We start from the raw sequence: 57,319 nt of genomic DNA, 5'->3' as shown, positions 1-57,319 counted from the left end.
GAAGCGTCGAAGCGGTGAAAGCCATGATGTCCCCCTTGTGGTGAGCGCGCCGTTGCAGCGCGTCGTCGAGGTCATCATGAGGGAGGCTTGGTTTCGGCACTTCTTCGTGCGCATGGCAAAATGGTTTCGTCGCACGCCGGTTTGTTTCGTTAACCACACGCCGCCGGGTAACGTCAGCGCCTACGGTGTCGCCGCCGCCGGAGCCCCCTCGAGCGCGAGCACGGCCTCGCGCTGGGCTTCGGGCATGGCGCGGATGCGGCGCCTGGCGATGAGGCGGAGCGCGGCAAAGCCGCCGAGGAACACCACGATCTTGCTCACGATGCCGAAGATCGGCATCACGACAGCCCATGTTGTGATCTCGCAGGTCAGCGCGACGAAGGCGTTCACGGCGGCGGAGGTGAACATCAGGGCTGCCCAGGCGTAGCCGACCATCACGGCGACATCGGGCACGACGGTCTGCGCGATCTTGGGCAGATAGCGGTTGAGCCAGCCTCGCTTCAGCATCACGACGCCGACGATTGCGTAGATCACGCTCGGCTTGAACAGCACGAAGCGCGGGTCATTCGTGAGCAATGTCGCGGTGCCGGCGGTGACGACCAGGAACAGGCTCAGCCATTCCATGGTGTCGATCCGCCTCCGGCGCACCATCTGGATGCCGATCTGCGTGACGCCGAACGCGATGCCGATACCGACCGAGAGCGCGGTGTTGTGGGTCAGCAGGAACAGAACAAGAAAGACGAGGGTCGACGCCAGGTCGAGGGCCAGCAGCTTTGCCGCGGTAAAAAAGTGCTTCATCGGCCGTCGAACTCCGCTTGCCAGGTCACGTTGCCAGATTACGTTGTCATGTCACGCCTTGGCGCGATCCGCGCCTGTGTCGGCACAGCTAGGCAGATTGTCGGGCCGCAAGCCTATCGATTTCTGAAATCGAGGAGTGAATTCTCACTCCGACCGAGCGATTTCCGCAGCGTCCGTGGTTTGCGCGGCCGTCGCCCGGCGCCGAAACTCGGTCGGCGTCAGCCCGGTGTCCGCCTTGAAGGCGCGGTTGAACGGCGCCAGCGACTGGAACCCGGCATCGAGCGCAATCGTCAGCACCGGCACCTCAGCCTGGCCGGCATCGGCGAGCGCCGCCTTGGCTTCGTCGAGCCGGTAGCGGTTGAGGAAGGCGTTGAAGTTGCGGTGGCCGAGCCCGTCATTGATCAGCGTCCGCAGCCGGTATTCCGGCATGCCGAGCTTGACGGCCAAGACGCCGATGGTCAGCCCCTCCTGCCGGTAGGTCCGCTCGGTCGCCATCAGGTGCTTGAGGTGATTGAGCGCGGCCTGGCTGGAGGCAGGCGGCCCGCCTTTGGCGAGCGAACGCGCGACCGGTGCGGCCTGGCCAGTTCCGGCGCCGGCAACCGCCGGCTGGCTCTCGGGCGGATCGAACAGCATCATCCAGATCGCGATCAGCGCGAATGCGCCAAGCGCGAGCGCGGCGCTGAGGCTGATCGATCGGGTCGGAATCGCGGCGAGCCCGGCCGCCGCGGCGAACATCATCTGAAGGCCGATGCCGATCAGCAGCGCGATCAGGATCCGGCCGCGTGCCGTGGTCACGGCGGTGCGCCATCCCTTCGGAATTTGCGCGATCCCGAGTACGGCGAAGGCGATCGTCGCCAGCGCCAGGGCGCGGCCGCACGGCCCGGCGAGATCGGGCCAGATCGCCCAGCAATTGTGGCTCACAACACCAAGGCCGGCGAGCAGCGTCCACGCCGCCGCGTGCCAGGGCCGCAGGGCAAATCGCTCGTCGAACATCGCGCGCGCCCACAGCCAGAAAATCACCGGCGAGCCCATCGCGAAGGCGATGAACGGAGAGCTCCAGCCGAATGACGATGCGGGAAAGAACGGTGCGGTCGAAATCGCGTAGGCCGCGCCGGCCACGCCCATCGCGGCACCGAGATGCGCGGCGCGATGCACTGCCGCGTAGCGCAGCAGCAGCACCGCGCAAACCACCAGGAACAGCGCGACCACCGCGCCCCGGAGACCGAGTTCAAGAGCCGTCATCGCCATCGCAAGCCGCCCGCAGGTTCGATTCAACCTCGACACGGCGGCACTTATAGCGCGTCCGGCGATCGACATGAAGCGACCGCCGGACTGGCAGAAAACCTGATGTCCACTCGCCGTTTGCGCGGCAGCGGACATCAGAACGATCCGGAGATGTCAGGCCTTAGCTGACCCGCTTCCAGGTCTGGCCGCCGCAGAACATGCCGCCGAAGGCGCAGCCCTGCACGCGCATCGCATTCGGGCCCTTCATCGCGATCGTCGAGTCGTAGTTGCGGCCGGAGTCGGGATCGTGGATGCGGCCGCTCCACTTGCTGCCGTCGGGCTTCATGTTGATCAGGATGCGCTCGTTGCTCTTCATCGAATAGCCGCACAGATTGGTGCCGCAGGCTTCGACGCGGACGTTGCCCTTGTTTTCCTCGGTGGCCCAGACGCCGATCGGTCCGGTTGGCGCCGCCGTCGGTGCTGCGGCAATCGGAGCGGCTTGCGGTTGCGGCGCGGGCTGCGCGGCGACCGGGGCCGGTGCAGGCGCAGCGGGCGCGGCGTCAACCGGCGCGGGGGCCGTGGTCGCAACCGTTGCCGGTGGCGCAGGGGGCGGCGGAGGCGGCGGGAGCGCGGCAGCGGCCGGCGCGGCCGGCTGCGGCGCGGCGGCCTGAACTGGCCCAAGTGAAGGTGCAGGTGCGGGCGCGGCCGGCGGCGCGGGTGACGGCGAGCTCGTCGAGGCGACATCGTCATCGTCTTCGGACTTCGAGCCGAGGTTCTTGCTGATGCCGCCGATCGTGCCGTTGTAGCCCGGCGCCGAGATGCGGATGCAGGACAGCGCGCTGCAATTGCGCGGCGCCTCGACATGGATGCGCTGGCCGTCGATCTGGAAGGTGATGCCGGTGCCGCCGGCATGCGCCGATGTGGTGGCCATCAGCAGCGCGGCGATCGCAACGAGCTTCTTCATCTTAAGTCTCCGTGGCGTTGAGCGGGGGCAGCGATTGGTCCGGACGCTACGCGCCGCCGGCTCCCGTTTCCGTGATGTGCATCACGTTGCGGGCTGAGCCGAATGACGGTGACCGAGATCACTGCGCTGCGAGCACGGCGACCTTAAGCGTCATCGGATGTTTTGGAGGCTTCGATGAAGCGCTTCTGCCTGCTCGTCGCGCTGATGCTGTTCACGCCGTTCGCCCATGCCAGTGAGGGCATCTCGTTCTCGATTGGCGGCCACCGCGTCCATGTGGATTCGACGCGCTGCCGCTCGCTGTCCTGCGTCTCGGTCTCGGGCGGCTCCAGGCGCGATGACGGCGGTGACAATGGCCGCATGCTGAAGCCGGTGCCCGCGTCGGCAGCGACGGCAGCGATCCCTGCCACGCCGGCCGCGAGCGCGCTGCCCGCGCCCGTGCAGGCAGCATCTCCCGCGCCGCCACCGATCATCGTGTACAAGCCCGCCCCAGTCGCGCCTGCTGCCGCGCCGCCACCGTCGGCACCGTCGCCGCCCCGCGTGATGACGCCCCCGCCATCGCCGGTCGTCGCGGCTCCGCCTCCGCCGCCGGCCGCAGCGCCTGCGCGTCCGGCGCCGCCGGTGATACGTGTCTCGCGCGCGGCCGACGAACCTGACGACGGTCCGATCGGCGACTGGCAGACCGAAGCCAACAATCTGGTGCGCATCCGTCTCTGCGGCACGGCGTTGTGCGGCTATGCGCTCGACAGGACCACCCGCGATCTCGGTGAAGCGGTGTTGATCAACATGAAGCCGAAGAACGGCGCACGCTGGAATGGCGGCGTCTACAGTCAGGACAGCGGCAACATCCGTTACGGCACGATCGAATTGAAGGCCGCTGACAGGCTGCGGGTCTCGTCCTGCGCGCTCGGCCGCGTCTATTGCACCGGTGCCGACTGGGTCCGCGTCTCGCACGCACGGCAGCGCGTGATCACGCAGGGGCAGCCTAGGGGCGAGCCGCGCTCCTGAACGCGCAGGTGTCCAATTTGTAACCGGATGAGACGCGCGCGATGCGCGCTCCTCGGGGTGACGGAATAAGCTATCGCAAAAAGCAAAGCGCCCGGCGGGGGCGGCCGCCGGGCGCTGAACTCATGGCCTGGTCGAATGCTTTAGAACACGCCGAGAATGATGGCGCCGACGAAGGCGAACGCGATGTACGCGGCCACAATGCTCAGCTTGCTCAGCAGAGGACTCGCGAAATCCATTGGGAAGCTCCCTTGGCTCACAACGCTGCCCGCATTAACGCAAAAGCTAGCAAGAGGTTCCTGGCCGAAAAAGTCAGCCTTGCTGCCAAGCTCGGTGTTCCCCTGTGATGCCGCATTGCGATGCGTGGCTCAAACAGGCGGCGAATCAAGATGTTGAAGCGCACGCAAATAAATTCCGCGGCGTTGCGGGTTGCGGTCAGGCTGCCGGTCCCGGATACCGTCTGTCAGATCTCAGAAAGATTGTGATGTTGTGAAACACAATCAAAAGCCGCATGCCGATGCGGCAGGACGTCGAACCGCCATGCCTTCTCGATCACAACAATGCGGTGGCGTTGCTCTGCTCTGCTGCGACGTGATGCGGAGCATTCGCCACAGTTGATGACACAACGAGATCGATGCGGTCGCGCGAATTGCCCTGCCGGGTTCCGCCGCATGGTTAAAGACACCTGAAATCAAACAGTCGAAATGCGTTGAAGAGTCTTTAATCAAATTCGCAGAACCTCCGCGCCATGACGCGTGGAGTTCGTTTGTATCTCGTCGGCTCCCTTGTCCTTGTGTCGCTTGCTGGTTGCGGCCGCGGTCTGTTCCAGACTGCCGAGCGCGAACCGTGGCGGGCCGAGGCCGAGGCCGCTTGCCTGAAATCAGGCGCGGTCAAGGAAGGCCCGGACGTCGTCCGCATCGATCCGATTTCCGGCCCCGGCGTCTGCGGCGCCGAGTTTCCGCTCAAGGTCGCCGCGCTCGGCGAAGCCAGTTCGGCTTACGGATTTGCCGACGATAGTTTGCGTCCACCGGCGTCGGTCGGCAACCAGCCGCGTTGGCCGATCAATCGTCAGCCGGGCCCGCCGCCCGCGCAGACCCCGTACTCCGAACAGGCCGTCGGCCAGCCGAACTATGGCAGCCAACCGAACGGACCGGTGTCGCTGTCGGCACCCGGCGTCCCGCCGCAGCAGGGCGAGATCGACCTGCCGCCGGACGGCTCGCCCGATGCCAGCGGCGAGCGACCTTATTATCCTGGCCTGCGCAGTAATCCGCAGCGCGAGGGCGCGACCGCGCCTTATTCACCTGCACCTTATTCCCAGCAGCCACCCGGCGCGGCCCCGCCGCCGCGGCTCGGCCCGTCGAATGGCAATTCGGTGATGACGGTCGGCCCGGTCGCAGTGAAGCCTGCCGCAACGCTGGCGTGTCCGATCGTCTCGGTGCTGGAGCGCTGGCTCGCCGAGTCCGTGCAGCCGGCGGCGCAGCGCTGGTTCGGCGCGCGCGTCGTCGAGATCAAGCAGATCTCGGCCTATTCCTGCCGCGGCATGAACGGCAATTCGCACGCGCATATTTCCGAGCACGCCTTCGGCAATGCGCTCGATATCGCAGCCTTCACGCTCTCCGATGGCCGACGCATCTCGGTGAAGGATGGCTGGAAGGGCCTGCCGGAGGAGCAGGGCTTTCTGCGCGATGTCCAGGCCGCCGCCTGCCAGCAATTCACCACGGTGCTGGCGCCGGGTTCCAACGTCTATCACTACGACCACATCCACGTGGATCTGATGCGCCGGGCCAGCCGGCGCCTGATCTGCCAGCCCGCTGCCGTCTCCGGCGAAGAGGTCGCGGCGCGTGCCGGCGGCCGTAGCCCCTATGCAGCGCGCGAACCTTATGTCACAGGATCGCTTGGCGGCAGAAAGCCGGCCCCGCGGGGTAAGGCGGGGGTCAACGAAGAAGACGAATTCGCCGACGAATAGGACGCGTCTGATACCCGTATTTGTACTGGGGATGCCGTGCAAACGGTAGCCACTATTTGCTGCATATGCTCGCTGAGCCGGGCGCACCCGGCTGATTTCTGGGGGATAGCTTTGCAAGACGTGCCGATCATTCTCGTCATCGAAGACGATCGTGATCTTCAGATGATGGTAGAGGACGCCCTGAGGGACGGCGGCTATGAGCCGGCGATCGCAGGCTCGGGTGAGGAAGCCCTGACGCTGCTGAAGGCGTTCCGTACCAAATACAGTGCGCTGGTCACCGACATCCGCCTGCTCGGCCGGCTCGACGGCTGGCGGGTGGCGCGCGGCGCCCGCGAGATCGATCCGTCATTCCCGGTGCTCTACATCACCGGCGGCGGCGGCGACGAGTGGCCGACCCGGGGTGTGCCGGACAGCGTGCTTCTCAACAAGCCGTTCTCGCCCGATGAGCTGGTTGCGGCCGTGGCGAAGCTGCTCAAGAACGGCGCGCCGGCCTGACGGCGGTCTCGAGCGGCCTGCCGCGCGTGGTGGGCTGTTCGCGGCAGGCGCTTATTCCGCCTTTATAAGATCTCGTCGCGGCTCTTCTCGAATTCATACGTCCTCGCGCTCATCTTCGCCGCAACAGCCGGAGAACGAAGATGACGACCTATCGCGCCTATATCGTCGGACCGCACAGCCGATCCATCGGCGTGGTCAACATGGATTGTAGCGATGACGATCAGGCCGTCACATCGGCGAGCCGTCTTGTCGACCGCCATGATGTCGAACTGTGGCAGATGGATCGGCCGGTCGCCAGGTTCGACGCCTGTTCGAAGCAGGTGTTCCGCAAGTAGTGCGACGCCGCGCAGACTCATACGCGGGCGGCTAGTCTCGATGCGCCGAAGTAGTCATTCAACTGAACGTCTCAGCCGCGAGCACGCGAGCTGTTTCCGGAAGTGACGATCGCTCGCACAATTAGCGCGATGCGCTCGTTGCGCGCGCTGGGCCGAATTCTGCCTGAACGTTCGAGTGTGGCGACCCCATGAAGGGCTGCCCAAAAAGTCTCGGTCACATCAGCTACCTCGACGCAAAACGGCGCGACGACCGCCGCGAGTGCTTCGAAACCGGCCCGCAGTTCGGGTCTGGTGCCAGCCTCGGCGAACCGCAAATCCGTTGGCAGGACAAACATGGCGTCGTAAAGCGCGGGACGATCCAGCGCAAAGGCGAGATAGGCCAGGGCGACATTTTTGAGGGCGTTTCGTCCTGTCGATCCGCTCGCTGCTTCGCGAAGTGCGACCGTGAGTTCCTTGAAGCCCTCGACTGCAACTGCCGCAACAATCGTATCCCGGTTCTTGAAATGTGAGTAGAGGACGGGCTGGCTATATTCGATCTCGTCGGCGAGACGGCGGACCGTAACGGCATCCCATCCTTCGCGCTCTGCGATCGCCCGCGCTGCCGCGACAATGCGATGCTCGCGCGCAGCCCGGTCCCTGCCTTTCCGCTCAGCGGTTCCCAATCCTCGATCTCCCGCACCTGGAAGGCCCAAATATATCAATATCATACCGATGCTTGATATTCTAGCAATGCTATTTATCTAGCAGTGCTAGATATTCTTAAGCTAGATGAGGACGTGTGATGCAATGGCTTGCGCTCGGAACGGGATTGCTCCTGGCCCTGGGAATTATCGCGATCGGCACCCTCTATGTCGCGAGCCCGACAACCGCGACACGCAGTTTCGGCCTGCCGCTTCCTGAAAATGGCACCAACATCGCCTGGTGGCTTCGCCTCAAGGGGGTGCGCGACATTGTTGCGGGACTGGCCGTATTGGCGTTCATGGTGTTCGGCGCGCCGCGCGAGGTCGGCATCATCCTGCTGGTTGAAGCCATCATCCCCATCGGGGACATGCTGCTCATTCTCGCAGCGAAAGGCTCCACCAAAAGCGCCTTCGGCATTCACGGTCTCACGGCGGTGATCATGGTCCTTGCGGCGATGCCCCTGATCATTGGCGTGCCCTGAGATGATGCATGCTCTTTCAATCTGGCTGCTCGCTGCCGGCTTCTTTGGCGCAGGCCTCTTCAACGCGATCAGCACGTCAGCGACCCAAAGCGATTTCGCTCGGTGGGGCTACCCGCGCTGGTGGGGCATTTTGACCGGTGGACTGGAGATGATAAGCGCTGTTCTGATCGCGCTTCCAGTCAGTCGGGTTGCTGGCCTGGCGCTTGGGGCGGCCATCATTGCGGCCGCGGTTTCCACCGTTCTGCGCCACCGTGATTCTTCTCATCTTGTGCCACTTGGCGTCTTTGTCGTCTTGATCGCTCTTGCCGCGACCTCGTCCTGAGCGCCGCCCCGGGTGTCGCGCGGCGCGATCCCTGATGATAGACCTAGAGCATGATCCGGAAAAGTGCGAAGCGGTTTTCCGAAAAGATTATGCTCAAGCAATAGCGTCGGCTTCGTCATCAAATGGGATATCAGGTCATGGCTTCGGAAAAGGTCGCACTCGTCACCGCGGGCGGCAGCGGCATGGGAGCGGCGGCGGCGCGGCGGCTTGCCGCAGATGGATTTCGCGTTGCGATCCTGTCGTCGTCGGGCAAGGGCGAGGCGCTGGCCGGCGAGCTCGGCGGCATCGGCTTCACCGGCTCGAACCGTTCGAACGACGATCTGAGGCGCGCCGTCGACGGCGTAATGGCGCGCTGGGGCCGCATCGATGCGCTGGTCAACAGCGCCGGCCACGGCCCGCGTGCGGGCGTGCTGGAACTGACCGACGAGCAGTGGCACACCGGTCTCGACGTCTATCTGATGAACGTGATCCGTCCGACACGTCTCGTCGCACCTCACATGCAGGCGCAGAAGTCGGGCGCGATCGTCAACATCTCCACCGCCTGGGCATTCGAGCCGAGCGCGATGTTTCCGACCTCTGCGGTGTTCCGCGCCGGGCTCGCCGCGTTCACAAAACTGTTCACCGACAGCTACGCGGCTGACAACGTCCGCATGAACAATGTGCTGCCGGGCTGGATCGACAGCCTGCCGGCAACCGACGCGCGCCGCGACAGCGTGCCGATGAAGCGCTACGGCAAGGCGGAGGAGATCGCCGCGACGATCGCGTTCCTCGTCTCCGACGGCGCGGGCTACATCACCGGTCAGAACATCCGCGTCGATGGCGGTTTGATGCGGTCGGTTTGAGGCGACCAGTAAACCCGTCATCCTAAGGTGGGTTCATGACTCACTGGTGGCTCCGAACACTCGGAGTCGTCCCGGCGAAAGCCGGGACCCATAACCACTATGGCCATTGTTGCTCGTCGGTGGAACGACGAGTTCCGTTCACAACATCCGCTGCGGGGTATGGGTCCCGGCTTTCGCCGGGACGACAGTGGGTGTGTGGCGCCGTTCGTGCCGTCACAGGAAGACGGATCTGGCTTCGCGCACTCGCTTCCTTCGTCGTTGCCGTAGCGTCGCCGCAACTTGCGCCGCCAGTTGCGTCTACGCGCTGCGCGTCGCGCTCCAGGCCGCGCACGCCACAATTGCGGCGACCTCAGATTGCGTTTGTCGTGATGACAAACTGAAAGCGCAGGGCTAGCCTTCCGTCAAATCAAAACATACGGGAGGAATGGCATGCCAGACGCAGCAGTTGCAGCACGCGCTTCGGACTCCACGCACAGCGGAACCGCGCAGCAGGTCGACGTCGCAGTCGTCGGCGCCGGTTTCGCCGGTCTCTATCTGCTGCATCGGTTGCGCAAGGCGGGCTTCTCGGCGGTTGCGCTCGAAGAGGGCGCCGATGTCGGCGGCACCTGGTACTGGAACCGGTATCCCGGCGCGCGCTGCGACATCCAGACCATCGATTACAGCTACACGTTCGATCCCGAGCTCGATCAGGCGTGGACCTGGTCGGAGAAGTACGCGACCCAGCCGGAAATCCTGCGCTATCTCGGCTTCGTCGCCGACCGCTACGATCTGCGCCGCGATATCAGGTTCGGCACCAAGGTCACGCAGGCGACCTGGGACGACGCGACTTCGCGCTGGCAGATTGCGACCAACAACGGCGCCAACGTCTCGTGCCGCTACTACATCATGGCGACCGGCTGCCTGTCGTCGCCGAAGCCGCCGGAAATCGACGGCGTCAAGGACTTCAAGGGCGAGATCTATTTTACCGGCCGCTGGCCGCACCAGGGCGTCGACCTCAAGGGCAAGCGCGTCGCCGTGATCGGCACCGGATCGTCGGGCATTCAGTCGATCCCGCTGATCGCCGAACAGGCCGCGCAACTCACCGTATTCCAGCGCACGCCGAACTTCGCACTGCCGGCCGGCAACGGCCCGGCGCCGGAAGATCGCAAGAGCTTCTTCGAGACCGATCGTGCGGCCTATCGCGACCAGGCGCGCTGGTCGATGGCCGGCGTGCCGTATCCGCAGCAGACCGTGGTGAGCTGGCAATTGAGCGACGCCGAGCGTCGCGAGCGGTTCGAGAAGGCGTGGGCGGCGGGCGACCTCGTCCACATCCTGACCCAGCTCTGGGCCGACCAAGCGGTCGATGTCGACGGCAACCGGCTGGTCGGCGATCTGATCCGCGAGAAGATCGGTGCAGTGGTCAAGGATCCGGAGACAGCCGCGGCGCTCACCCCGCACGATCATCCGTTCGGAGCCAAGCGTCCCTGCCTCGATACCAATTACTACGCGACCTACAACCGTCCGAACGTGACGCTGGTCAACCTGCGGCAGGAGCCGATCAAGGCGATCACCGCCGGCGGCATCTCGACCGACAAGCGCAGCTTCGATGTCGACGTCATCGTGTTCGCCACCGGCTTCGACGCGATGACCGGCGCGATCATGGCGGTGCATCCGATCTCCGGCCGCGGCGGCAAGTCACTGTCGGATGTCTGGGCGCACGGACCGCAGACCTATCTCGGCGTCACCGTCGCAGGCTTCCCCAATCTGTTCATGATCACCGGTCCCGGCAGCCCGTCGGTGCTGTCGAACATGGCGGTGTCGATCGAGCAGCATGTCGACTGGGTGGTCGACCGCATCGCCGCGTTGCGCGACGCCGGCTTCACCACGATGGATGCAACCGAGACCGCGCAGGCCGGCTGGGAACGCCATATGGCCGATTGTGCGACCCTGACGCTGCACCGGCTTGCCAACACTTGGTACACGGGTGCCAACGTGCCCGGCAAGCCGCAGGGTGTGATGCCCTATACCGGCGGCGTCGGTCCGTATCGCAGCATCTGCAACGAGGTGGTCGGGCGCGGCATGCTCGGCTTCAAGCTCTCGGGTCCCGGCGTTGCCGAGCAGTGCAATGACGGCGAGGTGGTGCGTTTGCAGCCGGATGTGCGGCTGGTGCTCAACATGCTCGGCGAGATGAACCTGCCGCCGATCGAGACGATGGGCGCGCAGGGTGCGCGCGACTTTCTCAACGAGTTCAACAAGGGCCGTCCTGCCGGCCGTCCGGTCGGCGAGGTAGGCACCGGCGTGCTGCAGGGCGCCGATGGTCCGCTGCCGTACAAGCTGTATCGTCCGGCGACGCCGGGGCCGCACCCGATCGTGGTGTATTTCCACGGCGGCGGCTGGGTGCTCGGCGACGAGCTGTCGGATGATCCGTTCTGCCGCGATCTGTGCCGGCGCACCGGCATGATCATCGTCAGCGTCGGCTATCGCCACGCGCCCGAGCATCGCTTCCCGGCTGCGGCCGAGGACGGCTATGCGGCGACGCGCTGGATCGCAGCCCACACCGCCGAGCTCGGCGGCAGGGCAGGCCCGGTGCTGGTCGCAGGCTGGAGCGCCGGCGGCAACATTGCGGCCGTGACCTGCCAGCTCGCGCGCGATCGCGGCGGGCCCGAGATCGCAGGCCAGCTCTTGATTTGCCCGGTCACCGACTCGACCTTCGACCGGCAGTCCTATGTCGACAACGCAGCCGGCTACTTCCTGACCCGCGGCCTGATGTTCTGGTTCTGGGACCTGTACTGTTCGCCGGCCGACCGCACCGATCCGCGCGTCGCGCCGTTGCGCGGAAAGCTCGAAGGCCTGCCGCCGGCGTTCATCGCGACCAGCGAGTTCGATCCGCTGCGCGACGAGGGCAATGCCTATGGCGACGCGCTCGCGAAGGCCGGCGTCAAGGTCGAGCAGCTCAAGGCGCAGGGCCACTTCCACTCGTCGTTCGTGATGGTCGACGTCATCATCACCGGCGTCGCCGGCCGCGTGAAGATGGCGAAGGCGCTAAGGCGTTTCGCCGGACTGCCCGAAGAACTGGAGCAGGACCACGTCGCCGCGCCGCGGGTCAACGCGGCGGCGAACTAGAGCATGATCCGGAAAAGTGCGAAGCGGTTTTCCGAAGAGATCATGCTTAAACAAGGAGCTAAAGCGCGATGACGATTCAACCTGATCTCATCGCGCTTTAGGGGGCGCAAATCCCCGCGGCTTGCCCGCGGGGATTTCGCACGGCTCCGCAGCTCCAGTTCTGATTCAATCAGAACCGAAGGCTCTAGAGGAACGCGAGGTGCTCGACCTTGTTCACGACGTCGTCGAGCGTCTGCTTGGTGGCCGCGGTATCGCCGCCGGCCATGAACACCTGCCAGAACTGCCGATCGACATTGTGCAGATGCAGGATGGATACGCGGACGCCGTTCTTGTTGCCGGCAACCTCTGACTGGGTATTGACGACATCGGTGAAGCCGTTCTGCTTCAGCGTGTTGGCGACGACGCCCTTGAGCTCGCCGACATTGGCGAGTGCCTCGCTGAGGCCCATGCTGCGGAAATTGAAAAACAGGAACGCCATGCGACACCTCCTTCTGTTGCGGACGAGCGCAGCGCGCGCGGAAGTGCGCTGAACTGGCTCTCTCGCTCAACCAGAGGTGTATTTCCCTATTGAATAATCGCGTTATGAGCCGCTTCACAGGAACCGCGTCCGCGATCATGCGTCATTTGAACGCACGGGCTTTCCTAGCCGAGCTCGAACGTCGTGACGCCGAACACGCGGTCGATCCGCAATGGCGGGATCGCGCCGGTATACATCCGCGCGGTCTCGAACACCGGCGACAGCCCGAGGCCTTGCGCCAGCGCCACGGCGTCACGGTTGACCGCGGGAACATCGAGGAAGATGTCGCCGCCGCCTGCGCTCGCGAGCAATGCCGAGAGGATGGTCTCGGCGCCGGCGCGGTCGTCGGCAACCAGAGGACCGATCTTGCGGCCGGTGCGACACGGACGGATCACACCCCAGCCGGCCAGCCTGCCGTCGCGCATCAGCGCGCGCCCGACATGTCCTGATGTGTTGATCCAGGCGCGCAGGAAGGCCGGACGCGGTGCGGGAAATACCGTGGCGTCATCGGCCTCGACCAGCGCCATCGGCAAATCGGCCAGCGCGACGATGCCGGTGTTCGGCGCCGGAGGTGCGGCGACCGTGCCGCCGTAGCGCACATTGGCGTAAGCGAGCGCGAAGCCGGACTTTTGGTAGTTCGCCTGCTGCGCCACCACGCCATCGAGCCCGATCACGCGCGGCCCCGCGTGCGCGATGGCCGCATTCCAGATCTTCAGACCGTAGCCGCGGCCGCGCAGATCCGGGCGCACGATGTAAAAGCCGAGGAAAGCGAAACCCGCGCCGTAATTGACGCAGGAGATCACCGCGGCAGGCCGGCCGTCGAGCTCGCCGATGAAGAAGCCCTGCGGATCTTCGGCGCCAAAGCAGGGCGCATCGGCGAGACCGGGATTCCATCCCTCCGCCGCGGCCCAGTCGATCGCGAGCGCGATCTCGTCCGGCCGCATATGTCGGATGATGAGATCGCTCATCGACGATGATCCCGTGTGATTGTAGTCACGGACCGCGCCTCCTTGTCTGTGACGATCACACTACCCTCACATAATGTGACTGCCCACAGAACGTAACCTGACACGCACAAAATTTTCGACGAATTCATCTAACAATTTATGGTTTTGTCATAGTTAGAAACACGTTTGACTTGTAGTTGCCACAAGCCTAACAATCTCGCGCGCCGCCGCGGATTTCAGGTGCGGTGCTCGTGAATCCCGGATCCAGCGGCTTTTGCGTCGCAAATTTCGAAATCGGAATCACCCTCAGCAGAAAGGATTGCATCTCGCGTCAGCAAGACAACTGAACGGAATTGGGGACGTTTTTCATTTCACCCAAAACGGAGTTTTCCCATGACTCAAGTTGTTAATCTGTCCGGTAATCCAGATATCGATGGCATTCTCTGGGGATGGGAGTGGGGTTCGGGCGGCGCGCAGAATCTGACGTTTTCGTTTCCCACCGGCACCGCTGAATACGGCTATCAGGAGATCGACAATTTCAGCGCGTTCACCGCGGCACAGCAGACGGCGGTGCGTACGGCGCTCACCAACATCGCAAGCTTCACCAATCTCACCTTCACCGAGACGACGAGCGCCGGCGCGACGCTGCGCTACGCGAATGCCGACAAGATCGACTACACCGACGACAGCAGTGTCGCCTTGCACACTGGACTGCACGTCCCCGGCAACGCGCCCGGCACCGCGGAGGCCAATCCGCCCGAACTGGGCTACAACGGCAGCGCGCCGTTCTCCGCGATGGGCGCGCAAGGCGACGCATGGTTCGTCACCGGCGGCTACACCAATCCGGTGCTCGGCAGCTTCCAGGATGCGGCCGGCATCATGCACGAGACCGGCCATAATCTCGGCTTGAAGCACGGCCACGTCACGCAGGACGGGCACGGCGTGACGTTCCCCGCTCTGCCGGCCGATCACAATTCCTACGAATACTCGGTGATGACCTACAGCCAGTTTCCTGGCGACAATGCGACCAATGGTGACAACGCGCCCGATCATCCGACCACCTACATGCAGGATGACATCGCCGCGCTGCAGTACATGTACGGCGCGAACTATGGCGCCACGGCGCACAACGGCAACACCACCTATACCTGGAGCCTGACCACCGGCGAGGAGTTCATCGATGGCGTCGGGCAGGGCGCGCCGCAAAGCAACTTCGTGCTGATGACGCTGTGGGATGGCGGCGGCACCGACACCTACGACTTCTCCAATTACACGACCAACCTCTCCATCGATCTCAATCCCGGTGCCTGGACCATTCTGGACACCAGCGCGGCGCACGCGCAGCGCGCCGATCTCGGCAATAACGGGGCGGGCGGTGCTGAGTATTTCGCGCGCGGCAACATCGCCAATGCGCTGATCGATCCGAACAACCCGACCGAGACCGCATCGTTGATCGAGGACGCCAATGGCGGCTCGGGCAACGACGCGATCGTCGGCAACGCCGCCGACAACGTGCTTCGCGGCAATGGCGGCAACGACACGATCGACGGCGGGGGCGGCACCAACACGGTGGTCTACAGCGGCACCCGGCTGCAATACATCGCGACCCTGCTCGGCAGCGGCGCGATCCAGATCGCCGACCAGCGCGGCGGGTCGCCTGACGGCACCGACACCGTCACCAACATCCAGAAATTCGAGTTCGCCGACGGCACATTCAACGAGACCGAGGTGCTGAACCGTCCGCCGGTGCTGTCGCCCGATCTGGGATCCCCGCATCCGCTGACCGAATTGGCCAACACCACCAATTCCGCCTCGCTGCAGGAACTTCTCGGCACACTGACGTTCACCGATGCGAATGCCGGCGACACTCACACCGCGAGTGAGGCGTTTGATACCGCGACCTGGTCCGGCGGCGTCACGGTTCCGCTCGCGACGCAGGCGGCCCTCGCAACGGCGCTGACCGATTCGATCGGCGTCGACGGCACCAGCGGGACGCTCAACTGGCAGTTCGACCTGGCGGACAGGAATCTGGACTTCCTGGCGGCCGGCGAGACGCTGACCGTGGTCTACGACGTCACGGTGGCCGACCACCACACCGGCTCGAACGTCAGCGACACCTCGACCCAGCAGATCACGGTCGTCTTCACCGGCACCAATGATCCCGTGTCGGTGGTGCCGGCACTGTCCAACCTGACGGGGACGATCAGCGAATTGCCCGGCGTCACCGGAAGTTCGACGCCGGATGCGACCTCCGGCGCGATCGCCTTCACCGATCCCGATCTCAACGACCGGCCGACTGCGACGATCGATGCCGCCGGCGAGACGGTGACCTGGCAGGATGCGACGCACGACTACACGTCGGAACTCACGCCGGCACAAATCGCCTCGCTCGAGGCGGCGTTTACGATCGCGCCCGAGGCCGGCAACAGCAACGCAGGCAAGATCGACTGGAGCTACAGCATCGTCGACAAGGATCTCGATTTCCTGTCGGTCGGCGAGAGCCTCACCGTCACGGTGCCCGTCATCATCGACGATGCGCATGGCGGGGCCGTCACCCAGGATGTCGTCCTCACCATCAACGGCGCCAACGACGCGCCGATCGCGGTCGCGGACAGCAACGGCACGGCGAAGAAGTCGACGCTGTCGGTTGACGCGTCGCACGGTGTGCTGTCCAACGACACCGATCCTGACATCCACGATCAGGGTCACTCGGTGGTCAGCGCCGTCGACGGGGCGGCCGGCAATGTCGGGCACACCATAGCCGGCACCTACGGCTCGCTGACGCTGAATGCCGACGGCGGCTATGTCTATGTCGCCAACAAGGGGGGCTTGCCGTCGCAGATCGTCGCGCAGGACACCTTCGCCTACACGATTGCCGATCCTCATGGCGCAACGGCGTCGTCGACGCTGAGCATCGTCGTGTTCAATCCCGGCGTCGATTACCAGGCCGGAAGCCATACCACGCTGAATGGCGGCAACGGCCAGGACGTGCTCGACGGCTCGGCGGGGCACGACATCCTGATCGGCGGCAATGGCCCGGACGTCCTGATCGGCGGCGATGGTGACACGCTGACCGGCAACAACGGGCCGGACACGTTCCTGTTCCGCCCGCATTTTGGCACCAACGTGATCACGGATTTCGATTCGCACAATGACGCCGTGCAGCTCGACAAGTCGATCTTCGCCACCGTGAACGACATGCTGGCCAATCACACGGCCGATACCGCCGCCGGCGCTGTCATAACGGACGCGTTCGGCGATACGATCACCTTTGCCGGGATCAAGGCGGCGGAGCTGCAAGCGCACGCAGGCGATTTCCATCTGGTCTGAGCCGGAGGAGGTCGTCCTGCTGCTTGATTCATAAAACCACCCGCCGCAATCTGCTTGCGGCGGGTGGTTGATCGGGACATTCGAAATGACGTGGCGTTTGCCGGCATTTGCCATCTCCGCAATCACCCTTGGTGTGATCGACATGACCGCGACGACGCAGATGAACGCGACAAGTGCTCTTGCCGCTTCGCCGATCTCGGGCGCGGCGCCGCTCGAGGTGACCTTCACCGGCATGGGGCCGGGGATGCCGGAGGGGGTGGTCGTGCTCGATTTCGGCGATGGCCGGACCGATGACACGATCTCACCGATCCGCGGCTTTCAACGGACGCACGTCTATCGCGCGGCTGGGTCGTATACGGCCGTGCTCAAGAGCGGCGCGTACGGCGGTCAACGCCCGGCCGTGCTGGGCGAAATCGGGCGGGTGAGCATCATTGTGGATTGAGTCGAATCTCTCTCAGGCGATCCGAAGGACGAGGTTGACCAGTTCGGGCTGGCGGTGCGTGCCGGTTTTGGCGAAGGCCGACTTCAACTGGTTGCGTGCCGTGTCGCGAACGATCCCGAGCCGTTCGGCAGCGTCGGCGATCGAGAGGCCGCCCGCGAGCAGCGCCACCAGCCGCGCTTCTGCCGGCGTGAGGCCGAATGCCTGCGCGATCATGCCGGGCTCGGGCATCGCGCGTGGCGTCAAATTGACGAAGACCAGCATCGCCCGCGCGCCGAGGAAGACGTTGCGTGCCGCACCGTCGATCGGCAATACGCGCAACACAACAGGCCCTTTGTGCGTACGGCGGATCAGGATCGGCTCGATCGGCAGCGCCGCGCGCTCGGGTGCGGCGCGGATCAGATCGACGACTTGATCAAGCCGCGCCTGTGCCGCCCTGTCGCGCACGATCAGCCGGCGATCCCTGATCCTGATGTCCGCGTCGAAGCCGGCATCGGCAGCTTCGTTGCGATCGATCACGAGGCCTGTGCGATCGAGTGCGACGGCCGGCTGCCGCACCCGGTCGAGAATGCCGGTCATGGAGGCGAGCGCGATGCGGCCGACCGCAGTCGACAGCGTCGCTGTCTCCGTCAGGCGCGGCCCCAGCTGAGCCAGAAGCCGCGTCTCGCGTGTCTCGAAATGTCCTTCCTCCCCGGTGCGCTGCAACGTCAGCACCCACGGTGCGCTGTCGGCCCAGAAGCCGATGCCGGCGAACCACTTGAAGCCGAACGGATACAGCACCTCATTGTACATCGGATCCGACCGGATCTGCTCGGGCGTCAGCAAGTCCTGATCGGTGATCACTTCGCCGGCCATGGCTCGCGGAACGCCTGGAGCGCGCGAATCCTGCTCATGCCAGTTGTGCGCGAAGTAGAGCTGCACCATTTCTTCGGTCGACGCGGTGCGCGGCACGTCCGGGGTCCGCACGTCGCTTTGCAGCAGCACGGCGCCGGTTGCGCCCACCGCTTCGCAGATCGACGTCATGATGTCGGTCCACGCCGTCGGGTCGACCACTGCCTCCCCCAGCCGCGCCATCACGCTGGACATTTGATCTGGGTCGATATCCCCGTTCATGCAGGGAATTGTCGCGCGAGGTGGCGTCGCGCGACAAGCGCCAAGTTGCGGTCCTACCAAAAGAAATAGTCGGATTGGACCTTCACTCGCCTGTCTTGCGACGGCGGGGGATCAATTCGCCTGCTTCGGCCGGTATGCCGCGAAGAACACGCGCGTCGCGCTGTCGACGACGGTTGCGATCCGCTCCGGCGAGGGCGACGGATTGGCCTGGAAGATGAACGCCTGGAACAGCGTTGCCTGGCACATCTGCATGAACTGCCAGGCCGCGAGCTGATAGTCGTCGATCTCGAGCTCGCCGAGCGCGGCGCGCGCCTCGAGATAGGCGGCGAAGCGGTCGACGGTGTGGGCGATCACATGGGTGTAGAACCGGCTGCCGAGCTCGGGCATCCGCTCGGCGATCGCCATCACGGTGCGGATCGCGGAGCCGCCGCCGGGCCGGCACAGCACCGCGACATAGGCACGGCCGAATTCGGGGAGGGTGGTGTCGACGTCGCGTGCCGGATCGAAGTTGAAGGCGACCTTGCCCTGCTCGCGCTTTTCCTCCTCGACGATCGCCGCGAACAGCCCGGCCTTGTCGGGGAAATACACGTACAGGGTGCCCTTGGAGACGGCGGCGGCGCGGGCGATCTCGCCCATGCTGGCGCCGTCGAAGCCAAGCTCCAGGAATACCTTGCGGGCGCCGTCCAGGATCTGGCGGCGCTTCGAGGACTCCTCGTCGCCGATGACGAGGTGGAGGGGGTTTGGGGGCGCTGCAACCATTGATTTAGCTTCTCGCCAAAGAACTCAACCCAGAATCAGTCCGGGAAGAATCGAAGCCTTATAATCCGCTGGGCGGGAATGTAGATTGACCGAACCGTTCGGTCAATGGTATTGGTGGGAGTGACGATGCGCCGCACGGCCCTTCTTCCGCCATTGCGCGCGTCAAGATTTTTGGTGGGGAGCCTCGGTTATGGCCGCAGCACGGGATCAGGCTGCACGCATTGTTCGTTCCGGGCCTGAGATGGCCGCGGACGCGGTGGCGCGCGACGCGTCCGCCGATCTCGGCGACCAGGCCAGAACTGACGAAGCCAAAAGGGCCGACGAAGCCAAGAGTCCCGGCGACAAGAGTCCCGCCGAGGCGCCGCCCGCTTCTGCGCCCGAACAGCCGGCGGCGTCGCCCGCTGCCGCAGCGCCGAAATCCGGCAAGCGCCGATTCGTGATGATGGGCGTGCTCGGGCTGCTCGCGCTCGCCGGCGCGAGCTATGCCGCCTATTACCTGTTGATCGGGCGCTTCTACATCTCGACCGACGACGCCTATGTCCGCGCCAACAACACCATGCTCGGCGCGCGCGTCGCGGGCCATATCGCGGCGATCCTGCCCGGCGACAACGCGGTGGTGCGCGCCGGTGATGTGATCTTCCGGATCGATGACGGTGACTATCGCATCGCGGTCGACGCCGCGCGCACGCGGATCGCGACCCAGCAGGCGACCATCGAGCGCATCGGCCGCCAGGTCGCGGCGGCCGAAAGCTCGGTCGAGCAGGCGCAGGCGCAGCTCGTCTCCGCCGAAGCCGGCCTGAAGCGCGCCGATCTCGATTTCGATCGCCAGCAGGCGCTGAGCACCAAGGGCTTTGCCTCGCGCGCCACCTTCGAAGTCTCCGAAGCCGGCCGCGACCAGGGCGCGGCCGCCGTGCGGTCGGCGCAGGCTGCCTACAACGCCGCGAAGAGCAACGTCGATGTCACCAAGGCGCAGCAGGCCGAAGCCCGCGCCCAGCTCGCCGAATTGCAGACCCAGCTCGCCAAGGCCGAGCGCGATCTCGATTTCACCCAGGTGCGCGCGCCGGTCGACGGCACCTTCTCCAACCGTCTCGTCAACACCGGCGATTACATCAATGTCGGCCAGCGGCTCGGCAATGTGGTGCCGCTCGACGGCGTCTTCATCGACGCCAACTACAAAGAGACCCAGCTCAAGCGCATCCGCACCGGGCAGCGGGTGACGATCAAGGTCGACGCCTACGGCTTCCGCAAGTTCACCGGCATCGTCGACAGCATCTCGCCGGCCGCGGGCTCGGTGTTCACGCTGCTGCCGCCCGACAACGCCACCGGCAACTTCACCAAGATCGTGCAGCGTCTGCCGGTCCGCATCCGGGTGCCGAACAGCGTCGCCAAGCAGGGCATGCTGCGCGCCGGCATGTCGGTCTACACCACCGTCGACACGCGAGAGGGGGCGGCCGATGCCGACGCCGATACCGACCTCGACGCGCCGATGATGATCCATCCGCAGTGATGCCTTGAAGCTTCGGACCGCAAGTTCGAAGCGCGGAGCCTGATGAGCCCATGGCCGACGCGACCACTGCCTCTCCCTCGATGATGACCGGCGCTTCGGAGTCCGAGCGGCTCCAGCCCAAGCGGGTGGTTGCGTTCATCATCATGGTGTTCGGCATGTTCATGTCGATCCTGGACATCCAGATTGTCTCGGCCTCGCTCACCGAGATCCAGGCCGGCCTGTCGGCGTCGTCGACCGAAGTGTCGTGGGTGCAGACCGCCTATCTGATCGCCGAGGTGATCGCGATCCCGCTGTCCGGCTTCCTGTCGCGCGCGCTCGGCACCCGGCTGTTGTTTGCGATCTCGGCGTTCGGCTTCACGGTGTCGAGCCTCTTGTGCGGCTTCGCCTCCTCGATCGAGCAGATGATCCTGTGGCGCGCGCTGCAGGGCTTCCTCGGTGCCGGCATGATCCCGACGGTGTTCGCCTCGGCCTACACGATCTTCCCGCGCTCGAAGTTCTACATCGTGGCGCCGATCATCGGGCTGGTCGCGACGCTGGCGCCGACCGTTGGGCCGACCGTCGGCGGCTACATCACCGATCTGATGTCGTGGCACTGGCTGTTCTTCATCAACATCGTGCCCGGCGTCATCATCACCATCGGCGTGCTGGCGCTGGTCGATTTCGACCAGCCGAACTTCGCGCTGCTCGATCGCTTCGACTGGTGGGGTCTGATCTTCATGGGCGGCTTCCTCGGCTCGCTGGAATATGTGCTGGAGGAAGGCCCGCAATATGAGTGGCTGCAGGACACCTCGGTCGCGATCTGCGCCGCGATCTGCTTCCTCTCGGCAATCGCCTTCTTCTGGCGCGTGCTGACTGCGGAGGAGCCGATCGTCGATCTCTATGCCTTCAGCAACCGCAACTTCGCGGTCGGCTGCGTGCTGCAGTTCTGCATCGGCATCGGGCTCTACGGCCTGACCTACGTCTATCCGCGCTATCTTGCCGAGATCCGCGGCTACAGCGCGCTGATGATCGGCGAGACCATGTTCGTCTCCGGCGTCACCATGTTCTTCATGGCCCCGGTCGTCGGCCGGCTGATGCAGAAGGTCGATCTGCGCTACATCATCGCCTTCGGCCTCGTCACCTTCGCGCTCGGCTCCTGGCAGATGACCTGGATCACCCGCGAGTACGATTTCTACGAGCTCCTGGTGCCGCAGATCCTGCGCGGCATAGGCATGATGTGCGCGATGGTGCCGACCAACAACATTGCGCTCGCCACGCTGCCGCAGGACCGCGTCAAGAACGCCTCCGGCCTGTTCAACCTGATGCGCAATCTCGGCGGCGCGGTCGGGCTTGCCGTGATCAACGAGGCGCTCAACGACCGTACCGACCTGCACATCTCGCGGCTGCAGGACCGCGTGACCTGGGGCAACGCGACCGCGGTCGAGACCCTCAACAATTTCACCCAGCGCCTGCAGGGCATGGGCGATTCCGCCACCATGGCGATGAAGCAGCTCTCGCAGCTCGTGCATCGCCAGGCGCAGGTGATGAGCTATGGCGACGCCTTCTTCATGCTGTCGCTGTTCTATGTCGGCCTCAGCCTGCTGGTGCTGTTCGTCAACAAGCCGCCGTCGATGACCGCAGGCGGCGGCGACGCGCATTGATGCGGGTGCTGTTGTAGCCCGCATGAGCGAAGCGACATGCGGGGACGAACCTCGCCAGGCTCATCCAATCGCGCCGGGTGATCGCGAAGCAGCCCCGGATATCGCTTCGCTCATCCGGGCTACCGAACTTCGAGGCCCGGATGTCGACGTGTATTGACGAGTGCACCAGACAGTCTGCAATAATCTGACGTCGTAGCCCGCATGAGTGAAGCGATATGCGGGATGCTGCGGGGCACGGGATGGTCAGATACCGGCGCAACTTCATTCCTGGCGGTACGTTCTTCTTCACAGTCACGCTCGATGACCGGCGATCGAGATTGCTTGTGGATCACGCTGCTGCACTCCGAGATGCGTTCGGCACGGCTCGTCGGGAACGTCCATTCACAGTCGACGCGGTCGTCGTGCTCCCCGATCACCTCCGCGCGATCCTCACACTGCCGCAAGGCGATCCCGATTTTGCGGGCCGCTGGCGTCGCATCAAAGGACACTTCAGCAGCCAGTTGCTTGCTGCCTCGATAGAGTTGAAGCGTCGCCCGAACGGTGAATTGGCGCTTTGGCAGCGGCGGTTTTGGGAGCACACCATCCGGGATGAAAATGATTTCGCGCGGCACGTCGATTACATCCATTTCAACCCCGTCAAACATGCCTTGGTGCCGTGTGTAAGCAATTGGCCGTACTCATCGTTCCATCGCTACGTGAGGGCTGGGCTATTGCCGCGCGATTGGGGAGGCGATGCAGCCGACGTGGGAAATTTTGGAGAGCGCGACGTATGATTGAAGCAGCGTGCGCTGTTCGGGGAGTGATCCCGGATATCGCTTCGCTCATCCGAGCTACGAAAGTGTGCCGATGTCGCGCATTGAGCGCATCGGCTTTGCGCGCGGTGTGCGCCCGGTCGCGGGCAGAGCGTTGCATCGCCGACACATTGGCGCACTCACGCGCTTGTCATCTTGCCAATTGCGCGTGATGCATTTATAAGCAGCGCATTCCTTACTCGAACCCGGGAGATGCGCATGAAGTCGTTTATTTCGCAGATCGCGCGCCCGCGTTCGACGGTGCTTGACGCGCCTTCGCGTTAGCTCCCGGCGCTGATCGGGCCTGATCCCCGATCACCTAAACTTCCCAACACGTTATCTACAATTTCCAGCGACATAAGCGGCCGGATTCCGTCCGCCTGTCGCCTCAGATGGAGCCGGCTTGCGCTGCAGAAGCGTGGCCGGAATGTGCCATGACCTCTCTGACGAACAAGCGACCGGCCGCGATCCGGATCGTCCTGCCATTCGTATTCCGCCATTGGCTGGAGCAGCCGCTGCGCGCCTTCGCCGTGACGGCGGGCTTCCTCGGTGCGACCGCGGCCGACCTGTTCATGCCGGTGTTCTCCGGCCATCTGGTCGACGCGTTGACCGCGGGCGCCACCGATGCCGCCGCGCGCCATGCGGCGATGCTGGCGTTCGGCGCCATCGTCGGCCTCGGCGCGCTGTCGCTGCTGCTGCGGCTGGTCGGTATCCAGACTATCGTGCCGTTCACGCTGAAGACGATGTCCGATGTCGGGCAGCAGGCCTTCATGCGCGTGCAACGCTTCTCGACCGACTGGCACGCCAACTCGTTCGCGGGCTCCACCGTGCGCAAGATCACGCGCGGCATGTGGGCGCTCGACCTGTTGAACGACACCATCCTGATGGCGCTGTTGCCGTCGCTCGTCGTGCTGCTCGGCTCGATGATCCTGCTCGGGCTGCACTGGCCATCGCTCGGCGCGGTGATTGCCGTGGGCTCGGTGATCTATGTCGCGATGACCATGGTGTTCCAGGTGCGCTACGTCGCGCCTGCCGCGCGCGTCTCCAATGCGTGGGACACCAAGGTCGGCGGCACGCTGGCCGATGCCTTGACCTGCAACGCGGTGGTGAAATCGTTCGGCGCCGAGACGCGCGAGGATATGCGGCTGGACGGCGTCATCAGCCGCTGGCGCCGGCGGGTGCGGCGGACCTGGTTGCGCTACAACCACACCTCGACGGCGCAGCTCCTGGTGCTGCTGTGCTTCCGCGCCTCGGTGATCGGCGGCGCGATCCTGCTATGGGCGCAGGGTCACGCCACGCCGGGCGACGTCACCTATGTGCTGACCAGCTACTACATCATCCACGCGTATCTGCGGGATGTCGGCATGCACATCAACAACCTGCAGCGTTCGGTGAACGACATGGAGGAGCTGGTGCAGATCCATGGCGAGCCGCTCGGCATCGTCGATGCGGATGACGCGAAGACGATCGACATCCAGGGCGGCCGCATCGTGTTCGACGACGTCACGTTCCACTATGGCGGCCATCGCTTGCCGCTCTATGACGGGCTATCGGTCGACATCGATGCCGGCGAGCGCGTCGGCCTCGTCGGGCGCTCCGGCTCCGGCAAGACGACCTTCGTCAAGCTGGTGCAGCGGCTCTACGACGTCTCCGGCGGCAAAATCCTGATCGACGGTCAGGACATCGCCAGGGCGACGCAGCAATCGCTGCGCAGCCAGATCGCGATCGTGCAGCAGGAGCCGATCCTGTTTCACCGCACGCTGGCGGAGAACATCGCCTATGGCCGGCCGGGCGCCAGCATGGAGGCGATCGAGCAGGCGGCGCGGCTTGCCAATGCGCACGATTTCATCATGCGGCTGCCGAAGGACTACGGCACGCTGGTGGGCGAGCGTGGCGTCAAGCTGTCGGGCGGCGAGCGGCAGCGCGTGGCGCTGGCGCGCGCCTTCCTGGCGGATGCGCCCATTCTGATCCTGGACGAGGCGACCTCGAGCCTCGATTCGGAATCCGAGGCGCTGATCCAGCAGGCAATGGAGCGGCTGATGAAGGGCCGCACCTCGATCGTGATCGCGCACCGGCTGTCGACCGTGCGCAGCATGGATCGCATCCTGGTGTTTGATCGCGGTGAGATCGTCGAGCAGGGCACGCACGAGGTGCTTGCGGCACGGCAGGGCGGCATCTATCGCGGCCTGTTCGAGCGACAGGCAACCGAGTTCGGCCAGGCGGCGGCGGAGTAAGTGATGGCGCGTGGCTGATGGACCGATGTCCGTCAGCCGCGCGCTGTCGGCTATTTCGGCGCCAGCCCGTTCCACACCAGCGCCACGCCGGACAGGAACAGCAGCACCAGCACGACGTCGGAAAAATTGCGGTCGCTGAGCGCGTGGTAGAGGCGCGCGCCGAGCCAGGCGCCGAGCAGCGTTCCTGGAAACGCACAGGCCGTCAACCAGATCAGTTCGGGCTTCACCAGGCCGCTTGCGATCTGGACCAGAAGCGCGGCCGCCAGGATCGTGAAGTTGAAGATCTGAAACACGCCGCGGCGTTGCTGCTTGCCCCAGCCGCGCAGGCTCGCCCACAGGATCGGCAGTGGGCCGGACAGTCCGGCGAGGCCGCCGAGGATGCCGCCGGCAAATCCGATCGCGCCGTCGGCCCATTTGCCGCCAAAGGCGATCGACATCGGCTTGCGCTGCAGGAACAGCAGGGTCGGGAACACCAGCAGGAAGACGCCGATCGTCAGCTTGAAGACTTCGGGGTCGGCGCGGGCGATCAGCAAAATGCCGATCGGCACGCCGGCGAGGCCCGCGATGACGAACGGCCAGACCAGGCGGAAATCGATGGTCTTCCAGATCGACGGCAGCGTCGACACCTGCGCGATGACCGAGCAGACCAGCACCAGCGGCACCGCAAGCGTCGGCGGCAGCACATAGAGCCAGATGCCGAGCGCCATCAGCGCGGTGCCGAAGCCGGCAAGACCGGAAACGAAACCGCCGGCAAGCGCGCCGAAGAACAGGACCGCGTAGCTTGCCGGGTTCAGTTGCTTTCTCCTTCGTCGTCATTCCGGGGCGTTGCGAAGCATCGAACCCGGAATCTCGAGATTCCGGGTCTGGTCCTTCGGACCAGACCGGAATGACGATCATGTTTTGCCGCGACGTTTACACGACGCGGGCAGCGGGTACACTTCAAAATCGCGGCTCATCAACGATAATCGAAGTGGAAGCATCCCATGACTGCGAGCGTGTCGACTGGGCGTTCGTCCAAAACCTTTCTGGTCTGTCACGGCGCCTGGTCGGCCGGATGGGCGTGGAAGAAGATGCATCCCCTGATGCAGGCCGCCGGGCACCGGCTCGTGACGCCGAGCTACACCGGGCTCGGCGAGCGCGCGCACCTGGCGCATCAAGGGCTCGACCTGGAGGCGCATATCCAGGACGTGCTCGGCGTCATTTCGTACGAAGATCTGCGCGACATCGTGCTGGTCGGCCACTCCTATGGCGGCATGGTCGCGACCGGCGTCGCCGACCGGGTGCGTGAGCGCATCGCGCAGATCATCTATATCGACGCCTTCGTACCGCGCGACGGCCAGTCCCTTTTCGACCTCAACGAGTCGGCCATCGAGACCATGCGCGAACTCGCTAGCGACGGTGACGGCTGGCGCATCCCGCCGATGCCGACGCCGCCGGATACGTCTGCCGCAGATGTCGAATGGCTCACCGCGCGCCGCGTCGACATGCCGATCAAATGCTTCGAGCAGAAGCTGAAGCTGCAACACGGCGAAACGAATTTGCCGCGCAGCTACGTCTACGCCACCCGCACCACCCAGGCCGATACGTTCGGCCAGTTCGCCAGGCGCATCAAGAATGAACCCGGCTGGCGCTATTTCGAGATCGACGCCAGCCACTCGCCGAACGTCACCGCGCCCGAGGCGCTGATGGCGCTGCTGCAGGAGATCGTGGCCTAGTGTCCGAAGTCGACGGCTTCTACTTTTCTGAGTCGCTATCCTTGAGTTGAATGCCCTCGGTCCGCAGAGCCGCGAAGAGCGCTGCGATATCGTCGGGCTCCATGCTGTTCGGGCACAGGCCGTTGAGTTGTTCGGTCGTGATCGTGCCGGTGGTCCTGGCGATATCTCGCGCCTTCGCCATGATCTTCTGAAGGTCCATCTGCGATCCTCCGCGGGGGGCATTCTAGCAAATGGGATGCACGCGCGGCGGCCAAAATGGCGAAGGGCCCGGCGTGTTGCGCCGAGCCCTTCATACTCCAAAATATCAGCCGGCCTGTAAGCCGGGTTCTGTAGGGCACCATTCTTGCGAATGGTACGCGACGGCCATTCCTCTGGGACAAGGTTTGCACCTTGCCTCGAGCAACCTACCCGGACAGCGGGCCTGACATCGCCCTGCGGTGTTATCGCGCGTGCGCGAACTAACCGCGTTGCCGTCCCTATTCGGTTTTGCTCCCGGTGTGGTTTGCCATGCCGTCTCCGTTGCCGGAAACGCGGTGCGCTCTTACCGCACCTTTTCACCCTTGCTACCTCCGAGAAGGGAGCGGTTCGTTCTCTGTGGCACTTTCCCTGGGGTCGCCCCCGCCGGACGTTATCCGGCACCGCATGTCGATGGAGCCCGGACTTTCCTCCCCCGCGGCCTTTCGGCGCTTGCGGGAGCGGCCGTCCGGCCGACTGACCCGCACGGCATGGGCGTTTCCGCCCGATCCGTCAAGCGGATAACGGCGGCCAAGGCGGCCAAAATAATTTATCCTGAAGATGTCGTTTGACCTGCCGTCCGTTCGACTGGGTGTCGGCGATCCAGCCGATCAAGAGGAGAGATGAGATGCAATATTTGCTGCTGATCTACCGGAGCGACGCGGAATATGGCCGTATGAATGCCGACGACCGCAAGGCCGTGACGGCGGAGTACGGCGCCTACACCCAGTCCATCATCCAGAGCGGGCACTTCAAGGCGGGCGACGGGCTGCAGCCGGTGTCGACGGCCACCACCGTGCGGGTTCGTGACGGCAAGACGCTGACGACCGATGGGCCGTTCGCGGAAACCCGCGAACAGCTCGGCGGCTACTATCTGGTCGAGGCCAAGGATCTCGACACCGCGCTCGGCCTTGCGGCGCGGATTCCCGGCGCCAAGACCGGCTCGATCGAGGTCAGGCCGGTGATGATCTACGACAACCCGCGATGATGCCATTATCGCATCATGAATGCAGCGGCCGCGTAACCTGGCGCGGTCGCTGAACGACGATTGATGGCCATGACCCCCAGCCAGATCGAGAAAATCTTCCGTGACGAGGCGGGCCGGGCGCTCGCAACGCTGATCCGTCTCGTCGGCGATTTCGATCTGGCCGAGGATTCCCTGCAGGATGCCTTCGCGGTCGCGCTGCAGCGCTGGCCGATCGGCGAATTCCCCGCCAATCCGCGCGCCTGGCTGGTCAATGTCGGCCGCAACAAGGCGATCGACCGCGTCCGCCGCGCGGTTTCGTTCCGCGGCAAGCAGCAGCAATTGACGCATCACTTGTTGTTGGATGCGGAGGCGTCGCCCGAGCCGGCCGATGCGACGCTCGACGACGACATGCTGAGGCTGATCTTCACCTGCTGCCATCCGTCCTTTGCCGCCGAGGTCCAGGTTGCGCTGACCTTGCGCACGGTGTGCGGTCTGACCACCGCGCAGGTCGCGCGCGCCTTCCTGGTGAGCGAGGACGCGATGGCGCAGCGGCTGTTGCGCGCCAAGCAGAAGATCAAGCTCGCCGGCATTCCCTATGAGGTGCCGGAGCGCGAGGCGCTGGAGCCGCGCCTTGAGGGCGTGCTTGCCGTGATCTATCTCGTCTTCACCGAGGGCTATGCCGCGACCGCCGGCGAGGATCTGATGCGGCCCGATCTTGCGCGCGAGGCGATCCGGCTGGCGCGGCTGCTCGATCGGCTGATTCCGGCGCGCGGCGAGATCAAGGGCCTGCTGGCACTGATGCTGCTGCACGATGCGCGCCGCGCCGGCCGCCAGACCGCAGGCGGCGACATCGTGCTGCTCGAGGAGCAGGACCGTTCGTTGTGGGATTTTCAGCAGATCGCCGAAGGTGTGAGGCTGGTCGAGGAGGCGCTGCAGATGCCGGGCCGGCCGCAATCCTACGCGGTGCAGGCTGCGATCGCCGCGCTGCATGCGCGAGCGCCCAGCTACAAGGATACCGACTGGCCGCAGATCGCCGGTCTCTATGAGGTGCTACTCCGCATCAGCCCGTCACCGGTGATCGAACTCAATCATGCCGCTGCGGTGTCGATGGTCGACGGCCCGGCGCGAGCGCTCGATCTGATCGACGCGCTGGACGCGCGCGGCAGCCTGAGGGGATACGACCAGCTGCCGGCGGTGCGCGCCGATCTGCTGCGCCGCCTCGGCCGCAAGGACGAGGCGCGGCAGGCCTATCTTGCCGCGACCGCGGCGACGCAGCTCGAGCCGCTGCGACGGCTCTACGCACGCCGGATCGCCGAGATGGGCTGACATCGCCTCATCGCGTGCGTGGTCTGTGAGGGCGCGCCGTTCACGTCAACGATCGTCAGCGCGCCGCGCGGCGTTGAACGCTCAGTACCCTGTCTTGGCCTTGGCGCCGGTCGATTGCCCGGTCGTCGTTCCACTCGACATGCCGGTCGTGGTGCCGGGCGCCATCATCTTCTTTTGCGCATGATGGACCTTGTGGGTCTTGTGATGGGTCGACATGGACTTGTCCTGGGTCGACATCGCACCTGCGGCTACTGGAGCTGCGATGAGGCCGATGGCGACAGCTCCGCTGATGAGTGCTTTGAACATGGACGAATCTCCACTCAGACCGCCCCAAATAAGAAGACGGGACACGGAAAAAAGTTCCAGTTTGCGCGTGAGGATTTGGCCGGAAGCGTCATTGCGAGCGGAGCGAAGCAATCCATCGCGCCGCACGCCGAAACGTGGATTGCTTCGTCGCTTCGCGCCTCGCAATGACGATGGAAAGACCGAGCCTACCTCGCCGCATCCGGCGGCAGGCTCTCGAGCAGCGCGTGCAGCGTTGCCATGGTGGAGCGGTCGGCGATCCCGTCGACGCGCTCGGGGCGGAAGTGACGCTGGAAGGCGGTGACGACCTCCATGGTCGGGCCGTCGAACTTGCCGTTGGTCGGGATGTTGTAGCCGTAGCGCCGGAACGCGGCCTGCATGTTGGAGACGCTGTCGCTGATCGCACCGAGCTGCAGCGCGTCGCCGCGCACGATTGGCGCCGGCTGCACCCAATGCCCGACGCCGGAATTGGCCAGCGAGTGCCAGGGGAATTTCTCGCCGGGATCCTTCTTGCGCCCCGGCGCCACGTCGGAATGGCCGAGCACGCGATGCGAGACCACCTTGCGGCGAAGCATGATGCCGCGGCACAGCGCGATGACGGCCGCGATCTGGCGCAGCGGGAAGTCGGGATAGCCCCAATCGTGGCCGCGATTGACGATCTCGACGCCGATCGAGCAGGAATTGATGTCGTCCTCGCCGGCCCAGGCGGCGACGCCGGCGTGCCAGGCGCGCTTGCTCTCAGGCACGCATTGCACGATGCGGCCGTCCTCGAGCACGATGTAATGCGCCGAGACCTCGGTGCCGGCGGTGCAGAGCTGGGTGATCGCGCCCTCGACATCGGGCATGCCGGTGTAGTGCAGCACGATCATGTCGGGCTGCCGGTTGTTGGCGCGATCGCCGAAATTCACCGACGGGATCACGTCGGAGGCGATCGAGGAATCCGGCGTGAACGTCTCCGCGTCGGCCACGCCCTTCGGAACGGGAAGGACGCGCTGACGCTTCGAATCAGCGTTGCCGGACGAGGACGAGCCAGAAGCCATACGAATCACTCAAAACCCGAACCAGGAGAAAGCATTTTGACATATGGATAAACAAATAGGCGTTTACTATTCCTTTACCGTGAGGGCCGCGCAATCGGCCGTGCCGGTTCCAGGTCTCTCCATGAGCCGCGCAATGATGCCCGGAGCGAGGGCCAAGCGTATCACTCGAATGCGGGTCAAAGTCGCGCGATTCCGCTAACCGATCATCAACGTTTTCTTAACGTTAAGTGCCGTTACTGAGAGGTGAAGTGCCGAACCGGTTTCGGGGGGCGGCCAAAGGACGCCACGGCCGGCTGTTGCGCGAAATCCCATGGAAACCCTCCCAATTCCGGTCGGATATCAGGATTTGCGGCCGAGGACGGGAGTTGGCGCTGGTATTACGCAGCGGCCTTTTTGCCGGAACAACCAGCGCGAGGATTCGAGACGCAATGAGTCGGCGCGCAGCCAGCTTGCATGCCAGCAACGCGGCCCTGTCCGGGGGCGGCGCATGAGCGAGCGTGCTCCCCGTCACATTTCCGTGCTGGGCCGCGAGGCGGTCGCCTATCTCGAGCCGCGCGCCGGCGGCATCTATGTCGACGCGACCTTCGGCGCCGGCGGCTACAGCCGCATGATCCTCGATGTCGCCGATACCCGCGTCATCGGCATCGACCGCGACCGCAACGCGATAACAGGCGGCTTCGATCTGGTCGACGGCGCGGGGGGCCGGCTGACGCTGGTCGAGGACCGCTTCTCTGATCTCGCCGAGGTCTGCGCATCGCAGGGGGTGGATCAGGTCGACGGCGTCGTGATGGATGTCGGCGTCTCCTCGATGCAGCTCGACCAGGCCGAGCGTGGCTTCTCGTTCCGCTTGGGCGGTCCGCTCGACATGCGGATGGCACAAAGCGGCCCGACCGCGGCCGATGTGGTCGCAACCGCGTCCGAGAAGGAACTCGCCGACATCATCTATATCTTTGGCGAGGAGCGGCATTCGCGCGGCGTTGCCCGCGCCATCGTCGCCGCGCGCAAGGACGCGCCGATCACGACGACAGAGGCGCTCGCCGACATTGTCGGGAAAGTCGTGCGCGCCAAGCCGAACGAGATTCATCCGGCGACGCGGACCTTTCAGGCGCTGCGCATCTTCGTCAATGAAGAGCTCGATGAGCTCTACCTGGCGCTCGCTGCGGCCGAGCGGGTGCTGAAGCGGGGCGGGCGGCTTGCCGTGGTCTCGTTCCATTCGCTGGAAGACCGCATCGTCAAGAATTTCCTCACAGAACGCGGCAAGGTTTCCGGCGGCTCGCGGCATCGGCCCGAAGTGGCGCAATCCGCGCCGAGCTTTCAGATCCTGACCAAGCGCCCGGTGACACCCGGCGAGGCCGAGGTATCGGCCAATCCGCGTGCGCGATCGGCCAAGCTGCGCGCGGCCGAGCGCAGTGCGGCGCCGGCGCATGCGGACGACGACCTGCCGTCATGGCCGCGGCTGTCCGACCTGAAGCGGGGAGGCTGACGATGCGTCTCCTCCATCTCCTCGTCATCGGCATGCTGATCTTCGCGGCATCCTATGTCTACCGCATCAAGATGGAATCGACCGCGCGCGTCGAACGCGTGCTGCAGCTCAATGCCGAGATCCGCGAACAGCGCAACGCGATCGCCGCCTTGCGCGCGCAGTGGGCCAAGCTCGACGCGCCGCTGCGGCTGCAGGGGCTTGCCGAACGGCATCTGCCGCTGAAACCGGTCAACGCCAACCAGTACGATTCCCTGAAGAACCTGCCGGAGCGGCCGCCGAACTTCACGCGGCCCGGTTCGCGCGATCCGATCGGCGCGATGATCGACACCATCGAGGCCGCCGCCGCGCCCGACAGCACGACCGGATCGATTGACAAGCCGGCGACCGACCAGCCGGCCGCCAACCAGCCTGCGCCCGCAGAAGATTCCGAGCAGGGCGGGGGAGATCAGCAATGACGGGACCTGCCATGACCGATCCGGCACCCGCCAGCGAGCCGGCCGCAAAATCCGCTGAACCCTGGCGCACGCGGCTGATCCGCACGCTGCTGTACGGAAGCAATGTCGACCGCGCCGCGAAGGCGCGCGCGCGCGTCGGCCTTGCGATCCTCGCCTTTGCCGCGGTCTATTGCGTGCTGGCCGGACGGCTGGTGCTGTTCGCCGTCGGCGCCGACAGCCATGGCGCGCGGCGCACCGCCTCGCAGGACGCGATCGCAACCGCCCGGCCCGACATCACCGACCGCAACGGTGAAATTCTCGCCACCGATGTCAAGGCGCCGAGCCTGTTCGCCGAGCCGCGCCGCCTCATCGACAAGGACGAGGCGATCGAGCTCTTGACCGCGGCCTTGCCCGATCTCGACACCAGCGAAGTGCGCGACCGTCTGTCGTCGCGCAAGGGTTTTGTTTGGCTCAAGCGCGAGATCACGCCGAAGCAGCAGCTCGACATCCATCGCCTCGGCCTTCCCGGCGTCGGCTTCCTGCGCGAGAACAAGCGCGTCTATCCGACCGGCAACGAGGTCGCCCACCTGATCGGCCTCGTCAACATCGACAACCAGGGCATCGCCGGCATGGAGAAGTGGCTGGACAATAACGGTCTGGCCGATCTGCATCGCGCGGGCTTCGCCACCGACCGGCTGCAGAAGCCGGTCGAATTGTCGATCGACCTGCGCGTCGAGCATGCGCTGCGCGACGAACTGATCAAGGCGAAGGAGAAGTTCAAGGCCAAGGCCGCCTCCGGCCTCGTCTCCAACGTGCGCACCGGCGAGATCGTGGCGATGGTGTCGCTGCCGGATTTCGATCCGAACAATCCGAAGGAAGCGCACGATCCTGATCGCATCAACCGCCTGACCACCGGCGTCTACGAGATGGGCTCGACCTTCAAGGCGTTCACGCTGGCGATGGCGCTGGATAGCGGCAAGATCAATCTGAACTCGATGTGGGATGCGCGCGGGAACCTGCACTACGGCAAGTTCACGATCCATGACAGCCACACGCTCGGACGTTTCATCAACACCAAGGAAGTGTTCACCTACTCGTCCAATATCGGCGCCGCGCGGATCGCGCTCGGCCAGGGCGTCGAGGCGCACAAGGCCTTCCTGGCCAAGATGGGCCAGTTGACCCGGCTGCGCACCGAGTTGCCGGAGAGCGCGGCCCCGTTGGTGCCGCGCCGCTGGGGCGAACTGAACACGGTGACCATCGCGTTCGGCCAGGGCCTGTCGGTGGCGCCCCTGCAGGCGGTGATGGGCATCAACGCGCTGGTCAACGGCGGCTATTTGATTCCGCCGACCTTTATGAAGCGCACCGAGCAAGAAGCGATGGCGCTGGCGAAGCGGGTCATCAAGCCCGAGACCTCGGACAAGATGCGCTATCTGATGCGGCTCAACGCCGAGATCGGCACCGCCAAGACCGCCGACGTCAAGGGCTACTATGTCGGCGGCAAGACCGGCACGTCGGAGAAGGTGATCAACGGCCGCTATGCCAAGAAGCGGGTGCTCAACTCCTTCACCGCGATCATGCCGGCCGACGATCCGAAGTACCAGATTCTGATTATGCTGGACGAGCCGCAGACGACGCCGGAAACACACGGGTTCATCACCTCGGGCTGGAATGCGGTGCCGACCGGCGGCAACGTGATCGCCCGAATTGCGCCGCTTTTAGGCGTTGAACCGCGTTTCGACCTGCCGCCGTCCGACCGCCTTATTCTTGCGGCATCCAGAACAACCCAGTAAGGCGTATCATCACGCGGCGCCAGAACGGCGCCGGCCAGACTGGAAGATCATGAGACTTCGCGACCTCTTCAGCGCCGATGCCACGATCGATCCGAGTGCCGACGCGATCGTTGTCGGAGGGCTTGCGGTCGATAGCCGTGCGGTGAAGCCGGGCGACCTGTTCTTTGCGCTGGCCGGCAGCAGGACCGACGGCGCGCGCTTCGTCGATGCGGCAATTGCCGCGGGCGCGGTCGCGGTCGCCAGCGACCATCTGCCGCAAGGTCACGGACGCGTTCCGTTCGTCATCACGCCCAATCCGCGCCGCGCGCTGGCGCTCGCCGCCGCCACATTCTATCCGAGCCAGCCCGTGACGATCGCGGCGGTGACCGGCACCAGCGGCAAGACCTCGGTCGCGGCATTCACGCGCCAGATCTGGCAGCGGCTCGGTCACTCCTCCGCGAGCATCGGCACCATCGGTCTCGTCTCGGACAAGCGCACCGTCTACGGCTCGTTGACCACGCCCGATCCGATCGCGCTGCATCACCAGCTCGACGAGATCGCGCGCGACGGCGTCACCCATCTCGCCTTCGAGGCCTCCTCGCACGGCCTCGACCAGTATCGGCTCGACGGCGTACGTATTGCCGCCGGCGGCTTCACCAACCTGTCGCGCGACCACATGGATTATCATCCCGATGTCGCGCATTATCTGAACGCAAAGCTCCGCCTGTTCCGCGATCTCGTCGCGGCCGGCGGCGCTGCCGTGATCTCGGCCGATCACGACTGCTCGGCCGAGGTGATCGATGCAGCCCGGGCGCGCGGTTTGCGCATCATTGCGGTCGGCCGCAATGCCGACGCCACCGAGGGCATCAGGCTCACCGATGCGGCGATCGAAGGCTTTGCCCAGCAGCTCGTGATCGAGCACCGCGGCCGCAAGCACGCGATCCGGCTGCCGCTGGTCGGCGAATTCCAGATCGAGAATGCGCTGGTCGCGGCGGGCCTTGCGATCGGCACCGGCAGCGCCGCCGATGACGTGTTCGGCACGCTCGAACATCTCGAAGGCGCCAAGGGCCGGCTCGAATTCGTCGGCGAGCATAATGGCGCGCCGATCTTCGTCGACTATGCCCACAAGCCCGATGCGCTCGCCAAGGCGCTGCAGGCGCTGCGGCCCTATGCCAAGCGCAGGCTGGTCGTGATCTTCGGCGCCGGCGGCGACCGCGACGCCGGCAAGCGTCCGATCATGGGCGCGATCGCCGCCGAGAATGCCGATCAGATCATCGTCACCGACGACAATCCACGCAGCGAGAAGCCCGAGGCGATCCGCGCCGCGATCATGGCAACCGCGAAGGGCGCGCGCGAGATCGGCGACCGCGCCGCCGCGATCCGCGCCGGGATCGCCGGCCTCGAGCCCGGCGATGCGTTGGTCGTGGCCGGCAAGGGCCACGAGGTCGGGCAGATCGTCGGCAATACGACGCTGCCGTTCAGCGATCATGAAGCGGTCGCGAATGCTTTGGCCGAGGAGGGCGCATGAGCACGATGTTGTGGACCTCGGATGCGATGGCGCAAGCGATGCGCGCCGCCACGCAAGGCGCATTGCCAAACGGCATCACCGGTCTTTCGATCGACAGCCGCACCATCGCGCCGGGCGACGCGTATTTTGCGATCAAGGGCGACGTCCATGACGGCCATGCCTTCGTCGCGGCGGCGCTAAAGGCCGGCGCCGGGCTCGCCGTGGTCGAGACCGCGCAGCGCGACAAATTTCCCGCCGACGCGCCGCTGCTCGTGGTCGACGACGTGCTCGCCGGCCTCGTCGAGCTCGCCCACGCCTCGCGAGCGCGGCTTAACGCGCAGATCATCGCGGTGACAGGTTCGGTCGGCAAGACCTCGACCAAGGAGGCCCTGCGCCGCGTGCTGTCGGCGCAGGGCGAGACCCATGCCTCGGTCGCATCGTTCAACAATCACTGGGGCGTGCCGCTGTCGCTGGCGCGCTGCCCGGCGAGCGCGCGTTTTGCGGTGTTCGAGATCGGCATGAACCATGCCGGCGAAATCACGCCGCTGGTCAAGATGGTGCGGCCGCATGTCGCCGTCATCACCACGATCGAGCCGGTGCATCTGGAATTCTTCTCCGGCATCGAGGCGATCGCCGACGCCAAGGCGGAGATCTTCGCAGGGCTGGAGCCCAATGGCGCGGTCGTGCTCAACCGCGACAACGCCCAATTCGCGCGGCTGCAAAAGCAGGCGAAGAAGGCCGGCATCTCGCGCATCGTCTCGTTCGGCGCCGACAAGCGCGCCGAGGCGCGGCTGATCGACCTTTCGCTGCACGCGACCTGCTCGGCGGTGCACGCCGATATCCTGGACCATGACATCACCTACAAGATCGGCATGCCCGGCCGGCACATGGCGATGAACTCGCTCGCGGTGCTCGCGGGCGCCTCGCTGCTCGGCGCCGATATCGCGCGCGCGGCGCTGTCGCTGTCGCAGCTCGAGGCACCGACCGGCCGCGGTCTTCGCCGCACGCTAGAGGTCGGCCATGGCGAGGCGACGCTGATCGACGAGAGCTACAACGCCAACCCGGCCTCGATGGGCGCCGCGCTCAACGTGCTCGGCCAGGCCCCGACCGGACCGCATGGCCGCCGCATCGCCGTGCTCGGCGACATGCTCGAGCTCGGGCCGACCGGGCCCGAATTGCACCGCGGCCTCAACGAAGCCGTGACCGCCAACCGCATCGACCTCGTATATTGTTGTGGTCCGCTGATGCGGAATTTGTGGGATGCCCTTTCCACCGGCAAGCGGGGAGGCTATGCCGAGAGTTCGGCGGCGCTCGAAGCGCAGGCGGTCGCCGCGGTCCGTGCCGGTGACGTGATCATGGTGAAGGGCTCGCTGGGATCGAAGATGAAGCTCATTGTCAGCGCGCTGGAAAAACGCTTCCCCGACAAGGCCGCGCACGAAGAAGCGGTATAGGACTTTTTGAATGTTCTACTGGTTGATCGAACTGTCCAACACCGTTCCGGGGTTTGGGGCATTCCGCAGCGCTCTGAACGTGTTCCGCTACATCACCTTCCGCACCGGCGGCGCGATGGTGACCGGCGCGCTGTTCGTGTTCCTGTTCGGGCCCTGGATCATCGATCATCTGCGGCTGAGGCAGGGCAAGGGCCAGCCGATCCGGACCGATGGTCCGCAGTCACACCTGATCTCCAAGAAGGGCACGCCCACCATGGGCGGGCTGATGATCCTGTCCGGGCTCGTGGTCTCGACGCTGCTCTGGGCCAACCCGCTCAATCCCTATGTCTGGATCGTGCTGGCGGTGACGCTCGGCTTCGGCTTCGTCGGTTTCTATGACGATTATCTGAAGGTCACAAAGCAGTCGCACAGCGGCTTCGCCGGTAAGCTGCGGCTCCTGATCGAGGCGGCGATCGGGCTCGCGGCCACCTACGCGCTGGTCCGGCTCGGGCGCGACGTGTCGTCGACCTCGCTCGTGATTCCCTTCTTCAAGGACCTCGTGATCAATTTCGGCTGGTTCTTCGTGATCTTCGGCGCCTTCGTGATGGTCGGCGCCGGCAATGCGGTGAATCTCACCGACGGCCTCGACGGTCTTGCCATCGTGCCGGTCATGATCGCCGCTGCGAGCTTCGGCATGATCTCGTATCTGACCGGCAACGCGGTGTTCTCGGATTACCTGCAGATCAATTACGTCGCCGGCACCGGCGAACTGGCGGTGCTATGCGGCGCGGTGTTGGGCGCAGGCCTCGGCTTCCTCTGGTTCAACGCGCCGCCGGCCTCGATCTTCATGGGCGACACCGGCTCGCTCGCGCTCGGCGGCATGTTGGGGGCCACCGCGGTTGCGGTGAAACACGAGATCGTGCTCGCGGTGATCGGCGGCCTGTTCGTGCTGGAGGCGGTCTCGGTCATCGTGCAGGTCACCTCGTTCAAGCTCACGGGAAAACGCGTGTTCCGGATGGCGCCGCTGCACCATCATTTCGAGCAGAAGGGCTGGACCGAACCACAGATCGTGATCCGGTTCTGGATCATCTCGGTGATGCTGGCGCTCGCCGGCCTCTCCACCCTCAAGCTGCGCTGAGCGCCGCCATGATCCCGGTCACCTCCTTCTCGGGCAAGACGGTCGCGGTGTTCGGGCTCGGCGGCTCCGGGCTCGCGAGCTGCCAGGCGCTGAATGCCGGTGGCGCGGAGGTGATCGCGGCCGACGACAGTGCCGATAACGTCGCCAAGGCGGCGCAGGCCGGCTTCACCACCGCTGATCTGCGCACGGTGTCGTGGGCGAATTTCGCCGCGCTGATCCTGACCCCCGGCGCGCCGCTGACCCATCCGGCGCCGCACTGGAGCGTGCTGAAGGCGCGCGAGGCCGGTGTCGAGGTGATCGGCGACGTCGAATTGTTTTGCCGCGAGCGGCGCCGCCACGCGCCGAACGCGCCGTTCGTCGCCATCACCGGCACCAACGGCAAGTCGACCACGACCGCGCTGATCGCGCATCTGATGAAGGTCGCTGGCTACGACACCCAGATGGGTGGCAATATCGGCACCGCGATCCTGTCGCTCGAGCCGCCGCGGATGGGCCGCGTCCATGTCATCGAGATGTCGTCCTACCAGATCGATCTCGCGCCGTCGCTCGATCCCTCGGTCGGCATCCTGATCAATATCAGCGAGGACCACATCGATCGCCACGGCACGCTGGCGCATTACGCCGCGGTCAAGGAGCGGCTGGTTGCCGGCGTGCAGCAGGGCGGCACCGCGATCGTCGGCGTCGATGACGGCTGGTGCCGCGACATCGCCGACCGGCTCGATCGCGCCGGCAAGCGCGTGGTGCGCATCTCGGTGAAGAACCCGCTGCCGGACGGTCTTTATGTCGAACACGAGACCATCGTGCGCGCATCGGGCGCGGCGCGCAGCGAGGTGGCGCGGCTCGGCGGCATCGGTTCGCTGCGCGGCCTGCACAATGCGCAGAACGCCGCTTGCGCCTCGGCCTGTGCGCTGGCGATGGGGATCGCCACCGACGTGTTGCAGAACGCCCTGCGCAGCTTCCCAGGCCTCGCCCATCGCATGGAGCAGGTCGGCCGCCGCGGCAACGTGCTGTTCGTCAACGACTCCAAGGGCACCAACGCGGACGCGGCCGCACATGCGCTGTCGTCGTTCGCCGACATCTACTGGATCGCCGGCGGCAAGCCGAAGGCCGGCGGCATCACGGGCCTCACCGAATATTTCCCCCGCATCCGCAAGGCCTATCTGATCGGCGAGGCGGCGCAGGAGTTCTCCGGCACGCTCGGTGACCGCGTCCCGCACGAGATGTCCGGCACGCTCGACGTCGCGATCGCCAGCGCCGCGCGCGATGCCGAGGCGTCGGGGCTCGCGGAGGCCGTCGTGCTGCTGTCTCCGGCCTGTGCCTCGTTCGACCAGTACCGCAATTTCGAAATCCGCGGCACCGCCTTCCGCGACATCGTCCAAGCACTGCCGGGTGTGAAGCCGGTGGTGTGACGTTTCCGACGTCGTAGGATGGGTAGAGCGCAGCGAAACCCATCGCGGCCCGGCGCGATATCGATGGGTATCGCTTCGCTCCACTCATCCTACGCAGCAGCCTTGGCGGCTCCTGAATTGCCGTATGCCGCTTCGGGACGTAAGCTGCGGGTTATGAATGACATCCCGCAGCACCAGATTCGTGCCGTCTACGACGAGCACACAATCCGCATCTATCAGGCCTACAACAACGAGATCGCCGACGCTGCCTTGGCCGCCGGCACTTTCGTCTCTCCGCCTTTCAGCATGACGCGGATGACGTGGATCAAGCCGTCATTTCTGTGGATGATGTATCGTGCCGGATGGGGCTACAAGGACGCTGGGCAAAGCCGGATATTGGCAATTGATATCACGCGCGAGGGTCTTGAGTGGGCGCTGGCGAATAGCTGTCCAAGTCATCCTGATCCAGCGACGAGCAAGGATGATTGGGAAAAGCTCAAGGCCAATTCGCCTGTGCGAATTCAATGGGACCCTGAGCGCGATCTGCACCTTCAACCGCTGCCGCATCGCGCGATCCAGATTGGGATCGGTGGCGAAGCGGTGCAACTCTACGTCGGTCAATGGATTCGAAAGATCACCGACGTGACTGAACTCGTGCACACGATTCACGACTTGGTCGAGCGCGGCCGACTGGATCAGGCGCAGGCTGCGCTGCCGATAGAGCGTGTCTATTTGCACGCAGGTTAGCGCAGATCGTAGGATGGGTAGAGCGCAGCGAAACCCATCAAGTCCGATCCGCGGCGCAATGATGGGTATCGCTTCGCTCCACCCATCCTACGCAGCTGTGACATGATCAACACGACGGGCAACTCAGCAATATCCTGTCAATCCTCGCACGCGAAGATATTTCGCTTTATCAGAAGCGTAACTCAGTGTATGAATCCGGCGTCTCATCCGACACGAGGGGCGCTTCGCGATCGTCACGAACGCGGGTCGAGATGCGGTGGACGCGGATTGCGCAACTGACGAGTGCGCATGACGCGGACGGTGAAGTCGTGTGGTCCTGACGCCCTAGCGGCAGGTGTCCTCTCGCAAGATGCGCAAGCGTTTTGCGAAGGCGGTGACAAGCAAGCCCAGTCTCGCCGGGGAGAGCACGAAGTAAGCCGTAACCCATCGCGCAGGGAAAGCCGGGTTGTTTCCGGTTACACCTGTGGTCCTACCCCCCGTGCTTTCTACCTCTTGCACGGGGCCCATGGGTGCGATCGGCACCCGGCTTTCCCTGCGCCCTCTGCAAGAGAGAGGGCGAAACGAAGAGCAAAGCTCGGGCAAACCATGTCGCGAGAACACGGAACCGTATCCTCATCTACAACTGTCATCGCCCGGTCGAGCCGGGCGATGACGCCGAGATGAGGTGCGCATTAGCGGAGCGTCGTATCGCGCGAGAACCATCCTCATCGTCGTCCCTGCGAAAGCAGGGACCCATAACCACCAACGCTGATTGTTGCGCGATGTTGGAATGACGAGTCCCTTCAACAAGGTCCGCCGCGGAGTAAGGGTCCCTGCTTTCGCAGGGACGACAACTGTGCTTGGGGCGCCAACCACCTCCCTCAAAAGTTACCCATCCCGTTAACCCCTTGGAAACCATCCTGCGCCACGAATGGACGTTATCTCTGCCATCTGGGGACGCCCATGCTCGCCCGTGACCAACGCACCCCGTTCTCGGACTGGTGGTGGACCGTCGACAAGTTGCTGCTTGTCGCGATCGCCGCGTTGATGCTGGCCGGCGTCATCCTGTCGCTGGCCGCGAGCCCGCCGGTCGCGACCCGGATCGGGCTCGATCCGTTCCACTTCTTCAACCGCCATGTCATGTTCCTGGTGCCGTCGCTGATCGTGCTGATCGGGGTGTCGTTCATGACGCCGCGGCAGATCCGGCGCACCGCGCTGATCGTGTTCGCGGTCTCGATCGTGCTGATCGTGCTGACGCTGCTGATCGGGCCCGAGGTCAAGGGCTCGCGGCGCTGGATCACGCTGCTCGGCGTCAACATCCAGGCCTCCGAAGCCGCAAAACCCGCCTTCGTCATCGTCGCGGCCTGGCTGTTTGCGGAATCGACCAAGCGGCCGGAGATGCCGGCGACCTCGATGGCGCTGGTGCTCCTGATGACGCTGGTCACGCTGCTAGTGATGGAGCCCGACTTCGGTCAGACCATGCTGATCCTCACGGTGTGGGGCGCGCTGTTCTTCATCGCGGGCATGCGGATGATCTGGGTGTTCGGGCTCGCCGGTGCCGCCGGCGCCGGCCTGTTCGGCGCCTACCTGCTGGTGCCGCACGTCGCCGGCCGCATCAAGCGCTTCATGAATCCGGCCTCCGGCGACACTTTCCAGGTCGACACCGCGATGGAAGCGTTCTGGAACGGCGGCTGGTTCGGGCTCGGGCCGGGCGAGGGCATCGCCAAGCGCAGCCTGCCGGACAGCCACACCGACTTCGTGTTCGCGGTGGCGGCGGAAGAGTTCGGCATCATCCTCTGCCTGATGCTGGTGGCGCTGTTCGGCTTCATCGTGATCCGCACGCTGACCCGCGCCTATTCCACCGAGGATATGTTCTCGCGCTTTGCGGCGTCGGGGCTTGCGATCCTGTTCGGCGTGCAGGCGACCATCAACATGGCGGTCAATCTGCAACTGATCCCGGCCAAGGGCATGACGCTACCGTTCATCTCCTATGGCGGCTCCTCCTTCGTGTCGCTCGCCTATGGCGTCGGCATGATGCTGGCGCTGACGCGGCAGCGGCCGCGTACCGAGATCGAATCGATGGAAGGCGCCAGCGCTCGGCGAGCCTACGCATGAGGCTACCCATCGTCATTGCGGGGAGCGCCATGGATTGCTTCCGCCTTCGCCAAGGCTTCGGCGGACAAGTCGCTTCGCTCGCAATGACGGTATAAATTGTTGCCATGGCTGAGTCCCCCCTGATTCTGCTGGCAGCCGGTGGCACCGGCGGCCATCTCTTCCCGGCCGAAGCGCTCGCCGTGGAATTGATCAGGCGTGGCCTGCGGGTGCGGCTGGCGACCGACGGCCGCGCGCTGCGCTACTCCGGCCTGTTCGGCAGGGAGAGCATCGAGCTGGTGCCGAGCGCGACCGTGCGCAGCCGCAACCCGATCTCGCTGGCACGGACCGTGCTGATGCTCGGCTACGGCACGCTGGTGGCCGCCAATGTGGTGCGCCGGCTGAAGCCGTCGGCCGTCGTCGGCTTCGGCGGTTACCCGACCTTGCCGCCGCTGATCGCGGCGCGGATGCTCGGCGTTCCCGGCATCATCCACGATGCCAACGCGGTGCTCGGCCGCGCCAACCGTTTCCTCTCCGGCCGCGTCAACGCGATCGCGACCTCGCTGCCCGGCGTGCTCGATCGCGATCCCGCGCTCGCCGGCAAGGCCACCACCGTCGGCACGCCGATGCGCCCCGCGATCCTTGCGGCCGCTGCGGTGAAATACACGCCGCCCGAGGCGAACGGTCCGCTGCGCCTGCTCGTCGTCGGCGGCAGCCAGGGCGCGCGGGTGATGAGCGACATCGTGCCGCCGGCGATCGAGCAGCTCGCGCCGGCATTATGGAGCCGGCTGATCATCACCCAGCAGGTGCGCGAGGAGGACATGGCGCGGGTGCGGGCGGTCTATGACCGGCTCAAGATCGATGCCGAGCTCGCGCCGTTCTTCGCCGATTTGCCGGCACGGCTTGCCTCGAGCCAATTGGTGATCTCGCGTTCCGGCGCCGGAACGGTGGCCGAGCTCGCCGCGATCGGGCGGCCCTCGATCCTGGTGCCGCTGCCGGGCGCGATCGATCAGGACCAGTTCGCCAATGCCGGCGTGCTGTCGCAGGCGAACGGCGCGCTACGCATCACGCAGGCCGACTTCACGCCGGAACGGCTCGCCGCCGAAATCTCGGCCTTCGCCGCGGAGCCCGAGAGACTGACCGCGATGGCGGAAGCCGCGCGCAGTGTCGGGCGGCTCGATGCCGCGGAGCGGCTGGCCGATCTGGTGGCGAAAGTGGCAGGGCTGTGATGCGCCAATCCGGCAGGAGGCCGGGGGAGACTTGATCATGACGGGTCTTTTGATCCACTCCGTCTCGGAATTCTCGGACCTGATCCTCGAAGCGCTGCGCCTGGCAGATGCGCAGAATATCGTCGAGATCGGTGCGGAGTATGGCGGCATGTCGGCGCTGCTCGCCGATCACTGCCGGGTCCGCGGCGGCCAGCTCACCAGCGTCGATCCGGCGCCGAAGCGCGAATTCCTCGACTGGGTGAACGCCAATCCGGATGTGCGTCACGTGGCGAAGACCAGCCTCGATGCGCTCGGCGAACTGGATGCCACCGATGCCTGGATCGTCGATGGCGACCACAATTGGTACACCGTGTATCACGAGCTCCGGCAGATCGAGGCGATCAGCCGCCGTGCCGGCAAGCCCGTGCTGGTCTTCCTCCACGATGTCGGCTGGCCCTGCGGGCGCCGCGATATGTATTACGCGCCCGGCCAGATTCCCGCCGCGTACCGCCATCCGCACAGCTATGACGCCGGCGCCACGCTGGATCGCCCGGTGCTGGTCGAGGGCCGTGGATTTCGCGGCGCGGGCTTCGCCGCATTCGCGAACGTCGCCGGCGGTGCGCGCAATGGCGTGATGACCGCGATCGATGACTTCCTTGCTGAAGAGCTGGCGCAGGGCAGGGAATTCGGCTTCGCCGAGATCCCCGCCGTGTTCGGCTTAGGGGTGCTGTTCGACATGAACGCTGCCTGGAGTGCGCAGCTTGCCGAGCTCGTGCTGCCCTATCACCAGAACAAGCTGCTGCGTGCGCTCGAGACCAACCGCCTGCGCAATTATCTTCGCGTCATCGAGATGCAGGATGAGTTCGCCGCGCGCGCCGTGCGGCCGGGAGCGGCGTAGCCGCCGGGCCGAGATGGAGATGTCCGTGACGTCAGATCGCCAGCACCGGCCGGTAGCTGACAACAGCGACATTTCCGCGGCTGCGGGGTGGAAAAAGCCCTTGTCACGCATGGGAAAAGCGGGGCATCCAGTGTTCAGCGCGACCGATATGAGGTGCGCACGGACGATGATATCAGGAACCGGATCATGAGACTGCCGCGCGAGATCGGACCCATTCACTTCGTCGGGATCGGCGGCATCGGCATGAGCGGCATCGCCGAGGTGTTGATCAATCTCGGCTACACCGTGCAGGGCTCCGATGCGTCTGACAATTACAACCTCGACCGGCTGCGCAAGAAGGGCGCCAAAATCTCGGTCGGCCACACCGCCGAGAACGTCGATGGCGCCGATGTCGTCGTGGTCTCGACCGCGATCAAGCGCGACAATCCCGAGCTGATGGCGGCCCGCGCGCGGCGCATTCCCGTGGTGCGGCGCGCCGAGATGCTGGCGGAATTGATGCGGTTGAAGAGCTGCGTCGCGATCGCCGGCACCCATGGCAAGACCACCACGACCACGATGGTGGCGACCTTGCTCGACGCCGGCGGGCTCGATCCGACCGTGATCAATGGCGGCATCATCAATGCCTATGGATCCAATGCGCGGCTCGGGGCAGGCGATTGGATGGTGGTCGAGGCCGACGAGAGCGACGGCACCTTCCTGAAGCTGCCGTCCGATGTCGTCATCGTCACCAATATCGACCCTGAACATCTCGATCACTTCAAGACCTTCGAGGCGATCCAGGATGCGTTCCGCAATTTCGTCGAGAACGTGCCGTTCTACGGCTTTGCCGTGATGTGCACCGATCATCCGGTGGTGCAAACTCTAGTCGGCAAGATCGAGGACCGCCGCGTCATCACTTACGGGCAGAATCCGCAGGCCGACGCGCAGCTGCTCGATCTGACGCCGATGGGCGGCGGCTCGAAATTCAAGGTCGCGATCCGCGATCGCAAGAGCGGCGCGACGCACGAGATCGCTGACATCATGCTGCCGATGCCGGGACGCCACAACGCGTCGAACGCGACGGCGGCGATCGCGGTCGCGCATCAGCTCGGCGTGTCCGATGACGTGATCCGCCAGGCCATGGCCGGCTTCGGCGGCGTCAAGCGGCGCTTCACCAAGACCGGCGAGACGAACGGCATCACCGTGATCGACGATTACGGTCATCATCCGGTCGAGATCGCGGCCGTGCTGAAGGCGGCGCGCGAATCCACCAACGGCAAGATCGTCGCCGTGGTGCAGCCGCATCGCTACACCCGCCTACAATCCTTGTTCGAGGAATTCTGCACCTGCTTCAACGATGCCGATGCGGTCGTGGTCGCCGAGGTCTATCCGGCCGGCGAAGCACCGATCGCAGGCATCGACCGCGACCATTTCGCCGCCGGCCTGCGCGCCCACGGCCATCGCAACGTTGTCCCGCTGCCGAACGCCGGCGAGCTCGCGAAGATCGTTCACGGCATTGCCAAGTCCGGCGACCTCGTCGTCTGCCTCGGCGCCGGCAACATCACGCAATGGGCCTACGCACTGCCCGACGAATTGAAAGCGCTGGGGTGATGATGTTCGTTGCTCATCACGAGCACCGCCCATGCGGCTCACCCCTCTCCCTAACCCTCCCCCGCAAGGGGGGAGGGAACCCCTCCGCCGGTGCCTCCCTGACTCGTGCAACGGGTGAGAGTGCGGCCCTGATGTTAGGTGAGGTGAGCACGCTCATCCGGCTCCCTCCCCCCTTGCGGGGGAGGGTTGGGGAGAGGGGTAAGCCCCGGGCGCTGACGCCAGATGCAATGCAACCCGATCTCAATCCAGCTCGTGAGCCGGTTGTCGCAGCATGACCTTCCCCGACATCACGCCCGACCTGAAAGCCGCGATGCCGGAGCTGCGCGGGCGGCTGCTGGCGAACCAATCGCTGGCGGAGCTGACCTGGTTTCGTGTCGGCGGTCCGGCGCAGGTGCTGTTCACGCCGGCCGACGAAGACGATCTCGCCTACTTCCTGAAGCATCTGCCGCAGGAGCTGCCGGTCTATGTGGTCGGCGTCGGCTCCAACCTGATCGTGCGCGACGGCGGCATGCCCGGGGTCGTGATCCGGCTGGCGCCGCGTGCCTTTGGCGAAACCAGCGCAGCCGGTGATGTCGTCACCGCCGGCGCCGCGGCGCTCGACAAGCGCGTCGCCGAGATGGCGGCAGCGGCAAACATCGGCGGCATGGAATTCTTCTTCGGCATTCCCGGCACGGTCGGGGGCGCACTGCGCATGAATGCCGGCGCCAATGGCGGCGAGACCAAGGACGTGCTGGTAGAGGCGACCGGCATCGGCCGCGACGGCACGAAATACACGTTCGGCAATGCCGACATGAGGTTCGTCTATCGCAACTCTGGCGTCGATACGTCGATCGTGTTCACCTCGGCGCGCTTCCGCGGCCGGATCACCGATACTGACGCGATCCGCGCCCGCATGAACGAGGTGCAGGCCCATCGCGAGACCGCGCAGCCGATCCGCGAGAAGACCGGCGGCTCGACCTTCAAGAATCCGCCCGGTAACAGCGCCTGGAAGCTGATCGACGCCGCCGGTTGCCGCGGCCTCAAGGTCGGCGGCGCACAGGTGTCGGAGATGCACTGCAATTTCCTGATCAACACCGGCAACGCCACCGGGCATGACATCGAGACCCTCGGCGAGACGGTGCGCGAGCGGGTCAAGCAGACCAGCGGAATTGAGCTGCACTGGGAAATCAAGCGAATCGGGAAAAGCTGATGCAGGTGACCATTCTGTTCGGCGGCACCAACAAGGAGCGGCTGGTCTCAGTGGCGAGCGCGCAGGCCCTGCACCGCGCGCTGCCCGATGCGGAGCTCTGGTTCTGGGACGTTGACGACACCGTGCATGCGGTGACGTCCGAACAGCTGCTCGGTCACACGCGGCCCTTCGAGGTCGACTTCAAGCCCGATGGTCGCGGCATTGCGCTCGATCAGGCACTCGACAAAGCCAGCGCCGAGCAGCGCGTGGTGGTGCTCGGCCTGCACGGTGGCCGCGCCGAGAACGGCGAATTGCAGGCGATGTGCGAGATGCGCGGCGTCGCGTTCACCGGCTCCGGCTCGGCGTCGTCGCATCTGGCGTTCGACAAGCCATCGGCGAAGCGCTTCGCCGCGATCGCGGGCCTCAACGCGCCGCAGGGCATATCGGTCGCAGAGCTCGATGAGGCGTTCGCCCAGCACGGCAGGCTGATCGCAAAACCCGCCAAGGACGGATCGAGCTACGGGCTGATCTTCGTCAACGCACAGCAGGACCTCGTCGCAGTCCGCAATGCCGCGAAACATGAGGACTATCTGATCGAGGCGTTCGTGTCGGGTGTGGAGGCGACCTGCGGCGTGCTCGAGCAATCCGACGGCACGGTGTTCGCGCTGCCGCCGATCGAGATCGTGCCGGCGGAGGGGGGCTTCGACTACACAGCCAAATACCTTTTGAAGTCGACCCAGGAGATCTGCCCCGGCCGCTTCGCGCCCGAGGTCAGCGCCGCGATCATGGACCATGCGTTGCGGGCGCACCGCGCATTGTCCTGCGCCGGATACTCGCGCAGCGATTTCATCGTGTCGGCCAATGGCCCGGTCTACCTCGAGACCAACACGCTGCCCGGCCTCACCGCGGCATCGCTGTACCCTAAGGCCTTGAAAGCACAGGGCATCGCCTTTGCCGACTTCCTTCGTGACCAGATCGAGCTCGGCCGCCGCCGCGCCAGGAGTTAAGGCCGACCGGGCGGGAACCCGCCCGACTCGGCCGGATGGAACCCGGGCGCTGTTGCTAAAATGCTAACGGGTTCGCGGCAAAGTATTCAGAGCGTTGATCAAAATACACTCCAGGCTGAACTCCTTTACCATTTGTTTACCAGGAAGCCCGAAGGTTAACGCTGGCGGCGCATGTAGCGCTTGGCTGCCGGGGCGTGAGCTGTCGCGGATTACCGCTTCGAGGATCGCAACCAGGGAACAGGGGGCCTCTCTAATCCCACCGGTCTAGCCGAGACGTGATTTGTGCCGGGACCCCGCAGGGTTTGCGGGCGCAACATGTGACGAGCTCGTGCAATGGATGGTGCAGGACGCCTCACCCGATCGCTGCGATCGCTGGGGCCTCAAGCTGACCTGAAAGCAGCCGCTATTGGAGCGGCAGTGCTGCTGCGCGAGTATGTCGGCGCCCATCTCGCACGTCGCCGCCGGCGTCCCGCCAGGCGGCCGCAGATGATCGATCGCGAGCCGCCGAACCGCTACATCCTGCTGGTCGAACGTTATCTGCCGCGCCGCATCGGCCTGGTCGCGACGCTCGCGATCCTGTTCGGCAGCCTGGGCTTCGGCATCGTCAAAGGCGGCCATCTCGAGGAGTTCACCACCGCGCTCAGCGACACCCGCAATGCGCTGGCCAATTCCGCGGGCTTCCGCATCACCACCGTCGGCATCAACGGCCGCAAGCAGCTGAGCCAGGATGAGGTGCTTGCGATCGGCGGCGTCAATGGCCGCTCCTCGCTGCTGTTCCTCGACGCCGATACGGTGCGCGCCAAGCTGAAGGCCAATCCCTGGATCGCCGACGCCACGATCCTCAAGCTTTATCCGGGCCGGCTGCAGATCGACATCGTCGAGCGCACCGCCTTCGCGCTGTGGCAGCAGAACGGCCGCCTGTCGGTGATCGCCTCCGACGGTGCGGTGCTCGAGCCCTACGTGTCGCGCCGCTTCCTCAATCTGCCGCTGGTGGTGGGCAAGGGCGCGGACACCCGCGCCCAGGACTTCCTGGCGCTGCTCGACCGTTATCCGCAGGTGCGCTCGGTGACCAAGGCCGCGATCTTCGTCGGCGAGCGGCGCTGGAACCTGCGCCTCAAGGACGGCCTCGACGTCCGCTTGCCGGAGAACGACGTCGGCAACGCTTTGGCCGCGCTCTCCAAGCTCGACAAGGACGAGAAGCTGTTCTCGCGCGACATTGTCGCCGTCGACATGCGCCTGCCCGATCGGCTGATCGTGCAATTGTCCGAGGAAGCCGGCAAGGCGCGCGACGAGCTGTTCAAGGACAAGAAGTCCAAGAAGAAGGCCGGTGACTCCGCATGACCGGCCTCGATCGCAATTTGACCCCGAAGACCCGCCCGATGCAGAAGCGCACCGCGATGGTGGCTTCGCTCGACGTCGGCTCCAGCAAGATCGCCTGCATGATCGCGCGGCTCAGGCCGTCGCCGCCGAACGAGGCGTTGCGCGGCCGCACCCATGCGGTCGAATTGATCGGCTACAGCCAGATCCAGTCGCGCGGCGTCAAGGCCGGCTCCGTCGTCGATCTCGCCGAATGCGAGAAGGCGGTGCGCCATGCCGTGGCGCTGGCCGAGCGCATGGCCAAGGTCCGTGTCGAATCCGTCCTGCTGTCGGTTTCCGGCGGCCGGCTGCATGGCCAATTGGTTGAAGCCGCGGCCGATATCCACGGCGGCTCGGTGACCGCGGACGATATCAGCCGCGTCACCTCGGCCGGCATGCGCCACGCCGCCGGCGCCGGCCGCACCGTGTTGCACGCGCTGCCGGTCGGCTACGCGCTCGACGGCGTCAAGGGCATCCGCGATCCCAGAGGGATGGTGGCGCGCCAGTTCGGCGTCGACATGAATGTGGTGACGTCGGACGCGACGGTTGCCAAGAACCTGATGCTGGTGGTCGAGCGCTGCCATCTCAACGTCGAAGCCATGGCGTCGAGCCCCTATGTCGCGGGCCTGTCGGTGCTGACCGATGACGAGGCCGATCTCGGCGCTGCCGTCGTCGAGATGGGCGCGGGCTCGACGACGATCGCGACGTACTCCGGCGGCCGCCTCGTGCACGCATCCGGATTTGCGCTCGGCGGGCAACACATCACGATGGATCTTGCGCGCGGCATCGGCGCGTGCATTGCGGATGCCGAGCGAATCAAGACTTTATACGGCACGGTGCTGACCGGCGGTTCGGACTCGCGCGAGCTGATGTCCGTTCCCACTGCAGGCGATGATCGGGAGACTCCGCAAATCGTGTCCCGCGCCACGATCGCGAACATTGTCCGGCATCGCGCCGAGGAGATTTTCGAAATGGTTCGTGACCGGCTCGCGGATTCTCCCTTTGCGGCAGAGCCGAGGGCGCGCGTCGTGCTGAGCGGCGGCGCGTCGCAGCTCACCGGCACCGTCGAGCTCGCCACCCGCATCCTGAACCGTCAGGTCCGCATCGGCCGCCCGCTCGGCTTCGGCCGGCTGCCGAACGAGGCGAAGGGCGCCTCGTTCTCGGTGCCGACGGGCCTCTTGGTCTATCCGCAATACGCACATCTTGAACATGTCGAACCGCGGCGTACGCGGCAGCTCAGGACAGGGACAGACGGTTACTTCGGAAAGGTCGGACGATGGCTTCGCGAGGGCTTCTGATGACCACACCCCGGCTCATTGCATTTTCACCAGCTCCTGCGGCCAGCGGCCGGGACGAACCAACGCGCGCATAATCGAGAGAGGCAACCATGGCACTCAATCTGACACCCCCTGACATCAGCGAGCTGAAACCGCGGATCACCGTCTTCGGCGTCGGCGGCGCGGGCGGTAATGCCGTCAACAACATGATCACCGCCGGGTTGCAGGGCGTCGACTTCGTCGTCGCCAACACCGACGCGCAGGCGCTGACCATGTCGAAGGCGCAGCGCATCATCCAGATGGGCACCCAGGTCACCCAGGGCCTCGGCGCCGGTTCGCAGCCCGACGTCGGTGCTGCGGCCGCGCAGGAGGTCATGGACGAGCTGCGCGATCACTTGACCGGCGCCAACATGGTGTTCGTCACCGCCGGCATGGGCGGCGGCACCGGCACCGGTGCTGCGCCCGTGATCGCCAAGGCCGCCCGCGAGATGGGAATCCTCACCGTCGGCGTGGTGACGAAGCCGTTCCACTTCGAGGGTCAGCGCCGGATGCGCACCGCCGAGCACGGTATCTCCGAGCTCCACAAGGTGGTCGACACGCTGCTGATCATCCCGAACCAGAACCTGTTCCGGGTCGCCAACGAGAAGACCACCTTCGCCGACGCGTTCGCGATGGCCGACCAGGTGCTGTATTCGGGCGTCGCCTGCATCACCGACCTGATGGTCAAGGAAGGCCTGATCAACCTCGACTTCGCCGACGTCCGCGCCGTGATGCGGGAAATGGGCAAGGCGATGATGGGCACCGGCGAGGCCACCGGCGAGAAGCGTGCGCTGACCGCCGCCGAAGCTGCGATCGCCAACCCGCTGATCGACGATAGCTCGATGAAGGGGGCCCGCGGCCTGTTGATCTCGATCACCGGCGGCAAGGACCTTACTCTGTTCGAGGTCGACGAAGCCGCAACCCGCATCCGCGAAGAAGTCGATGCCGACGCCAACATCATCGTCGGCGCCACCTTCGACGAATCGCTCGACGGCGTCATTCGCGTCTCGGTGGTCGCAACCGGTATCGAGCAGGCCGCGATCGCTTCCCGTGCGCAGGCTCCCGCGCAGCAGCCGGGCGGCTCGCCCGAGAGCCGGCTGGCCGATCTGACCGCTCGCCTGCGTGCCGACAATCAGCGCATGGCCGAGCGCGCCCAGAAGCTGGAACCGCCGACGGGCGTGACGGTTGCTCCGATTGCAGCTGCCGCCGCACCCCAGCAGCGTCCGGCCGTCGAGCGCGCCGCGCTCGCGGCAATCGCTGCCGCGGTTGCCCCGGACAGCGCACCGGCTCAGGCGCCGATGCAGCCGGGGTCGTACGGTGACGTCACCGTACGCCCGATCGCCCAGAAGCCGACGTTGTTCCCGGACCACGAGGCGGCCCGCGCCGAACAGCACGAGCCGATGCCGCCCGAGACCTTCATCCCGCAGGCGGCGGAGCGGTCGCCGGTCCGTGCCCCGCGGATGCCGAAGTTCGAGGATCTGCCGATGCCGGCGCAGGCCGAGATCCGCCAGGCCAGCGGTGACGGCGAGGCGGAGCACCCCCAGAAGACCCGGCTGTCGCTGCTGCAGCGGCTGGCCAATGTTGGCCTCGGTCGCCGCGACGAAGAGACCGAGCCGCCGATCGCGGCCCGTGCCTCGGGTCCTGCGATGCCGACGATGCCACCACTGCCCGACCGCAAGCCGGCCCGCAGCGTCGCCCAGCAGATATCGGCGAACGAATCGCCGGTATCGGAATATGCGAAGCGCCCGGCACCGCAGGGATTGGACGCCCATGGCCGTCAGGCGCCTGTTGCCCCGGCGCCACAGGGTGACGACCATCTTGATATCCCGGCCTTCCTGCGCCGGCAGGCAAACTGAAGTTTGTTACAACCTTGGCGACGAAGAAGGCCTCGGCGGGGAACCGCCGGGGCCTTCTCCTTTTGGTGGGCAGGCGGTTGTATCGGGTAAACAAGCAACTGATTTTAAATGATTAATTATCATTTCGGTGGTCAGATGGCCACTCGCCGAGGGCCGTTTTCGCTGCCGCAATTGGGTTAACCTTGGGCGCGAATGCGGCGGAGATGGGGTAACAATCCGTAAAGAAGCGTGAGTTGGCGCGCTTTAGGGCTGTGACTATGGTCTGCCGGGACTTGGGGAGCTCATGCGAGTCGGCCTTGGGGAAGTTTGGCCACTTGATGTTGAGCGAAGTCGGGTAGTGGGCATTATCGAATGAAGTTCAGCCGTCAGACAACGCTTCGGTCGCAAGCCACCGTGACTGGCGTAGGCGTTCATTCCGGTCTTCCTGTCAGTCTCACGCTGGGACCTGCACCCGTCGATGCGGGTTTTATTTTTGTCCGCACCGGTCTCGACGGTGCCGACCGCGAAGTTACCGCCACCGCCGACGCTGTGATCGCAACCGAATTCGCGACGGTGCTGGGTGACCGCGAAGGGCCGCTGGTTTCGACCGCGGAGCATGTTCTCGCCGCGCTGCGCGGCATGGGCATCGACAACGCCACGATCGAAGTCGACGCTGCTGAAGTTCCGATCATGGACGGCAGCGCTGCGGCGTTTGTCGCGGCCATCGATCAGGCTGGCATTGTGACGCAGCCCGGCGTCCGCCGCTTCATCCAGGTGCTGAAGCCGGTGCAGGTCAAGATCGGCGATGCGATGGGCGAGCTGCGTCCGTTCGCCGGCGGGTTCCGCGCCGAAGTCGAAATCAATTTCGCCAACAAGGTGATCGGTCACCAGACCTACTCCTTCGATCTGTCGCCGGAAGGCTTCCGCCGCGAAGTCGCGCGGGCCCGTACCTTCGGCTGCATGAATGACGTGGCGCGGCTTTGGGGCGCCGGCTTCGCGCTCGGTGCCTCGTTCGACAACACGGTGGTGTTCGACGAGGCCCGCCTGCTCAACGCCGAGGGCCTGCGCTACGCCAACGAGTGCGCCCGCCACAAGGTGCTCGACGTGATCGGCGATCTGGCGCTGGCCGGCCTGCCGCTGCTCGGCAGCTACCGTTCGGTCCGCGGCGGCCACAAGCTCAACAACGCAGTGCTGAAGGCGCTGCTCGCCGACCGCAGCGCCTGGCGCGTGGTCGAATCGGAGACCGCCCGGCGGCCGGTCCGCGGCCATGTCGAAGCCGGTGCAAGCACGGTGGGCGGCCTGGTCGCCCCGGCCTACGGTCCGGACGTGTCCTGATCGCCGTAGGCGGTCAGCCCAATTTCCGTAATAACCACAGCAGGCTGTGAGCGTCGCCGGGTCGCCTTATTCCCGGCGGATTGGCTCCCTATTCGGTTGGTCGACGGTCATTTTTCGGTTAAACAGGCCCGCGGTTGCCTTGATCCGGCGCCAACGGCACGAGAGATATTGCATCCGTGATCGCGGTTCATGGGTGGAGTGGGGTCGCCGTTAACCGCATCAAAGGCGTCAGGTTTTACAATCCATGTCGGCAATGCGTATGGCGCTCGAACAACGCAATTCTTCTGACGTCTCCGGCCTGACCAAGGCCGCGCGCACGCTGCGTTTCGCGGCGGGCCTGATCGTGCTGGCGTTGCCGCTCTCAGGCTGCGGCACCGGTGCGCTGTGGGACAAGTTCATGGCCAAGGACGACACGTTCGTCGATGAGCCCGCGGACAAGCTCTACAATGAGGGCTTGTACATGATGAACGAGAAGAAGGACCTGAAGGCCGCTTCGAAGAAGTTCGAGGAAGTCGACCGTCAGCATCCCTATTCGGACTGGGCGCGCAAGTCGCTCCTGATGTCGGCCTATTCGTACTATCAGGCAGGCGACTACGACAGCTGCATCGGCTCCGCCACCCGCTACGTGACGCTGCATCCCGGCAGCCCGGACGCGTCGTACGCGCAGTACCTGATCGCGGCATCGCATTTCGACCAGATACCGGACATCTCGCGCGACCAGAGCCGCACCGAGAAGGCGATCGCGGCGCTCGAAGAAGTGGTGCGCAAATATCCGACCTCGGAATACGCCACCCAGGCCAAGGCCAAGATCCAGGCTGCGCGCGACCAGCTCGCCGGCAAGGAAATGGCGGTCGGGCGCTATTACATCGAGAAGCGCGACTTCACCGCCGCGATCAACCGCTTCAAGACCGTGGTCACCCAGTACCAGACCACCCGCCACGTCGAAGAGGCGCTCTACCGGCTGACCGAGGCCTATATGGCGATCGGCATCGCCGGCGAGGCGCAGACCGCCGCCGCGGTACTCGGCCACAATTTTCCGGACAGCCGCTGGTACAAGGACGCATATAATCTAGTAAAGTCCGGCGGTCTCGAGCCGAGCGAGAATCAGGGATCCTGGATCAGCAGGACCTTCAAGAAGATAGGTCTCGGCTAGGAATTGTCCTCGCATGCTGGCCCGTCTATCGATCCGTGACATCGTCCTGATCGAACGGCTTGATATCGAATTTTCCCGTGGCCTGGCGGTGCTGACCGGCGAAACCGGCGCCGGCAAATCCATCCTGCTTGATGCCTTTGCGCTGGCGCTCGGCGGTCGCGGCGATGCCGGGCTGGTGCGCCATGGCGCCGAGCAGGGCCAGGTCACCGCCACGTTCGATGTCCCGAAGGGGCATCCGGCGGCCAGGATCCTCGCCGAGAACGGCCTCGACGACACCGGCGAGATGATCCTGCGCCGCGTACAGCTCGCCGACGGCCGCACCCGCGCCTTCATCAACGACCAGGCGATCAGCGTGCAGACCCTGAGGGCGGTCGGTGCGGCTCTGGTCGAAATCCACGGCCAGCACGACGAGCGCGCTTTGGTCGACGCTTCCACCCACCGCCAGCTGCTCGACGCCTTTGCCGGCCACGAGAAGGACGTCGCCGCGCTGGAAGCGCTGTGGGAAATCAGGCGGACCGCCAACGCCGACCTCGACGGGCATCGCGCCGGCATGGAGCGCGCCGCGCGCGAGGCCGACTATCTGCGCCACGCCTCCCAGGAGCTGAAGACGCTGGCGCCGAAGGAGGGCGAGGAGACCGAGCTCGCCAACCGCCGCACCACCATGATGCAGGGCGAGAAGGTCGCGACCGATCTGCGCGAGGCGCAGGAGGCGATCGGCGGTTCGCATTCGCCGGTGTCGGCCCTGTCCGCGGCAGTACGGCGGCTGGAGCGGCGTGCTGCCAATGCGCCCAGCCTGATCGAGCCGGCGGTCAAGGCGATCGATATCGCGATCAACGCGCTGGAAGAGGCCGACCAGCATCTCCACGCGGCACTGGCGGCGACCGATTTCGATCCGGCCGAGCTCGAGCGCATCGAGGAACGGCTGTTCGCGCTGCGCGCAGCCTCGCGCAAATATTCGACGCCGGTCGATCTGCTGGCGGCGCTGGCGGCGCAATACGCTGATGACGTCGCGCTGATCGATGCCGGCGCCGATCAGCTGAAGAAGCTGGAGGCGGCCGCCGCTGAGGCCGACAAGCGCTACGCTGCTGCGGCGGCAAAGCTGTCGGCGGCGCGCACCAAGGCGGCCGAGAAGCTCAACAAGGCCGTCAATGCCGAGCTCGCGCCGCTCAAGCTCGAGCGCGCGAAATTCATGACGCAGGTCGAGGCCAATGCCGCCGCGCCGGGGCCGCAGGGCATCGACCGCGTCGAGTTCTGGGTCCAGACCAATCCGGGCACCAAGCCGGGGCCGATGATGAAGGTCGCCTCCGGCGGCGAGCTGTCGCGCTTCCTGCTGGCGCTGAAGGTCGTGCTGGCCGATCGCGGCTCGGCGCCGACTTTGGTGTTCGACGAAATCGACACCGGTGTGGGCGGCGCGGT

General features: G+C 65.3%; 51 protein-coding genes, 1 other RNA gene and 1 pseudogene (2 of these 53 cut by a window edge). 39 read left to right on the top strand and 14 right to left on the bottom strand.

Going from position 1 to position 57,319, the window contains the following annotated elements:
• The 4 genes from ACVIGB_RS17750 to ACVIGB_RS17735 all read right to left on the bottom strand — a co-directional run.
• Positions 1–25, bottom strand: the 5' portion of a protein-coding gene (locus ACVIGB_RS17750; protein ID WP_244549566.1) for a hypothetical protein. Its footprint begins 302 nt before the window's first position; the window shows 25 of its 327 coding nt (coding positions 1–25); its start codon is at positions 23–25; the stop codon falls past the left edge of the window.
• Between the two features lie 155 nt (positions 26–180).
• Positions 181–795, bottom strand: coding sequence for an inner membrane-spanning protein YciB (locus ACVIGB_RS17745; protein WP_456721657.1), 615 nt, complete (start codon positions 793–795; stop codon positions 181–183).
• Between the two features lie 144 nt (positions 796–939).
• Positions 940–2,043: a helix-turn-helix domain-containing protein gene (locus ACVIGB_RS17740; protein WP_456721658.1), complete on the bottom strand. Its 1,104-nt coding sequence runs from the start codon at positions 2,041–2,043 to the stop codon at positions 940–942.
• Between the two features lie 157 nt (positions 2,044–2,200).
• A complete protein-coding gene (locus ACVIGB_RS17735) occupies positions 2,201–2,983 on the bottom strand; it encodes a DUF2147 domain-containing protein (protein WP_456721659.1) in 783 nt (260 codons plus the stop codon).
• Positions 2,984–3,157: 174 nt separating this feature from the next.
• Here ACVIGB_RS17735 and ACVIGB_RS17730 point away from each other — a divergent pair, with 174 nt between their 5' ends.
• The 5 genes from ACVIGB_RS17730 (at position 3,158) to ACVIGB_RS17710 (ending at position 6,781) form a co-directional block, all read left to right on the top strand.
• Entirely contained in the window at positions 3,158–3,988 is an 831-nt protein-coding gene (locus ACVIGB_RS17730) for a DUF2147 domain-containing protein (RefSeq protein ID WP_456721660.1), read from the top strand.
• A gap of 122 nt (positions 3,989–4,110) precedes the next feature.
• Positions 4,111–4,332: a hypothetical protein gene (locus ACVIGB_RS17725; RefSeq protein ID WP_171947695.1), complete on the top strand. Its 222-nt coding sequence runs from the start codon at positions 4,111–4,113 to the stop codon at positions 4,330–4,332.
• A gap of 401 nt (positions 4,333–4,733) precedes the next feature.
• Positions 4,734–5,951 carry an extensin family protein gene (locus tag ACVIGB_RS17720; protein WP_456721661.1) on the top strand — a complete coding sequence of 406 codons (1,218 nt, stop codon included), beginning with the start codon at positions 4,734–4,736 and terminating at the stop codon, positions 5,949–5,951.
• Positions 5,952–6,062: 111 nt separating this feature from the next.
• Entirely contained in the window at positions 6,063–6,446 is a 384-nt protein-coding gene (locus tag ACVIGB_RS17715) for a response regulator (protein WP_092115949.1), read from the top strand.
• A 140-nt stretch (positions 6,447–6,586) separates the two neighbouring features.
• Entirely contained in the window at positions 6,587–6,781 is a 195-nt protein-coding gene (locus ACVIGB_RS17710) for a hypothetical protein (protein ID WP_420965681.1), read from the top strand.
• Between the two features lie 71 nt (positions 6,782–6,852).
• Here the strand turns inward: ACVIGB_RS17710 and ACVIGB_RS17705 are convergent, their stop codons facing one another.
• Complete coding sequence (locus ACVIGB_RS17705) at positions 6,853–7,443, bottom strand: WHG domain-containing protein (RefSeq protein WP_456721662.1); 591 nt, start codon at positions 7,441–7,443, stop codon at positions 6,853–6,855.
• 119 nt (positions 7,444–7,562) lie between these two features.
• Between ACVIGB_RS17705 and ACVIGB_RS17700 the strand changes: the two genes are divergently transcribed.
• From ACVIGB_RS17700 to ACVIGB_RS17685, 4 genes are all read left to right on the top strand, one after another.
• Positions 7,563–7,943 carry a DUF4267 domain-containing protein gene (locus ACVIGB_RS17700; protein WP_456721663.1) on the top strand — a complete coding sequence of 127 codons (381 nt, stop codon included), beginning with the start codon at positions 7,563–7,565 and terminating at the stop codon, positions 7,941–7,943.
• Position 7,944: 1 nt separating this feature from the next.
• Positions 7,945–8,265: a DoxX family protein gene (locus tag ACVIGB_RS17695; RefSeq protein ID WP_456721664.1), complete on the top strand. Its 321-nt coding sequence runs from the start codon at positions 7,945–7,947 to the stop codon at positions 8,263–8,265.
• A 137-nt stretch (positions 8,266–8,402) separates the two neighbouring features.
• Positions 8,403–9,107: an SDR family oxidoreductase gene (locus tag ACVIGB_RS17690; protein WP_456721665.1), complete on the top strand. Its 705-nt coding sequence runs from the start codon at positions 8,403–8,405 to the stop codon at positions 9,105–9,107.
• 429 nt (positions 9,108–9,536) lie between these two features.
• The gene (locus ACVIGB_RS17685; protein WP_456721666.1) at positions 9,537–12,209 is read left to right on the top strand and encodes a flavin-containing monooxygenase; all 2,673 of its coding nucleotides are present in this window, start codon (positions 9,537–9,539) and stop codon (positions 12,207–12,209) included.
• A gap of 184 nt (positions 12,210–12,393) precedes the next feature.
• On the opposite strand, the gene ACVIGB_RS17680 is transcribed toward ACVIGB_RS17685, so the two are convergent.
• Positions 12,394–12,687, bottom strand: coding sequence for a hypothetical protein (locus tag ACVIGB_RS17680; protein WP_092115942.1), 294 nt, complete (start codon positions 12,685–12,687; stop codon positions 12,394–12,396).
• A 164-nt stretch (positions 12,688–12,851) separates the two neighbouring features.
• Positions 12,852–13,694 carry a GNAT family N-acetyltransferase gene (locus ACVIGB_RS17675; RefSeq protein ID WP_456721667.1) on the bottom strand — a complete coding sequence of 281 codons (843 nt, stop codon included), beginning with the start codon at positions 13,692–13,694 and terminating at the stop codon, positions 12,852–12,854.
• A 372-nt stretch (positions 13,695–14,066) separates the two neighbouring features.
• On the opposite strand from ACVIGB_RS17675, the gene ACVIGB_RS17670 reads away from it, so the two are divergent.
• Positions 14,067–17,003: an Ig-like domain-containing protein gene (locus ACVIGB_RS17670; RefSeq protein WP_456721668.1), complete on the top strand. Its 2,937-nt coding sequence runs from the start codon at positions 14,067–14,069 to the stop codon at positions 17,001–17,003.
• Between the two features lie 85 nt (positions 17,004–17,088).
• A complete protein-coding gene (locus tag ACVIGB_RS17665) occupies positions 17,089–17,445 on the top strand; it encodes a PKD domain-containing protein (protein WP_143046658.1) in 357 nt (118 codons plus the stop codon).
• 12 nt (positions 17,446–17,457) lie between these two features.
• Here the strand turns inward: ACVIGB_RS17665 and ACVIGB_RS17660 are convergent, their stop codons facing one another.
• Positions 17,458–18,528 (bottom strand): helix-turn-helix transcriptional regulator, encoded by a 1,071-nt coding sequence (locus tag ACVIGB_RS17660; RefSeq protein WP_456721669.1) that lies wholly within the window; start codon positions 18,526–18,528, stop codon positions 17,458–17,460.
• Positions 18,529–18,666: 138 nt separating this feature from the next.
• Complete coding sequence (locus ACVIGB_RS17655) at positions 18,667–19,314, bottom strand: TetR/AcrR family transcriptional regulator (protein WP_456721670.1); 648 nt, start codon at positions 19,312–19,314, stop codon at positions 18,667–18,669.
• A 190-nt stretch (positions 19,315–19,504) separates the two neighbouring features.
• Between ACVIGB_RS17655 and ACVIGB_RS17650 the strand changes: the two genes are divergently transcribed.
• From ACVIGB_RS17650 to ACVIGB_RS17635, 4 genes are all read left to right on the top strand, one after another.
• Complete coding sequence (locus tag ACVIGB_RS17650; RefSeq protein WP_456721671.1) at positions 19,505–20,821, top strand: HlyD family secretion protein; 1,317 nt, start codon at positions 19,505–19,507, stop codon at positions 20,819–20,821.
• Between the two features lie 50 nt (positions 20,822–20,871).
• Positions 20,872–22,461 carry a DHA2 family efflux MFS transporter permease subunit gene (locus ACVIGB_RS17645; protein ID WP_456721672.1) on the top strand — a complete coding sequence of 530 codons (1,590 nt, stop codon included), beginning with the start codon at positions 20,872–20,874 and terminating at the stop codon, positions 22,459–22,461.
• Between the two features lie 239 nt (positions 22,462–22,700).
• A complete protein-coding gene (locus ACVIGB_RS17640; RefSeq protein WP_456725148.1) occupies positions 22,701–23,234 on the top strand; it encodes an REP-associated tyrosine transposase in 534 nt (177 codons plus the stop codon).
• A 452-nt stretch (positions 23,235–23,686) separates the two neighbouring features.
• Entirely contained in the window at positions 23,687–25,486 is a 1,800-nt protein-coding gene (locus ACVIGB_RS17635; RefSeq protein ID WP_456721673.1) for an ABC transporter ATP-binding protein, read from the top strand.
• Between the two features lie 50 nt (positions 25,487–25,536).
• On the opposite strand, the gene ACVIGB_RS17630 is transcribed toward ACVIGB_RS17635, so the two are convergent.
• The gene (locus tag ACVIGB_RS17630; RefSeq protein ID WP_456725149.1) at positions 25,537–26,280 is read right to left on the bottom strand and encodes a sulfite exporter TauE/SafE family protein; all 744 of its coding nucleotides are present in this window, start codon (positions 26,278–26,280) and stop codon (positions 25,537–25,539) included.
• 189 nt (positions 26,281–26,469) lie between these two features.
• Here ACVIGB_RS17630 and ACVIGB_RS17625 point away from each other — a divergent pair, with 189 nt between their 5' ends.
• On the top strand, positions 26,470–27,201 hold the full coding sequence (locus ACVIGB_RS17625) for an alpha/beta fold hydrolase (protein ID WP_456721674.1): 732 nt from the start codon (positions 26,470–26,472) through the stop codon (positions 27,199–27,201).
• Between the two features lie 19 nt (positions 27,202–27,220).
• Here ACVIGB_RS17625 and ACVIGB_RS17620 read toward each other — a convergent pair whose 3' ends face one another.
• Both ACVIGB_RS17620 and rnpB read right to left on the bottom strand, forming a co-directional pair.
• Positions 27,221–27,400 (bottom strand): hypothetical protein, encoded by a 180-nt coding sequence (locus tag ACVIGB_RS17620; RefSeq protein WP_176529816.1) that lies wholly within the window; start codon positions 27,398–27,400, stop codon positions 27,221–27,223.
• Between the two features lie 101 nt (positions 27,401–27,501).
• An RNA gene (gene rnpB, locus ACVIGB_RS17615) (RNase P RNA component class A) lies at positions 27,502–27,916 on the bottom strand.
• A gap of 147 nt (positions 27,917–28,063) precedes the next feature.
• Here rnpB and ACVIGB_RS17610 point away from each other — a divergent pair.
• Positions 28,064–28,423 (top strand): YciI family protein, encoded by a 360-nt coding sequence (locus ACVIGB_RS17610; protein WP_021077249.1) that lies wholly within the window; start codon positions 28,064–28,066, stop codon positions 28,421–28,423.
• 69 nt (positions 28,424–28,492) lie between these two features.
• On the top strand, positions 28,493–29,728 hold the full coding sequence (locus tag ACVIGB_RS17605; protein WP_456725150.1) for an RNA polymerase sigma factor: 1,236 nt from the start codon (positions 28,493–28,495) through the stop codon (positions 29,726–29,728).
• An 81-nt stretch (positions 29,729–29,809) separates the two neighbouring features.
• Here the strand turns inward: ACVIGB_RS17605 and ACVIGB_RS17600 are convergent, their stop codons facing one another.
• On the bottom strand, positions 29,810–30,034 hold the full coding sequence (locus tag ACVIGB_RS17600; RefSeq protein ID WP_092115929.1) for a hypothetical protein: 225 nt from the start codon (positions 30,032–30,034) through the stop codon (positions 29,810–29,812).
• 185 nt (positions 30,035–30,219) lie between these two features.
• Positions 30,220–31,071, bottom strand: a complete 852-nt coding sequence (locus tag ACVIGB_RS17595; RefSeq protein ID WP_456721675.1) for an N-acetylmuramoyl-L-alanine amidase — start codon at positions 31,069–31,071, stop codon at positions 30,220–30,222.
• A 487-nt stretch (positions 31,072–31,558) separates the two neighbouring features.
• On the opposite strand from ACVIGB_RS17595, the gene rsmH reads away from it, so the two are divergent.
• From rsmH to recN, 21 genes and pseudogenes are all read left to right on the top strand, one after another.
• Positions 31,559–32,554, top strand: coding sequence for a 16S rRNA (cytosine(1402)-N(4))-methyltransferase RsmH (gene rsmH, locus ACVIGB_RS17590; protein ID WP_456721676.1), 996 nt, complete (start codon positions 31,559–31,561; stop codon positions 32,552–32,554).
• A gap of 2 nt (positions 32,555–32,556) precedes the next feature.
• A complete protein-coding gene (gene ftsL, locus ACVIGB_RS17585; RefSeq protein ID WP_456721677.1) occupies positions 32,557–33,009 on the top strand; it encodes a cell division protein FtsL in 453 nt (150 codons plus the stop codon).
• Positions 33,010–33,020: 11 nt separating this feature from the next.
• Positions 33,021–34,778, top strand: a complete 1,758-nt coding sequence (locus ACVIGB_RS17580; protein ID WP_456725151.1) for a peptidoglycan D,D-transpeptidase FtsI family protein — start codon at positions 33,021–33,023, stop codon at positions 34,776–34,778.
• Between the two features lie 49 nt (positions 34,779–34,827).
• A complete protein-coding gene (locus ACVIGB_RS17575) occupies positions 34,828–36,285 on the top strand; it encodes a UDP-N-acetylmuramoyl-L-alanyl-D-glutamate--2,6-diaminopimelate ligase (protein ID WP_456721678.1) in 1,458 nt (485 codons plus the stop codon).
• Positions 36,282–37,715, top strand: a complete 1,434-nt coding sequence (locus tag ACVIGB_RS17570) for a UDP-N-acetylmuramoylalanyl-D-glutamyl-2,6-diaminopimelate--D-alanyl-D-alanine ligase (RefSeq protein WP_456721679.1) — start codon at positions 36,282–36,284, stop codon at positions 37,713–37,715. Before ACVIGB_RS17575 ends, ACVIGB_RS17570 begins: the two co-directional genes overlap by 4 nt.
• 10 nt (positions 37,716–37,725) lie before the next feature.
• Complete coding sequence (mraY, locus tag ACVIGB_RS17565) at positions 37,726–38,832, top strand: phospho-N-acetylmuramoyl-pentapeptide-transferase (RefSeq protein WP_016846578.1); 1,107 nt, start codon at positions 37,726–37,728, stop codon at positions 38,830–38,832.
• 8 nt (positions 38,833–38,840) lie between these two features.
• Positions 38,841–40,241: a UDP-N-acetylmuramoyl-L-alanine--D-glutamate ligase gene (gene murD / locus ACVIGB_RS17560; RefSeq protein WP_456721680.1), complete on the top strand. Its 1,401-nt coding sequence runs from the start codon at positions 38,841–38,843 to the stop codon at positions 40,239–40,241.
• Positions 40,242–40,304: 63 nt separating this feature from the next.
• Entirely contained in the window at positions 40,305–40,967 is a 663-nt protein-coding gene (locus ACVIGB_RS17555; protein WP_456721681.1) for a DUF4291 domain-containing protein, read from the top strand.
• 942 nt (positions 40,968–41,909) lie between these two features.
• Entirely contained in the window at positions 41,910–43,061 is a 1,152-nt protein-coding gene (ftsW, locus tag ACVIGB_RS17550) for a putative lipid II flippase FtsW (protein ID WP_456721682.1), read from the top strand.
• A 104-nt stretch (positions 43,062–43,165) separates the two neighbouring features.
• Positions 43,166–44,266 carry an undecaprenyldiphospho-muramoylpentapeptide beta-N-acetylglucosaminyltransferase gene (murG, locus tag ACVIGB_RS17545; RefSeq protein ID WP_456721683.1) on the top strand — a complete coding sequence of 367 codons (1,101 nt, stop codon included), beginning with the start codon at positions 43,166–43,168 and terminating at the stop codon, positions 44,264–44,266.
• A gap of 37 nt (positions 44,267–44,303) precedes the next feature.
• The gene (locus ACVIGB_RS17540) at positions 44,304–45,143 is read left to right on the top strand and encodes a class I SAM-dependent methyltransferase (protein WP_456721684.1); all 840 of its coding nucleotides are present in this window, start codon (positions 44,304–44,306) and stop codon (positions 45,141–45,143) included.
• Positions 45,144–45,329: 186 nt separating this feature from the next.
• Entirely contained in the window at positions 45,330–46,733 is a 1,404-nt protein-coding gene (gene murC / locus ACVIGB_RS17535; RefSeq protein WP_456721685.1) for a UDP-N-acetylmuramate--L-alanine ligase, read from the top strand.
• A gap of 271 nt (positions 46,734–47,004) precedes the next feature.
• Positions 47,005–47,922, top strand: a complete 918-nt coding sequence (murB, locus tag ACVIGB_RS17530; RefSeq protein WP_456721686.1) for a UDP-N-acetylmuramate dehydrogenase — start codon at positions 47,005–47,007, stop codon at positions 47,920–47,922.
• Entirely contained in the window at positions 47,922–48,908 is a 987-nt protein-coding gene (locus ACVIGB_RS17525) for a D-alanine--D-alanine ligase family protein (RefSeq protein ID WP_456721687.1), read from the top strand. Before murB ends, ACVIGB_RS17525 begins: the two co-directional genes overlap by 1 nt.
• Positions 48,909–49,033: 125 nt before the next feature.
• Positions 49,034–49,302, top strand: a pseudogene (locus ACVIGB_RS17520) (hypothetical protein); the annotation flags it as partial.
• Entirely contained in the window at positions 49,242–50,249 is a 1,008-nt protein-coding gene (locus tag ACVIGB_RS17515) for a cell division protein FtsQ/DivIB (RefSeq protein WP_092115918.1), read from the top strand. The pseudogene ACVIGB_RS17520 and the gene ACVIGB_RS17515, both read left to right, overlap by 61 nt.
• Entirely contained in the window at positions 50,246–51,562 is a 1,317-nt protein-coding gene (gene ftsA / locus ACVIGB_RS17510) for a cell division protein FtsA (protein WP_092115917.1), read from the top strand. Before ACVIGB_RS17515 ends, ftsA begins: the two co-directional genes overlap by 4 nt.
• 89 nt (positions 51,563–51,651) lie before the next feature.
• Complete coding sequence (ftsZ, locus tag ACVIGB_RS17505; RefSeq protein ID WP_092115916.1) at positions 51,652–53,436, top strand: cell division protein FtsZ; 1,785 nt, start codon at positions 51,652–51,654, stop codon at positions 53,434–53,436.
• 351 nt (positions 53,437–53,787) lie between these two features.
• Positions 53,788–54,750 (top strand): UDP-3-O-acyl-N-acetylglucosamine deacetylase, encoded by a 963-nt coding sequence (lpxC, locus tag ACVIGB_RS17500; protein ID WP_456721688.1) that lies wholly within the window; start codon positions 53,788–53,790, stop codon positions 54,748–54,750.
• Positions 54,751–54,994: 244 nt separating this feature from the next.
• The gene (locus tag ACVIGB_RS17495) at positions 54,995–55,903 is read left to right on the top strand and encodes an outer membrane protein assembly factor BamD (protein WP_409334627.1); all 909 of its coding nucleotides are present in this window, start codon (positions 54,995–54,997) and stop codon (positions 55,901–55,903) included.
• Between the two features lie 13 nt (positions 55,904–55,916).
• Positions 55,917–57,319, top strand: the 5' portion of a protein-coding gene (recN, locus tag ACVIGB_RS17490; RefSeq protein WP_456721689.1) for a DNA repair protein RecN. Its footprint extends 268 nt past the window's final position; the window shows 1,403 of its 1,671 coding nt (coding positions 1–1,403); its start codon is at positions 55,917–55,919; its stop codon lies off the right edge, out of view.

The organism is Bradyrhizobium sp. USDA 4341 (assembly GCF_054063755.1).
The sequence above is the reverse complement of the archived record's forward strand: the minus strand, read 5'-3'. Positions and strand labels throughout refer to the sequence as shown.

Coding starts and splice junctions, on each gene's coding strand:
- ACVIGB_RS17745 (WP_456721657.1), bottom strand. CDS start 795: ATGAAGCACTTTTTTACCGCGGCAAAGCTGCTGGCCCTCGACCTGGCG.
- ACVIGB_RS17740 (WP_456721658.1), bottom strand. CDS start 2,043: ATGGCGATGACGGCTCTTGAACTCGGTCTCCGGGGCGCGGTGGTCGCG.
- ACVIGB_RS17735 (WP_456721659.1), bottom strand. CDS start 2,983: ATGAAGAAGCTCGTTGCGATCGCCGCGCTGCTGATGGCCACCACATCG.
- ACVIGB_RS17730 (WP_456721660.1), top strand. CDS start 3,158: ATGAAGCGCTTCTGCCTGCTCGTCGCGCTGATGCTGTTCACGCCGTTC.
- ACVIGB_RS17725 (WP_171947695.1), top strand. CDS start 4,111: ATGGCCTGGTCGAATGCTTTAGAACACGCCGAGAATGATGGCGCCGAC.
- ACVIGB_RS17720 (WP_456721661.1), top strand. CDS start 4,734: ATGACGCGTGGAGTTCGTTTGTATCTCGTCGGCTCCCTTGTCCTTGTG.
- ACVIGB_RS17710 (WP_420965681.1), top strand. CDS start 6,587: ATGACGACCTATCGCGCCTATATCGTCGGACCGCACAGCCGATCCATC.
- ACVIGB_RS17700 (WP_456721663.1), top strand. CDS start 7,563: ATGCAATGGCTTGCGCTCGGAACGGGATTGCTCCTGGCCCTGGGAATT.
- ACVIGB_RS17695 (WP_456721664.1), top strand. CDS start 7,945: ATGATGCATGCTCTTTCAATCTGGCTGCTCGCTGCCGGCTTCTTTGGC.
- ACVIGB_RS17690 (WP_456721665.1), top strand. CDS start 8,403: ATGGCTTCGGAAAAGGTCGCACTCGTCACCGCGGGCGGCAGCGGCATG.
- ACVIGB_RS17685 (WP_456721666.1), top strand. CDS start 9,537: ATGCCAGACGCAGCAGTTGCAGCACGCGCTTCGGACTCCACGCACAGC.
- ACVIGB_RS17680 (WP_092115942.1), bottom strand. CDS start 12,687: ATGGCGTTCCTGTTTTTCAATTTCCGCAGCATGGGCCTCAGCGAGGCA.
- ACVIGB_RS17675 (WP_456721667.1), bottom strand. CDS start 13,694: ATGAGCGATCTCATCATCCGACATATGCGGCCGGACGAGATCGCGCTC.
- ACVIGB_RS17670 (WP_456721668.1), top strand. CDS start 14,067: ATGACTCAAGTTGTTAATCTGTCCGGTAATCCAGATATCGATGGCATT.
- ACVIGB_RS17665 (WP_143046658.1), top strand. CDS start 17,089: ATGACGTGGCGTTTGCCGGCATTTGCCATCTCCGCAATCACCCTTGGT.
- ACVIGB_RS17660 (WP_456721669.1), bottom strand. CDS start 18,528: ATGTCCAGCGTGATGGCGCGGCTGGGGGAGGCAGTGGTCGACCCGACG.
- ACVIGB_RS17655 (WP_456721670.1), bottom strand. CDS start 19,314: ATGGTTGCAGCGCCCCCAAACCCCCTCCACCTCGTCATCGGCGACGAG.
- ACVIGB_RS17650 (WP_456721671.1), top strand. CDS start 19,505: ATGGCCGCAGCACGGGATCAGGCTGCACGCATTGTTCGTTCCGGGCCT.
- ACVIGB_RS17645 (WP_456721672.1), top strand. CDS start 20,872: ATGGCCGACGCGACCACTGCCTCTCCCTCGATGATGACCGGCGCTTCG.
- ACVIGB_RS17640 (WP_456725148.1), top strand. CDS start 22,701: ATGGTCAGATACCGGCGCAACTTCATTCCTGGCGGTACGTTCTTCTTC.
- ACVIGB_RS17635 (WP_456721673.1), top strand. CDS start 23,687: ATGACCTCTCTGACGAACAAGCGACCGGCCGCGATCCGGATCGTCCTG.
- ACVIGB_RS17625 (WP_456721674.1), top strand. CDS start 26,470: ATGACTGCGAGCGTGTCGACTGGGCGTTCGTCCAAAACCTTTCTGGTC.
- ACVIGB_RS17620 (WP_176529816.1), bottom strand. CDS start 27,400: ATGGACCTTCAGAAGATCATGGCGAAGGCGCGAGATATCGCCAGGACC.
- ACVIGB_RS17610 (WP_021077249.1), top strand. CDS start 28,064: ATGCAATATTTGCTGCTGATCTACCGGAGCGACGCGGAATATGGCCGT.
- ACVIGB_RS17605 (WP_456725150.1), top strand. CDS start 28,493: ATGACCCCCAGCCAGATCGAGAAAATCTTCCGTGACGAGGCGGGCCGG.
- ACVIGB_RS17600 (WP_092115929.1), bottom strand. CDS start 30,034: ATGTTCAAAGCACTCATCAGCGGAGCTGTCGCCATCGGCCTCATCGCA.
- ACVIGB_RS17595 (WP_456721675.1), bottom strand. CDS start 31,071: ATGGCTTCTGGCTCGTCCTCGTCCGGCAACGCTGATTCGAAGCGTCAG.
- rsmH (WP_456721676.1), top strand. CDS start 31,559: ATGAGCGAGCGTGCTCCCCGTCACATTTCCGTGCTGGGCCGCGAGGCG.
- ftsL (WP_456721677.1), top strand. CDS start 32,557: ATGCGTCTCCTCCATCTCCTCGTCATCGGCATGCTGATCTTCGCGGCA.
- ACVIGB_RS17580 (WP_456725151.1), top strand. CDS start 33,021: ATGACCGATCCGGCACCCGCCAGCGAGCCGGCCGCAAAATCCGCTGAA.
- ACVIGB_RS17575 (WP_456721678.1), top strand. CDS start 34,828: ATGAGACTTCGCGACCTCTTCAGCGCCGATGCCACGATCGATCCGAGT.
- ACVIGB_RS17570 (WP_456721679.1), top strand. CDS start 36,282: ATGAGCACGATGTTGTGGACCTCGGATGCGATGGCGCAAGCGATGCGC.
- mraY (WP_016846578.1), top strand. CDS start 37,726: ATGTTCTACTGGTTGATCGAACTGTCCAACACCGTTCCGGGGTTTGGG.
- murD (WP_456721680.1), top strand. CDS start 38,841: ATGATCCCGGTCACCTCCTTCTCGGGCAAGACGGTCGCGGTGTTCGGG.
- ACVIGB_RS17555 (WP_456721681.1), top strand. CDS start 40,305: ATGGGTATCGCTTCGCTCCACTCATCCTACGCAGCAGCCTTGGCGGCT.
- ftsW (WP_456721682.1), top strand. CDS start 41,910: ATGCTCGCCCGTGACCAACGCACCCCGTTCTCGGACTGGTGGTGGACC.
- murG (WP_456721683.1), top strand. CDS start 43,166: ATGGCTGAGTCCCCCCTGATTCTGCTGGCAGCCGGTGGCACCGGCGGC.
- ACVIGB_RS17540 (WP_456721684.1), top strand. CDS start 44,304: ATGACGGGTCTTTTGATCCACTCCGTCTCGGAATTCTCGGACCTGATC.
- murC (WP_456721685.1), top strand. CDS start 45,330: ATGAGACTGCCGCGCGAGATCGGACCCATTCACTTCGTCGGGATCGGC.
- murB (WP_456721686.1), top strand. CDS start 47,005: ATGACCTTCCCCGACATCACGCCCGACCTGAAAGCCGCGATGCCGGAG.
- ACVIGB_RS17525 (WP_456721687.1), top strand. CDS start 47,922: ATGCAGGTGACCATTCTGTTCGGCGGCACCAACAAGGAGCGGCTGGTC.
- ACVIGB_RS17515 (WP_092115918.1), top strand. CDS start 49,242: ATGGATGGTGCAGGACGCCTCACCCGATCGCTGCGATCGCTGGGGCCT.
- ftsA (WP_092115917.1), top strand. CDS start 50,246: ATGACCGGCCTCGATCGCAATTTGACCCCGAAGACCCGCCCGATGCAG.
- ftsZ (WP_092115916.1), top strand. CDS start 51,652: ATGGCACTCAATCTGACACCCCCTGACATCAGCGAGCTGAAACCGCGG.
- lpxC (WP_456721688.1), top strand. CDS start 53,788: ATGAAGTTCAGCCGTCAGACAACGCTTCGGTCGCAAGCCACCGTGACT.
- ACVIGB_RS17495 (WP_409334627.1), top strand. CDS start 54,995: ATGTCGGCAATGCGTATGGCGCTCGAACAACGCAATTCTTCTGACGTC.